The following is a 57671-nucleotide window of genomic DNA, read 5'->3' on the forward strand; positions in this document are numbered from 1 at the left end:
ATAAAAAAGTAATTGTGGAATGAGGCACGACTTGCTAAAGTGATTATGACAAAGTCGCTCGGTAATTAGACCGACAGTTTCCCTTGGTAATCACACTTACGAAAACAAAACAGTAAATAAATTGTACGATAAATTATTGATCATCGTTGGATGACAGAGGTAAATGGTGCAATTTACAGGGATACACGCATAATGATATCTTAATGGTCCAGAGGGTTTTCTGACCGGATCATTCAAACATTCTGTAACGACATGAATATTAGTAACTTCAGTATCTGCCTGCAATCTGGCTGGTATGTTTTTTTATTATGAGCGATATAGATTCACTAAACGAATACTTTTCTCGAAGAATTGAAGCGCGTGCGATTTATCAGAAACACGAAATCGGACATTGCCTTGCCGGATCTGAAAGTCATGGATTTTCCGCGGAGTCGCTATATCTGAATGAGTATTTTTATAAGCGGCTTGAGCAGGTCAGGGCTGACGTTCATAGTAAATCTACTATTTTATGTGTCCCGATTCCGGAAAATGGCAGCATCCCTAAAATCCTGAATGATGTTTTCAATATTGAGGCAGTATCCCAGATGGTGGGAAGGGCGTTAGGAACCGGCGAAAGTCGGACGCCTGATGTCGATGTGCCGATTGACGATGAAGACCACGCTTTTTTTGAAACAGAGATTCTTGAAGGCGATGAAGTGGATGAGGAAAACCGACAGGAAATCAGGGCGACGGGCGTTCTGAAATTCTTTGATTTGGTTCCGGACTGGCTTTCCAATAATCTGGATGCTTCGATCGTTCCTTTTGAAGACAGGTGGCTTGCCACACTGGATGTAAACTTAAAAAGTACCGGACATATTATCGTAAGCCCTGTGCCGCTCGGTATGCAGCTGGATCCTTACACCAACCGACGAATTGTTGTGACTTTATTTATGACGGGCGCTGTCAATACGAATGATAATGTGCCTTATCCACTGGAAGTCGAGCTTGATTATGATCCCATTCTCGGTTTCCTGGACGATGACATCGATATACCGGGTACGGGCCAAAAGTCGATAATGGCAATTCATGAAATTTATGATTCGGGTGACACGGTTGACGAACAAATCGCAGCCTTGAGAGGTGCTGAGCAGCAACAGGGAAATTTCATGAATGACGTTATTTCGGAGGTTGTCCCCAATCATCAAAACAACAATAAAGCCGCCGATGCCGACGAAATGGTGGAAGATGATGAATTGATGGAGGTTGAATTATCTTTTGCCGGTCACCGCAAAGATGAAATTGAATTAACGCTGGAGCAGCAGGTAGTTGTATATGTTGATCCTAAACATGTGGAATATGTCAAGGCACAACTTTCAGACGATTTGGTTTTTCTGACCGCCAATATGTCACTCTCATTTGGTTTGTATAATCCTGGTGCGCCACCGGATGGGTATGAAAATACCGAGCAGAATGATTATCTGCAATTATATCTCAGTATCAAGGAAGGTAACGGCGCAACGCTGAAAGATGCGATTGTTTTACATGGCGGGCCACTTCTGAAACTGGCCAGGCTAAAGCTGCCTAAGCATTTGCCCCGGAAAAAACCGGAGCAATTCAATCAGGATAAGTTTGCGCACGATACGACACTGACTGATAATTGAATCTGGTACTTCATCAACTTAGGAATGAAGAATCGTCACTTATTGCTGAGCAAGTTGCGGCGCCGTGTAACCAAGCGGCATCAATACCCACATTTTTCCCTGCTGTTTCATCTTTCCGGCCTGATTAGCCGCCTCGGGGCCATAACCCCAGAAGAAATCGGCACGTATACCGCCTTTGATCGCGCCACCTGTATCTTGCGCCACCATTAGACGGTTGAGCGGTTTGCTCGAATTGGGCCATGTTGTTGCCAGAAAAACAGGCGCGCCCTGAGGAATCGAACGTGGATCAATTGCAATGCTCCTGCCTGCTGTCAGCGGCACGCCCAGTGCTCCAATCGGGCCGGTCAGGTCACTGGGTAATTCACGAAAAAATACATAGCGCGCATTTTGCTGCAACAGGGCTGGCAGTTTATCCGGATTTTGCTGGCCCCATTGTTTGATGCCCTGCATGGAAGCCTTGTCCAAAGATAATTCACCCTGTTGTACCAGAACGCGGCCGATTGAATTATAGGGATAACCATTCTGGTCGGCAAAGCCGATTTTGACGATTTCACCCGTATCCAGCTGAATTCTTCCAGAACCCTGAATTTGCAGAAAGAATAATTCAACTTCATCGTCTACCCATAACAATTCATAGCCATTCAGCATGGCCGGGTTGTCCATAATTTCGGCGCGGCTATAGTAAGGAACAACTTTGCGGCCATCCAGACGGCCGCGCAGGCGTAAATCCTTCAGTTCAGGGTAGAGCGCTCCAAAATCGATAACCAGCAATTCATCTGGCGCGGCATACAGAGGGAAGCGGTAGCGTTCCGATGGCTGGCGGCTACCGTGCAACAAAGGTTCGTAATATCCGGTAACCAATCCTTCTTTGCCGCCATCGCTGCTGATAATCTGGTAAGGTGTGAAATTGTTTTCAAAGAAATTTCTCAGGTTGCCATTATCAGCAGGCTCTACTAATGCAGCAGCACATATTCCCTGCCATAAAGGCTGTTTCTTCAGTGCATGGCAGCTTTGCTGAAAAGCCTGCCAGGCTGGCCGCAAATCGTCTTCCAGCCAACCCGTCAAATCAGACCACTGCGCTGGAACATGTATAGATATTCGCTGCGGTTCTTCCTGAACTGAAACCTCGGGTTTGGCAGATTGTTCGATTGCTTCTGGTGGTGCAGTGGTTTCGCGCGAACATGCGGCGAGCAGTGTCAGTAACAGAATGATCGAAAAACAAGATTGGTATTTCATTGAATATTGGTTAGAGTTATATTCTTAAAACGTAAACTATACAACAAGCTGGGGATTTTATATATGTGGTGGTTATTGGTACTAGAAGCAATAGTGGCGCTGGGTTTGTTTGTTTTTGTCATCTGGTGGACAATGTTTTCGGGTAAAAAGAAAAATGACAGTAATAAAGAAGATTAACAGAAGACCTGCATGGATGCATCAACTATACTTCTTTCATGAAGAAGTTGAATGCAGATAATTAGACGGGGTTGTCTATGTCGATAAACTGATGCTGAATTCCGAATTCTCGTGCCAGATGCTCACCTAACGCCTGTACGCCGTAGCGCTCAGTAGCGTGATGACCTGCCGCAATAAAAGCCACGCCAGATTCGCGCGCCGCATGGACTGTCTGCTCTGAAATTTCACCCGTAATAAAAACATCGACCCCCTGTGCTATAGCTGCATCAAAATAGCTTTGCGCAGCACCGGTGCACCAGGCAATTTTTTTGATCGTTCGATCAGAATTGCCAACGACGAGTGGTTCGCGTGCCAGTGACAGTGAAATTTTTGCGCCCAATGCATGCAGTGGCATTGCCTTGATCAATTCCCCACGAATAGCAATATCCTGCTCACCAAACCGGCCTGTTTCAAAAAATTCCAGCCGTTTTGCCAATTGTGCGTTGTTGCCCAGTTGCGGATGAATATCCAGTGGCAGATGATAAGCAAACAGATTGAGTTCATTTTTTATAAGCATCGCAATGCGACGACCTTTCATGCCGGTGATGCAGGCATCTTCTCCACGCCAGAAATAACCATGATGCACGAGCACTGTGTCTGCTTTGCATGCAATGGCTGTTTCCAGCAGTTCAAGCGAAGCTGTAACGCCGGTCACAATTTTGTGAATGCGGTCCCGACCTTCCACTTGTAGTCCATTTGGGCAATAATCCCGGAAACGGGAGATATCCAGCAATTGATTTAGATAATTTTCAAGTTCATTTCGAAACATGGATTCTTTTCCTGTATGGTTGCACTATACAATACATATCGCAATACTAGCACTCCATCAGCTGAGTAATGACGGAACATTTTGTGAATGTCAGGCGGGTTGACTTTTCAGCGAGACTGGCCGCGTTTGGCCGCTTGCCACGGGTTACTCTTTCTTGTTGGCGAAACCTGCCTTGCCAGTAACGCTGAAAAGCTACCTGAATGGATTATTTTCAGGTTGATGGAGTGCTGATGTTGAATTGCATTAATTCGATGCTGGATTTTTAAATAATATATACATATAAAACAGTCGGTTAATCTTTAAAATAAGATGTGGTGTTTTTGCAATTAGACACTGATCAGTTTTTTCATCTTTGGGAGTTATAAGAATACATGTACAGGCTTTGGTTGATTTTTGCACAAACGGTAGCTATTTTACTGGCGATATTTTTTATTGTTTCCACATTACGCCCCGAGTTGTTGCCATGGAAACCACGCGGAGAACTCGTGACCATCAAGGAAACAACACCCAGTTTGATCGAAACCAGGCCCGACAGCTATTATGAAGCAGCCAGCCGTGCCATGCCCTCAGTAGTCAATATTTTTACCACAAAGGCTGTAAAGGAATCAACGCACCCGTTACTTAACGATCCTGTTTTTCAGCGTTTCTTTGGCGAACAATTTGAATCCAGACCGCGGCGCAGGTCAAATTTGGGTTCCGGTGTTATTGTCAGCCCAAATGGATATATTTTAACCAATCACCATGTAATTGAAGCGGCTGATGAGGTGGAAATCGCGCTGCCCGATGGACGTAAGGTTGACGCGAATGTCATTGGTTCCGATCCTGAAACCGATTTGGCCGTTTTGAAGATCGACTTAGAAGACCTTCCAGCTATTACTTTCGGTCAATCCGGACTGGCCAAGGTAGGTGACGTCGTTTTGGCAGTTGGTAATCCGTTTGGGGTCGGTCAGAGTGTTACGATGGGTATTATTGGTGCTTTGGGCCGTACCAAAGTGGGTATTAATACATTTGAGGATTTCATTCAAACGGATGCGGCAATCAACCCGGGAAATTCGGGAGGAGCGCTGACTGATACCGCTGGTAATTTGATTGGCATCAATACGGCCATTTATTCGCGCTCGGGTGGTTCCCTGGGTATCGGTTTTGCAATTCCCATACATATCGCCAAAGAAATCATGGAGCAGATTATTCAGTCTGGTAGCGTGACACGTGGCTGGTTGGGTGTCAGTATGCAGGATATGACCCGGGAGCTTGCTGATTCATTTGGTCTGGACAGAGCAACCGGCGCCTTGATTGCCGGTGTTCTCAAGGACGGGCCGGCGGAACGGGCGGGCATCAAACCCGGTGATATTATGGTCGCCATTGAAGGCCAGCCGATTACGAATTCCACAGCACTACTTAACCAGGTTGCTGCACTCTCGCCGGGTGATTTTGTGACAGTTACGATTATACGTAACAAAAAAGAAAAAGAAGTGCAGATTAAGGTTGGCGTACGTCCCCAGCAGATGTAGGGATTAACAAAAACAATTAACTGACATCAACTTATCAATAAATACCTATGAAAATCTCATTTGCTACTGGTTTTGTTTCTGTTGTAAATCAATGGTTCAGCGCTAATATTATATCGCTGGGACGTGAAATGCGGCTGTCTTATATGCCGCCGCTTATGGTTTATGTGGCTGCAGGAATTTCCGGATTGACCGGTATCGTCGGGACTTTTTATGTCAAAGAGAAGCTGGGGCTTTCTGCCGAATTCCTGGCGATGCTCGGGTTCTGGATGATGCTTCCCTGGGCGCTCAAAATGCCTCTCGGACACCTGGTCGATTTGATGTGGCGCTGGAAAGGTCTGTTAGTTTATTTGGGCGCCAGTTTAATCATGTTGAGTCTGCTCATCATGATTGGCTTACTCGGGCATACTGAGGCCATGGCCGCCATGGCTTCTATTGAAACCTGGTTCGTTATTTCGGCCTTGCTGGCACCCATTGGATATGTGTTGCAGGATGTCGTCGCGGACGCCATGACAGTGGAAGCTGTGCCGCGTGTTGATGAAAACGGACAGAAACTGGACCCTGCGAAACGTAAGCTGATGCATGTCACCATGCAGACGCTGGGGCGTGTAGCCATTATCGGCGGGGGTATTCTGGTGTCAGTGGCAAATGTTTTTCTGCTGCGTGATGCCGCTGCATTGCCAGAAGCCGAGAAAGAAGCCGTTTATTTATTTGTTTATCAGCTGGCACTCATTATTCCAGCGGTTTCCATTTTTGGCGTGATTCTGGCTTCATGGCTGCAACGGCGCGAAATACAGCAATTTATCTCCCAGGGACATAGCAGACAGGAAGCCATGAATCTGCTGGCCATACATGTAGAACCGCCGCCGGTTAACTGGTGGATTCTGGGTGGCGGACTGGTTTTTACAGTCGCCTCTTTGACCGTAGGTCTGAGTCGCATGCCAGGCGGAGAGGAGATTATTTTCATGATATCCATGGCCATTGTGTTATTCCTGATGTGGCGGTTAACGGGCGAGCTGGAACCCGAAGCACGCAATGTCCTGGTTGGCACCGCATTTCTGGTATTTATATTTCGTGCCATTCCGGGGCCGGGCGCCGGGTCAACCTGGTGGATGATTGATGAACTGGGCTTTGATCAGCAGTTTCTTGCTGTATTATCGCTGGTCGGTGCAACCCTGACGCTTTTCGGTATGTTTATTTTCCGGCGTTTTATGGCAGAGCGTTCCATCGCTTATATTATTGGATTTCTGACTATCGCTGGCACATTTCTGTCGCTTCCGATCATCGGTATGTATTTTGGTTTCCACGAATGGACGGCTTCGGTAACCGGTGGGGTAGTGGATGCGCGCTTTATTGCTCTGATTGATACAGCGCTGGAGTCTCCGCTCGGGCAGATCGCCATGATTCCCATGCTGGCATGGATTGCCAATTCGGCGCCTGATAAGCTCAAAGCAACCTTTTTCGCAGTGATGGCGTCGTTTACTAATCTGGCACTATCCGCTTCACAGCTGGGTACCAAATACCTGAACCAGTTTTATGAGGTTACCCGCGAAGTGAAAGATACTGTGACAGGTGAAATTACAATACCCGCTGATTACGGTGAACTGGGTCAGTTGCTGATCACAGTGACTATTATTGGTCTGGTCTTGCCGATAGTGGCTATCATTATAGTAAAGCATTCACGTTTTCGTAATGCGTGATTGCGATATGCAGTATACAAGTCAGGAGGGTTGCTCGTTTATTGAGCTAAGTGATATCAGTATTTGACGGTAATTCAATAATGCTAAATAGCGGGTAATTCACCATTTACTCGGTGAAATAAATGGCGGTTTTATCTGTAGAATTGCAGACATCAAGTAGATTTTTAATACTTCCTTATGAAAAATCTAAACTTGTAATCCTCCCTTGTGATAGTACTTGAAAGCATCTCTTCCCAGAGATGCTTTTTTTTATTTTCTGTTACTGTTTTTACAGAACGTACCGTGCTAAATCTTCACTCTGGGACAGATCTTTGAGCCGTTCATCTACATACGCCGCATCAATCTGGATGGTTTGTCCACTATGTTTGGGTGCATCGAACGAGATATCTTCCAGCAATCTTTCCATTACGGTGTGCAAACGTCTGGCGCCTATATTCTCAGTTTTGTTGTTGACAGAGAAAGCGATCTCGGCAAGGCGTTTGATGGCATCTGATGAAAATTGCAAATCTATGCCTTCTGTTTTCAACAACGCTTCATATTGGCGCGTGAGGCAGGCATCGGTATTGGTGAGAATTTGCTCGAAATCACTGACACTGAGACTGGCAAGCTCTACACGAATAGGAAAACGTCCCTGCAGTTCTGGAATCAGATCAGAAGGCTTTGTCAGATGAAATGCGCCGCTGGCGACAAAAAGAATATGATCTGTTTTAATCATGCCATATTTAGTGGATACCGTAGTGCCTTCAACCAGCGGTAATAAATCACGTTGCACGCCTTGACGGGATACGTCTCCACCCGATGAACTGCCTGAACGGCTGGTGATTTTATCGATTTCGTCCAGAAAAACGATGCCATTTTGTTCTACATTCTGAATCGCTTCCAATTTGAGCTCTTCGTCATTTACCATTTTAGCGGCTTCTTCCTCAATCAGCAGCTTCCTGGCTTCACGGATAGCCATTTTGCGTGTTCTCTTTTTCTCACCCGTCATGTTCTGGAACATCCCTTGAATCTGTGAGGTCAGGTCTTCCATACCGGGTGGTGCAAAAATTTCCATATTTGCGCGTGGTGCGGCAATTTCAATGTCAATTTCTTTGTCATCCAAATCACCTTCCCTTAATTTTTTACGAAATTTTTGCCGTGTTGAATTATCTTGTTCGGTCGTGCTGGTTTGAGAATCGAAATTACGGGCAGGTGGCAACAATGCATCCAGTATACGATCCTCTGCCCGGTCTTCGGCATGCGGTTGTTTTTTTCGGGTTTCTCTTTCACGTGATTGTTTTATAGCCATTTCTGCCAGATCGCGAATAATCGAATCTACGTCACGCCCGACATAACCCACTTCTGTAAATTTAGTGGCTTCAATTTTAATAAAAGGTGCGTCTGCAAGCCTGGCAAGTCGCCGCGCAATTTCTGTTTTACCGACACCGGTGGGTCCTATCATGAGAATATTTTTAGGAGTGATTTCCTGGCGCAACGGGTCATCGACTTGCTGTCTGCGCCAACGATTTCTAAGCGCGATGGCCACAGCACGTTTGGCTGAGTTTTGTCCGATGATATGTTTATCCAGCTCATGGACAATTTCCTGAGGAGTCATTTGAGACATAATCTTATAGTTTGAGATTGATGGGTTGTATGAACCAGCGCTGTGATACCTGATACGCTAAAACTTAGTCAATGGTTTCTATGACATGATCCTGGTTGGTATAGATGCACAGATCGCCCGCGATGGTTAGTGCTTTGCTGACAATTTCTTTGGGAGGCAAGTCGGTATTTTCCAGAAGCGCGCGCGCCGCGGCATGGGCATAGGAGCCACCGCTGCCTATCGCAGCCAAACCGAATTCGGGTTCAATTACATCGCCCGCGCCGGTAATAATCAATGTAGCATCTTCGTTGGCGACTACAAGCATCGCTTCCAGTCTGCGCAGTATACGATCAGTTCGCCAGTCCTTGGCAAGCTCAACCGCCGAGCGCATCAAATGTCCATGATGGGCTTCGAGTTTGCCCTCAAAACGTTCAAATAATGTAAATGCGTCTGCCGTGCCGCCGGCAAAGCCGGCCAGTATTTTGTCATGATAGAGTCTGCGGACTTTGCGTGCACTGGATTTGGCGACGACTGCGCCTAAAGTAACCTGGCCGTCTCCACCCAGCGCGACTTGATTTCCACGTCTTGCTGATACGATTGTTGTCATTGAATTCTGTTTTTTTAATTGTGTTGCAAAAAAATAATTATACCGTATAAAAGGTTATCTATTTTGTTAGAAAATTCTGGTCGATGCAGGTAACTTAAACGCTCTTTGTGAAAAGGGTGTGCAATGTCAGTTTTTATTCTTTATTTCTTTTTTGCGCGCGGGTGCGCAACGTCATAAACTTTCGCCAAATGCTGGAAATCGAGGTGTGTATAAACCTGCGTGGAGGTAATATGCGCATGCCCCAGCATTTCCTGAACAGCACGCAAATCTCCGCTGGACTGCAAAATATGCGAAGCGAAAGAATGGCGTAGCACATGCGGATGCACATTTTGGAGAATATTTTGCTGCCTGCTGTGTGCTTTTAAACGATGACTGACTGTCCTGGCGCTGATCGCTTTGCCATGCCTGGATAGAAATAATGCGGTTACACCCGGCCTGGCAATTTTTTTCTGGTGTTTCAGCCATATTTGCAGCGCGTCAATCGCCACTTTTCCTACGGGTACGATACGCATTTTACCCCCTTTACCATTGACGCGCACGGTACCATCCAAAAAATCAACGTCCCCGGGTTTAAGATGGGTGAGTTCTGCTAGTCTGAGTCCTGACGAATAAAATAATTCAAACATGGCGCGATCCCGAATTGTCAAAAGATCCAGGTCGGAAAACCGTAATAACTGTGCCGTTTCATCGGGAGACAATGCGTGTGGCAGTTTTTTTTGTGATTTGGGAACGCGCATGCCGGTGCAGGGATTATGTTGAAAGTGGTGATCACGTATCAGATAGTGAAAAAACCTGCGCCATGCGGAGAGCATGCGGGCCAGACTTCTGCCGGACAACCCCTTGCCGTGCAGCTGTGCAATAACCTGACGAATATGTTGTGGCTGCACCTGTTCCAGGGTGGCGCAAGCCAATTGTGTTAACAGGATATGAATATCATGCGCATAACTTTTACAAGTATGTGAAGACAAGCGGCGCTCATTGGAGAGGTATCCGCTGAAGGCCTCTGCCAACAATTCAGAGTTGTTGTTCATCAGGAGTATTATGACCGGATGTGTGGTTTGTATCCGCAATGAGTTCATGGCGCGCAATTGAGGCGCCGATTAAATCGCCTAGCCGCTTTAAATGCAGCGTACCCATGTCGGCATAAAATCTATTTGCCTCCGGACTGGCAAAAACCAACAAACCGATAGAGCGTGTAGTGCTGAGCGGAACCATGGCAAAAGACTGTAAATGCTCAGCTTCTTGGGTAAACAAACCACTTATTTCATCGGCGACATGACTGCCGCAATACGGATGAGCCAGGCTTGCGGCAATTGCATGAATATCTTCACTGGTTGGTGAAAATTCAACGTAATCCATATTTTTACAGTTCAAATCCCATAGTCGCATCACAAAATATGGGATGGAAAAATCCTCGCGCAAGCTAAAATCGAGTCCGCTTAAAAATTCGTCAAAATTGGATGCTGTCAGCAGCGTGATGGTTAAGCGATGCATTTTTTCACTGATGGCATCATTTTCTTCACCGAAACTGATCAATTCAAATAGCTTGTCCTGCAGAATTTTATTTTTGTCTCTTAATGCAATGGCCTGTCGTTCATGCAATGAGATCACTCTGTTGTCATGCGGGTGTGGAATATGCAGATCTGATAACAAATCAATATGTTCATTAAAAAAATCGGGGTGACTTACGAGATATTGCGCAACATTTTCCGGTTTCATTATTTTCCCTTGGTCTATTTGACTGGTTTGAGGATAGCTTTCTATGAATTATGTTATAAATTGATCTCACCTTCAAATACCGTTACAGCGGGTCCTGTCATCCAGACAGACTGGTTTTCTCCATCCCAGCTAATCGATAATTTCCCGCCGCGGGTGTTGACAGATACCGGGGTATCAAGCAGGTTTTGTTGGACACCAGCTACCACCGCTGCGCAGGCGCCTGTGCCACAAGCCAGCGTTTCTCCGGCACCGCGCTCAAAAACCCGCAATTGTATATTATGGCGGTCGATGATCTGCATATACCCGACATTAACTCGTTTTGGAAAGCGAGGATGTGTTTCGATTAATGCGCCTTCGCTGCCAACAGGGGCCTTGTCAATATCGCCAACAATACGCACCGCATGTGGGTTACCCATTGATAGTGCACTTATTTGGACAGTTTTTCCCTGCACCTCGAGTGAATAGGTCAGTGCACGATGGTCTGCGACGAATGGTATTTCTGCGGGTTCAAACTTAGGGATACCCATATCCACCGTTACTTCACCGTTTTTCTGTAGCGTAGGTGTTATCAGTCCGCTGAGTGTTTCAACACTGACTGGATTCTTTAGCGTTAAACCCTGATCATGCACATAACGCACGAAACAACGTGCGCCATTTCCGCACTGCTCAACTTCGCCGCCGTCGGCATTAAAAATACGGTAGAAAAAATCAGCATTACCGGATGCTTTTTCTACCATCAGAATCTGATCGCATCCAATTCCAAAGTGCCGGTCTGCAATAAAGCGCAATTGTTTTCGGCTCAATGATAGTGTCTGATTGATACAGTCGATGACGACAAAATCGTTGCCAAGCCCGTGCATTTTGGTGAATTTAATTTTCATTATTTAAAGTAGACTGAATAGTCGAATGGAATCAGGGTATCATTGTCATTAAATAATCATTCATGAAGAAGCCGCCGCCAATATCGACCACGCTATCTCCAACAACCCCAAACCCATAGCGCTGATAAGCATGGATGGCTGTATAATTCTGTTTGTTAACGGTTAGAATCAGTTTATTGCAGGCAGCGTTATACAGGGTACTGACTGCATCTTCAATAAGCATTTTGCCGTAGCCCTGACGGTGATGATCATGACAAATATATAATTTGTCTATTTTCAATTCACCTGGAACCGCAGTTAGCACGCAACATGAAAATCCAATAATGGTATTATCTAATACCAGTTTTTTCCACCAGATTCTTTCATCGACGAGTTGTGACTGTATCAACATTGGACAATACCGCTGCGCGAGCATGTAATTAATCTGTTCAATTGAAAGTATATTCTGATACTGCCGCAGCCAGATTTTTCGGGCTAATGATGAAATGGTTGGGGTATCGTGTTTTGTGAGCGGCAGAATTTCAGGCATTTAACACTTTGTTGCTTGAGTTCTTGAAAGCGATCTCAGTATACATAAGTCAAGTAAAAAACTGCAGGCTGGCTGTTGAAAAACATCTATGTTGCCATCGCAGCGTTAAAAGCAAGTTCAAAATACTCATTTATTATACATAAACTTCACACGCTCACTTGTTCTTGCCTTGCGCGTCGCCTGCCTCAAAACATTTTTCAACGGTATGCTAGTTTTAATTTCATTATTGCACGGCTTTAACTACACCGTCTTCCAGTTCCACAACTCGATCGGCAATATCCAGAATACGATAGTCATGTGTTACCAGCAGAATGGTTGTATTTGATTCTTTTGCAAGTTGCTTTAAGATTTCGACGGCGTCATGACCGCTCTGCCTGTCCAGTGATGCAGTCGGTTCATCGGCTAAAATTATTTTAGGTTGCCCTACCAATGCCCTGGCAATTGAAACGCGTTGCCGCTGTCCCCCGGAAAGTGCTTCCGGCAAATGATGCAGGCGATCACCAAGTCCCACGGCCGTCAGTATTCTTTCTGCCCGGTTTTGTCGTTCTTTTTCTGTCAGATCATATTGCATTTCCAGTGTCATGCAGACATTTTGCAAAGCTGACAGGGATTTGAGCAGATTATGCTGTTGAAAAATATACCCGGTTTGCTGGCGTATTTTGACTTTATCCCGATCAGTGCTATTGACTAGCTGTTGGCCAAGTATCAGTACACTTCCGTTTGAAGCCTGGCGCAGACCGCCAATAATGGTCAGTAATGTTGTTTTGCCGGAACCGGACGGCCCGGTCATCAATACAATCTCTCCTTTCTGAATGGTGATATTGACACCTTTTAAAACAGGCTGTGTCAAGGCACCACTGCCGAAACTATAATTCAGATTGTGAACTTCAATAACCATAACGCTTAAAACATATCAGCCGGGTTAGCGGATTTAAGCCGGTGTATCGCCAGAAAGCCGGCTACGGCGCACATAAACAGAATAAAAACAAAAACGGTGATGATTTTGTCGGGTGTCATCAGCATGGGTATAAAAATCTGTGATTCAGCCAGATAGTACAAACTGTTTGAAAGCAGATATCCTGGGACGAAACCTAAAACAGCCAGAATAAGTGCGGAAGCAAATACCATGCGGACAAAATAGCCATGTTGATAACCCATGGCTTTCAGTGTGGCAAATTCAAAACGGTAATTGGTAATTTCGGTGAAAAGAATCTGGTATACAATCACCATACCAACGATAAGCCCCATTACGGTGCCAAAATTGAAAATAAAACCAATGGGTGCCGTATTTTCCCAGTAGAGCCGTTCATGTTCAAGAATCTCTTCATAGGTATAAATTCTTACAAAATCATTTAATTGTTCGCGCAATTCTTTTTTTACCTGCGCAATGGGTGCGTCTGGATGAAGCCGTATTACACCGATATCAATGTCGTTGGCACTTCTGTTGGGAAAAATTCGTAAGAAATTCAAATCGCTGGTCACTATATTGCCATCAGCGGCAAATGAAATGCCCAGCTGAAATATGCCTACAATTGTGACCTTGTAATCGTTGACTTCTGTCCTGTTCTGTCCGGCTTCCAGCATTTGGCGCACAGGACCGAATTCAGGACGCGAGTATTCATCAAACATAACGTTATCTTTAATCCTTAACGCATGTTTCATTTTTCTTATGGCTTCAATATCAAGCAGATCAGTATCCGGATCATAGCCATAAACGATCAGCGTGCGTTTAACCTGGGTGTCCATCGCTTTGAAGGTTGTCAGCGACAAATACAATGGCGCTACTTCTACCACAGCCGGGTGTCCGAGTGCGCGCATGAGTTCACTGCGTTTAAACTGCGTCGGGCGCCACATAGCTTCGCTTTGCTGGTGTATCAGGAATAAGTCACCATTCAGCTTCAACGGCATGGAAGCCGCGCTGGCGTACAGCGAGTCCTTAAAGCCCAATTGCATAAACACCAGTACGCAGGCAAATAAAACACCACTGATGGCGGCGGTCAATTTTGGTTTGTCGTGAATTAATTGCCGCCAGGCCAGACGTGCCGGAAAATACCATGCATTAATGAATTTCACGGTTCGATTTGCACGCGTACTTGACGGAAAATCTGGTGTCTCAGATCATTGACCGCATCCGATTCCAGTGTCAAGCGCACTTCAACAATACGATTGTCTCTATCAGCCAGTGGATCGGTATCGTTTAAGTCATTTTTTTTAACCTGATACCCTAGCTCCCTGACTCTGGCGTTATAAATCTGTTCAAAACCAATGGCGTTGATACGAGCATTCTGTCCAACTTTGATTTTAGGCAAATCTGATTCGTAAATCTCGGCAACAATATCCAGTTGCGTTAAATCCGCCATTTCTAGAAGCCCGTGATCATTGATTCTTTCGCCGGGCCGTGTCAATATCTTTAAGACAGTTCCAGAGATCGGCGCAAAAATAATTGTATTCCTGAGCTCCGCTTCGGCGATAAGCAGTTGGGATTTGGCATTTTCAATTTCCGCCGAAAAGCGCTGGATGTTCAATTGTGATTGCTTGAAGGCCAGATGCTTATTTTCCGCCAGCGAAGCGGTGGTCATTGATTTTTGCGATAACGATTCATAGCGCTGGTGCTCCTTTTGATTAAACGTTAGCGCCACTTTTTCAGATGCCAGTTGTGCTTCCAGTGCTTTGATACGGGTTTTCGCGGCGGCAACTTCCGCTTCTCGCTTTTTGTAATCGGACAACAATGCCAATCTCGCGCCCGATTCAACTTGATCGGACTCCTGAAAAAATAACTGTTCCACTCTGGCACCTTCAGGACCTGCATTATGCGAAACCTGAATCACCCGGGATCGCGGCTCAATATAGCCTAACGCACCTATGCCAAAGTTTTTATCAGTAAAATTGACCGCGTCTGCGTATCCGTATCCGGTAAAGGCTAAGAAAACAGGCAGCGCAATTAAAATTAAGCTTCTGATGATACTGCTTAAATATTTCATTATTTTGTTCTTTGCACACAGATTATGCTGCTCAAATCACTTAAGTGTGTCAATAAGCTGTTAATCTGAGTCAGCAACCAGGCCATCATCGATCCGTCCTTGCCAGTCTTCCATCCACTTCATAAAATCATCAGCCTGAAGCGGTTTGGAGATAAAATTTCCCTGTGCAAAGTCACAGCCAGTTTGACGAAGAAATGTCCAGTCATCTAAATCTGCGACCCCTTCAGCAACAACTTCCATGCCCAGCTGTTTGGCCATAGACAGACTGGCGTCATACATTGCTCGCAAAGTTTCATCCGCCCAAGCGTGATGCACAAAGCCCTGATCAATTTTGAGTTCGTCGAAAGGAATATCCCGCAATTGCGCCATTGAGGAATGTCCGGTGCCAAAATCGTCAATTGATAAATGAAACCGCTTGAGGCGTAATCGCGTCAGAATTTCAAGCGGAACACGCGTATCAGCACCCATTAACTGGCTCTCCGTCACCTCAAGTACGATACTTTGTGGCGAAACGCCATTTTCAATGGCGAGATTCACTACAAGATCCTGGAAATCCAGGGATGCCAGATTATCCATTGAAACATTAATCGCTACACGTAGCACTTGGCCACTTTCATGCCAGATCTTGGCCTGCGCCAGCGCTTGTTTAAGTACAAGACAGGTCAAATCATTGATCAAGCCACCTTTTTCTGCAATGTGAATGAACCGATCCGGCATCACAAGCCCATCTGTAGGGTGGTGCCAGCGTACCAGTGTTTCCACACCGATCACATCACCCGTCGCCACCCTTACTTTCGGTTGGTAATAGTTTACCAATTCATGGTTGGAAATGGCCGATTGCAACATTTGCGCGCTATATACTTTTGCTTCAGGCTGAAGCAGGTGCGGTTCTTCAGGTGGCTTCCATTTTTGGGTAATTGCAGCGAGCTTATCGGGACTGACCGGTTTGTGCAGATACCCCAGCATGGGTATTTTATGTGCATGAACCAGCTTTTCTGCAGTTTTTAACATCCGTTCATCCTCTCCGCTGACCAGAATAAGACTGCCTTGGTACTTTCGCTCCACCAGATAGCGTACAAATTCTATACCATCCATATTCGGCATATTGAGGTCCAGCAAAATTAAATCCGGGCAAGTGTCGGTATCATCGATTTTGGCAAGTGCGTCCGAGCCGTTGTCACAAGATTCTACCGACTCTAATCCTTGATTATTAAGCATTTTTGTAAGAATTTTGAGCATGAATGTGTCGTCGTCGACTATCAGAATCTTAATATCGGTGGCATTAGGCATGACATTCTTTTTTTTCTAAAAGCTGCATTTTGAAGATAATAAATAAAAATTAATGCTGTATAAGCAAATGATCATAGATGAATTTTATTGATGAGAACAGAGATTAAATAAAATTTAAGTGAAAAATTTTCAACTTGTTATTGCAGCCCTGAATCTAGCAGGGGAATTAGAAATGTGCAATGCGGTTGTCCGATACTGTAGCGAACAAACTTTTCGCTTGTTTCAAAATGGAGTTTTCAGCGACCTGTTAGCCCTTGTTTTGCATGCGCAGTCATCGCGCAATATACTGATCATTCATTATCCGAAAAAATAGAGGCATATATAATAATGACGCGTAAAGATGTGGAGATTCTCGAAAGAACAGTTTGTTACAAAGGGTTCTTTGGTATAGACCGTTACCGCTTGCGCCATCGCTTATTTAAGGGGGGGTGGAGTCAACCGATCATACGCGAATTATTCGAACGCGGGCATGCGGCGGCTGTCTTACCTTATGATCCGCTCAGAGACGAAGTAATCTTGATTGAACAATTTCGCGTAGGTGCCATGGATACGCCAAATGGTCCGTGGTTGTTGGAAATCGTTGCCGGCATCATTGAAACCGATGAAAAAGCGGAGGATGTGGTTAAACGTGAAAGTCTGGAAGAAGCTGATTGTGAGGTTACTGATTTGATTCCACTGTATGATTATCTGGTTAGCCCCGGTGGCATGACAGAACGGATCGCGTTATTTTGTGGTCGTGTGAATACCCAGTTTGCGGGGGGCATACATGGTGCAAAAGATGAGGGAGAGGATATCAAGGTACATGTCGCCTCCTTAGAAACGGCGCTGCAGTTTTTAGAGGCAGGAAAAATTAACTCGGCCAGTGCAATTATTGCACTACAATGGCTGATATTGAATCGCGATCGTGTGCGGGCGCAATGGCTGGCATGAAAAGTTTTTAACAATCGGTTAATGACGTGGGTACAGGCATGCACAATTCGAAATTAAATTACAGCATCATTTTTCTCTTTGTTTTCTGGTGGCCACTGTTATTATTCGCACAGAGTTCGCAACAGGCTATATGGTTAAATATTGACGGCGCTATCGGTCCCGCCACACAAGATTACCTTCAGCGCGGCTTTGACAAAGCCATAGAACAAAACAGCCAGATCATTATCCTGCAAATGGACACGCCTGGCGGACTGGATGTTTCCATGCGTGCGATTATTCGGGATATTATTGCTTCACCAGTACCTGTTGTCGGTTTTGTCTCTCCGAGCGGTGCGCGTGCAGCCAGCGCCGGAACATATATCCTGTATGCCAGTCATATCGCCGCTATGGCGCCTGCCACCAACCTTGGCGCGGCTACGCCGGTACAAATTGGTGGCCTGCCAGGTTCGCCAGGCAAGGATACCTTTGACAAATTTCAGGAAGATGAAGGCGCAGCAGATGGCGCATCACAGGATCCCATGTCAAACAAGATTGTCAACGATGCTGTCGCATATATCCGTGGTCTTGCGCAGATGCGAGGCCGCAATGCCGAATGGGCAGAAAAGGCGGTACGCGAGGCTGCCAGCCTGACAGCGGAAGAGGCGCTGGAAAATGACGTCATTGACCTGATTGCGACTAGCATTCCGGATTTATTATCTAAAATTGATGGACGCATCGTCAATATTTCGGGTCAAGCGTTGACATTATCAACGAAACAAATGGTCGTCGAACACTTTGAACCTGATTGGCGTACACGCTTGCTGGCTATTATTACAGATCCGAATATCGCTTATATTTTGATGCTGTTTGGTATTTATGCATTGATTTTTGAATTTTCTAATCCGGGCATGATTTTTCCAGGTGTCGTCGGCGCTGTTTGCCTGGTATTGGCATTATTCGCATTTCAAGTATTACCCATTAACTATGCAGGGCTCGCATTACTAATGGTTGGCATCGCTTTTATGCTGGCAGAAGTATTCGTACCCAGTTTTGGGGCGCTGGGCATTGGTGGCATGATTGCGTTTGTCATCGGGTCTGTGATGCTGTTGGATACCGGTGTTCCCGGATATGGAATATCCATCCCACTTATTGTGACGGTTGCTTTACTATCGGCCGCATTTTTCATGGCAGTTGTAGGCATGGCGATCAAAGCACGACAGCGTCCGGTGGTCAGCGGTATGGAACAGGTTGAACAGAGTACCGGAGAGGTGCTGTACGATTTTGATCGACAGGGCTGGGTCAGAATTCACGGTGAAAGATGGGAGGCAACAACCAGGGTACCGCTAAAAAGAGGTGAAAAAATACGGGTGACCGCAGTTAATGGACTGGTTTTGCAAGTTGAACCTTATTCGAACACTGCAGATTCGCAAGATACCGCAAGTCAAATCAAGGAGGGTTAATCGGATGGAAATTTTATTGATTATTCTGAGCATTGCTGTACTTTTTTTTGCCAGTGCTTTCAAAGTGCTGCGGGAATACGAGCGCGGCGTGGTATTTCAACTTGGCCGCTTCTGGAAAGTGAAAGGCCCGGGGCTCATTATCATTGTGCCTGTCATTCAGACCATGGTGCGCGTTGATCTTAGAACAATTGTCATGGATGTACCCAGCCAGGATGTCATTTCGCGTGACAATGTTTCCGTCAAAGTGAATGCGGTCATCTATTTTCGTGTGATTAACCCTGAACGTGCCATTATTCAGGTCGAAGATTATGATGCCGCCACCAGTCAGTTGGCGCAAACCACGCTGCGCTCCGTATTGGGGCAACATGAACTTGATGAAATGCTCGCCAGCCGGGAAAAACTTAACAACGACATTCAAAAAATTCTGGATGAACAAACGGAAGCCTGGGGTATCAAGGTTGCCAATGTCGAAATCAAGCATGTCGATATCAATGAATCCATGATCCGGGCCATTGCCAAGCAGGCAGAGGCTGAACGCGAACGGCGTGCGAAAATTATTCATGCCGAAGGCGAATTGCAGGCATCACATCATCTTCTGGAAGCCTCGCAGGTGCTGGTCAAAGAACCGCAGGCATTACAGCTACGCTATCTGCAAACACTCACTGAAATCGCCGGAGAAAAAAGCTCAACCATCGTTTTTCCACTACCCATGGAACTTATCGTGCCTTTGCAAAGAATTATTGAGAAGCATGCAAATCAGCAGGATAGTAATTCCAAAAAAGATGCAAATGTATAGTGTCAATCAGTTCGCTATCCCGAAGACCGCGTACTGTGCTGTATATGTTGCCCGCGAAAAATGCGATGTGGAATTCGATGTGGTGGCCAGCATTGCGATTGACAATACGGACTCAGCTTGAGCCCAGCCTAAATGAATCGCTGGTCTGGTAAACCCGTTCCAGCACGCCGTACGTAATGTGATGTTCCAGCTCGGATGCTTTTTCAGTGGGGCAAAATACGATGACGGTGATCACGCGTTTGGCATATTCATTTGTGCTGATCAGGATACGCGGTTCCGGGCCGGGAACATCGACACCGGTTCTTTTCTCAATAAATGCATTGTAACGTCTCGCAATTTCTATAAAATCCGTTGACAGCTGATTAACTTCACTGACAATCCATTGCTGGATTCTCATTACGTTTAGATGTGGCTCAATGGTGATACTGAAGCGGTGAAACACATAACGTTTGAAAAAATTCAGGTTTTTGATTGATACAGACAGAAAAAGGCTGTTTGGTATTACGATTGTTTTGCCGGTAAAGCTGTAATCGTTGGGTGATCTGTCCAATTCCTGCAGTGTGGTGGAGAACATGTTGTAGTCGATGACTTCACCCTGATGCGATCCCACCTCTATCCAGTCACCAATAGTGAATGCGCCCGTGCCCGCGCGCAGCATGGCGCCGCTGAAACATAGAATCAATTCCTTCGTCGCAATAACTAGTGCCAGCGTTACAGCGGCAATGGAAAAAGCAAAATTCTTTAGCTCCGGCCACCAGATTGCCAGCAATCCAAGAATAATAATCAGCCAGCTGAAATTTTTGACACTGGTAATCCAATGCCGATGGCCATCGGTCAGGATTTCCCTGTTGCGTTTGATCAGGTGCACGAACAACATTCGCAGTGATAGCACAGCCACTATCAATGTACAGCTTTGGACAAGCTGGTCGTCCAGATAAATTAAAAGAAGCTCAGACATGTATAGATCAGGTTTAAATGAGAGTTTTATATTGTTTCTTTAAGAATTGTAACAAAAACAGGGTTGTGTGCATGTGGTCTGTTCAGTATTCAATACCTTTGAGAAAGAATCAATTGCTGCAACAACATCCTGTCGATAGTTTTTGCTATATTTTCAAAAAAATCTTTCAATTGATTTTCTGGTATAGCTGTTATGTCCGTTGTTATGATGTGTGTAAGAATTACGCCTTTAAAATCACATTGCTGTCGTGAGCGTAGCAAAGATAAAACATGCGCGTCAATTGTTCGCAACTATCATGCTGGGCAGACGCTGCAAATTTTCATATATTTGTTCTGAATGTATGTCCAGGATTCCCGCATGGATTAATTCTTCAATGTTGCTGGCTGCGTTGGGTTTCTTGGTAAGGGAATAACCCTTGTCAGCGAAACCTGTCTTGCCGGTAATGCTGGGAAACTGACTGGCCCCATCATTCTTGAGTTGATGTAGTGCTGGCAGGCTGTTGAATAACTGTCTGTGTTGCTATTGTGGGATTTAGAAAGTTAAGCCTGGTTGAAATAAGCTGTTTTATTGGCGGGTGCACCCGAACCGGCAGTTCGGTAAATTGGTGGACTTAATGACAACAATTATGTCCATATTTACAGTCCAGCTCAGGTGCGCTTTCTCAAAGGTCTCGTTGATTGGAAAACAGGAGTACTGGTAATCCGAATTAAATACGGACACTGGTGCCATCAAATAACGGTACTGTCAGCGAAAAGTTTTCACCATACGTAAGCTTTTGTTCCTCGAGCATGCCCAGTGCAATCTGTTCACCCAACCGTAACGATTCGATGTAATCGGTGTAGTAGTGAACACCGGCCCAGTCTCTACCGATTGAAATATTACCGGCGAGCTTGTTCAATTCACCTTCGACGGTCAGTGTGTCGGGATAGATGGTGCTGACATCAAACAGTGACGTGCCATCGGCATTTGCTTCATAAGCAAAACGTGATCCACCGGACTTCAATTCCCATCCATGATCAAACCATGCCTTGAGAATCGTAACGCAAGCACCGGCTACGGTTGCATGTCCTGCGCCATAGGATGGGTGGGTTGGTGATCCTTCCGAAAAAGCCATCGGCAACAGCCAGTTATCATGTGTCCCATTTCGGGTTTCAATGACATTCGCAAGCTGGGAGGTGCCCGAAAATGCCGCTTCCATATTTGTCAATGCTGCAAGACGATTTCTGATTGTACTGTTGCCGTTACGGCGCTGATACAACCAACCGCCGACTGCTTCGGGTCGCAACCGCCGATGAATGTTGAATTTCTGGTAACGTACAGCCTTTAATGCCCGGGTCGCCACTTCGGTTACCAGTGTCAAAATATGCGGTCCACCGAATTGAGCAAAGCCCTGTTGCTTGTCTTTGTAGTCGGCCAGCTGGAATGGCAGGCCACGGTCAAAAGGTGCTTTCAAGCCCAGCAGAATGAGACAGGCGTTCAAGTAGGCTTCGTATAATGCATCATGATGCACATAAGTTGCAATGTCACGTGGCCTGGCAATAAAACGATAGCCAGCTTCGTAGCTTTCACGGTTGCGTACATCTGCGCCGTTTTGTACATCCAGCCATTCATTCCAGTTTTGCAGATAATCCACTTCTTCACAAGCGATACGAACACGTTGATCAGCACGAATGGCGCCATAAGCTATTTGTCCGTCGGTAATGGATTGTGCATTGGCTATACCGGTGTTGCCGATCAATAGAAATTGTGAGATATAGGGGCCCAGTTGTTCGCCGGGGGTGACGCCGCGAAATAGTTTTTCCAGAGGAACTGGCGTGGTTCCGTTTTCACTGAAAATACGCCTGCGCTGCAATGAATCGGGCAGCCGGTCAGTTGCACCGTTTAGATCATCTGTACGGTCAGAACGGAACCACCAGAATCGTTTCAGGGAATTCCGTGCGCTTTCGGTTGTCGCATTTGTGGCCCAATTGCGAAAAGGAATATCACGGCAGATTGCCATCCAATAAACTTCTGCCATCTCTGCAATCAATTCCTGGCTATCCAGTGAAGGGCAAGGCGGCATCGTCACCGATTGTGCATCAGGCCCTTCCAGATCATGGGTCAACCCGGCGCCCTGACTTTCCCAGGCACGTATACCGGGTGCGGGTGGATCGCTATAAGCATGTGACCAGTTGAGTAAGGGAGGCGAGTTCGGGTCCGCAGGATTGGCGTATTCAAAATCACCGTTTGGTTGAAACGGGCCGGGGCCAATGCGTAAACCGGCAATCTCGCTTTGCTCACCCGAGTCAATGGCGCGAACCCAGGCGTCATAATCGGATGGGTTTAATAAAAAACCATCTTTATCATGCGGCAGGCATTTTGTAAAATTACCAATGTAAGTTGGCGCGTTGTTTGCACGCGGGTCATTGTCACCGGAAATATTCTCGAAACGGAAGCGGTTCTCATCCCCATTACTATAATGGGTCGGATGGACGCGTGCTGCTGCGAGTTCAGCTGCAGCTTGTCGAACTGCAAGAGATTTTTGTCTTCGGTATTGCATACGGCCTCCTAGTATAAAGATTTATACAGATAATGATAAATTAACAATTTAACTTAAATTTATCATGGCAAAGGTGATGTAAAATACAGCTTACAGCTTTGCTTAAAGATTAACACTGGTCTTTATTAAATGCTGAAACATCACCTTTGTTGCAACCTGATGACTTCAGCACGCTTGTTGCTGGTTGTGTTTTTTACTACCGGATCCCAACTGATGACTTGAATCAAGTTCATCCATGTCTTGGGAAGCACAGGATGCTTGAGCTTCCGATGTGGCATTCAATCTTTTTAACTCGCTTCTTGAAGTGCTCATTTTATTATGGCTTGTGGCCATTCCAATTCGTTGCACGTCGCTGCTGATATAATCATTTGCAATGACGGCCGTATTTCCAGCGATTAATAGTGACAGCATACAGAAAACAATAAGCGTTTGGGTATATTTCATCAAATTTCCTTTAGATTAATGAGAACATTTTCAAAAAATGGCCATGTTGTATTGAATCGATAACGAGATTCAATCAAACACAGCGTTAGTACGCAATCAACTGAATGATGATGAATTTAGTTCGCTTTCCAGCGTCACTTGCAGAGGCAGGTTTTGCCTCTGCAAGTGACGTTGAAAACTGACCTGTCGAGTGATTACAGGATGCGTCGTCACCGCGTTGCAGCATTTGTCAGGGGCTACGACGACTGACAGCGAATCCTGTGAATGCTGCACACGTCATTCTCAATTGATGGAGTACAAGTCTAATAAAAGGCAGGAAATGTTTCTGTGAGATTTCACACAGGTAACAGTATATTTAACTGCGCCCGGGGAAAACACTGTGATCTGATTTTGATCCGGATTTATCAAATGTGTTGATTAATAGAAAGTCGGCAGTGACATGCCCATCCACAGCAGCACCAGAATAATCATGGTGATGCCTACACCTATGGTACCGACGATCATGCCGATGAGGATAGTGATGCCATCCTTGCTCAGCAGGCCTAATGACATAATGAGAATGCCCCATCCTGGAGGAAAATTGGTCAGGGGTATGGGAAGTGAGATAGACAAAGCGAAAACAAACGAAAAAATACCGATAATTCTCTCCCAGGTATGTACGCTGATATAGGTCAATCTGGGTTGCAGTTTTTTCTCAATTTTTTTTAACCAAGGACTCGCTTTGGCGATCAACTTTTCCAGACTGGTGCGTTTGATTTTCTTCTTTTCGATCCATGCTGGAAGCCAGGGCGCCTGCATGCCAATGATCATTTGCACCGAAAAAATGAACAATGGGATGGCAAAAAAAGTTGTGTAGCCTGGGGGCACAGGTACCGGAAGGCAAAGTGGCAGGGCGGCGATTGCCAATAGCACACCGAAACCACGTTCATGCAGTGAATTCTTGATTTCTCCCACAGTCAGGGTATCGCTTCGATAGACAATGACAACTGTTTCCAGTAATTCAGAGGTAGATCGTTCTTTATTATTATCGTTGTGATTAGTGCTCATCGGTTATTTCCATTTATTTCACGGTATCATTTCAGATAAACGGCGTTTGGTAAAGTAACAATGAGTGACCAGCTCTTATGTTTTAGTAAAGTTCATTTAAAAAGATTGTGCCGGCTTCTGATATGGTGTGTGTTTATTCATGTCGGAGTGCGTCAACGGGTTTGAGCGAAGCTGCTTTCCTGGCAGGATAAAAGCCGAAAAAAATACCGACAGCGGACGCAAACATAAAAGCGAGTAGTATCATGCTAAGTGTGATGACAACCAGCATGTCAACAACCTGACTGACAATCCATGCACCGCTGATCCCGAGCGTCACACCGATCATCCCACCCATAAAACATATCATCATGGCTTCCAGCAGAAATTGAATCAGAATGGCACGCCGATTGGCGCCGACTGCCATGCGAATACCTATTTCACGCGTACGCTCCGTGACGGATACCAGCATGATATTCATAATGCCTATGCCACCCACCACCAATGAGATGGATGCTATTGCCCCCAGTACAATGGAAAGAATTTTTGCTGTCCCGGTTGCGACGTCAGCGATCGCAGTTAAGTTGCGCACTGTAAAATCATTTTCCATACCGTCGGAGATGCGATGACGTTGTCGCAAAAGTTGCGTGATTTCAATTTCAGCTTCTTCCATGAGTGCGGCCGATTTCCCCTGAACCAACATATAGCGAATGGACCCTGGGAATTGGTTGCCGGTGATTTGACGCTCGCTGGTCGTAATGGGAATAAAAACATTGTCATCCTGATCGCGCCCGCTCAGGCTTTGTCCTTTAGCGGCCAGAACGCCCACAACGAGAAAGGGGCGGTTGGTGATGCGGATGGTTCTGCCAACAGGATTGACTGTGCCAAACAGGTTGCTGGCTGTTACGGAACCGAGGACGGCAACCCGTGTAGCTGACCTGACATCAGATTCAGAAAATATTGTGCCATCTTCGATTACCCAGTTGCCAACGGAGAAATAGTCCGGCGTGGTGCCGGTAATCGTTGTGCTCCAGTTCTTTGCACCGAAATTCAGTTGAGCCGTACCGCTGATTACGGGGCCGGTGGCGTTGATTGACGGTAATTCATCAATTGCTCTGGAGTCATTGACAGTCAGGGTTTTGACGCTGCCGCTGCCGAAACTCAAACCACCCGATGAAGTTGCGCCCGGCAGCACAATAAATAGATTGCTGCCCATCGTTTCAATAGATTGATTAATTTTGGTTTGTGCGCCTTGCCCTATTGAGAGCATGAGGACGACGGCCGCTACACCGATAATCATGCCAAGCATGGTCAGTCCGGTGCGTAATCGGTTCATGCGCAAAGCACGCAAAGCTTCTCCAATGATGGTGACAAGATTCATCTGATTAAGTTGTTAAATATATCAGTTAGATTATGTTGTTGCCTTTGTTTTTTCAGGTAAAAGGTTGTTGAAAAGCTATCTGTGTTGCCACTGTTCCGTAAAAACAGACTCAAAATGGCCACTTATTATACGAATCATAGATGCATAACTCCGCTTTTTATTCTGCATATTATGTGCCTCACCCTTCAGGCCAGTTTTCAGTTGTTCAAAATCTGCTTGCAGTAGTTTTATCATGGGTTGTTGTCCTGCATTGACTGCTTTGAGAACGTTTCTCGACAATCTGTTAAATATTTGGACAACCTGTCAATCAATCATATGTCCGTACCTGAGTTGTGTGTAAGCGCTTGTTTTCCGTCATATACAATGCTTCCGTCCCTGATCCGAATCAGTCGTCTCGAATAAGCAGCGATTTCATTTTCATGTGTCACCAGTACAATAGTCATGCCTCTCTCACGGTTGAGCTGTTCGAATAATGCCATAATTTCTTCGCTTGTTTGCGTGTCAAGATTGCCTGTGGGTTCATCAGCGAGTATCAATGGGGGGTGGTTGATGAGCGCGCGACTGATGGCCACGCGCTGCTGCTGGCCGCCTGACAACTGATTGGGGTGGTGCATGGCAAATTTCTCCAGTCCGGTGCGGCGTAGCTGTTCAAGCGCTTTTTTACGGCTTGTGACGCGGTTCTCGCCTGCGTAGAGCAGCGGTACGGCGACATTGTCCAGTGCGGTCATCCGGCTTAGCAGATTAAAGCCCTGAAAAACGAATCCAATATAACGATTCCGAATGCGTGCCAGTGCATCATTGGATAGCGTCGCAACATTCTGGCCTTCCAGCCAATAATCACCGCTGGTGGGTGTGTCAAGACAACCCAGAATATTCATTAGTGTTGACTTTCCTGAGCCGGAATGACCCATAATGGCGACAAACTCACCTTTTTCGATGTTTAAGTTGATGTTTTGCAACACAGGGTTCTGAATCGTTTTTCCACTAGCATCAATAAGATTATAGCTTTTGTACAGATGATCGATACGGATTAAGGCTGATGACGCGGCGCTGGATTGAGGTGTTAACATCAGAACATTCTGAATCTGAATTTAGTTTCCGAATCTTTTTTCTCACTTTTCTCCCGAATAATAACCGAATCCCCTGCCTTGACGGTGCCGGTAACGATTTCAGTAAAATTGCCATCGGTGATGCCGGTGATAACAGGGGTTGCGACAGGTTTGCCATCAATCAGGCGATAGAGTGTGGACTCATTATTTTGTCTGCCTGGCTGCTGACTGTCACTTGCTGCCGGATCTTTAGGTTGATAGCGTAATGCGGCGTTGGATGCGCGCAGTACATTTTGCCGTTGATCAACGACAAAGTGGATGTTGGCGGTCATGCCCGGTAAGAGTATGCCTTCATCGTTATTGACCATGGCGACAACATTGTAGGTAACTACGTTTTCCTGTATGGTTGGATTGAGGCGGACTTGTTTGACTGTGCCGTTAAATGTACTGTTCTGGTAGGCATCTACGGTAAAATTGATCGGTTGGTCTATACGTAATAGTCCGATATCCGCTTCGGCGACACTGATGTTGATCTGCATTTCACGTAAGTCTTTGGCAATCTGGAACAGAATGGGCGTCTGAAAATTCGCCGCAACAGTTTGACCGATATCAACATCGCGTGCAATAACAACGCCTGAAATCGGTGACTTGATAATGCTGTAATTCAGATTGGCGCGATCCCGTTCAACCTGCGCCCGGCTGACCGCCAGCAGTGCGCGGGCCGCATCCAATTCCTGTCTGACAATGTCCAGCGCTTCAGAAGAGATAAAACCCGTTTCATGTAAGGTGCGATGGCGCCTTAGTTTGCTGTCAGCAATATTGTATTGTGTTTGTGCACTGAGCAGATTGGCTCTGGATTGCTGTAGTTGTGCCTGTAGTAAGGCAGGGTCCAGTTCAGCCAGAATCTGGCCGGTTTCGACCTGGTCGTTGAAATCGGCGTGCAGTTTGGCCACGGTGCCGGAAACCTGTGTGCCTACATTGACAAGTACGACCGGGGTCAGCGTGCCGTTAGCGGAAATGGTTTGGATGATATCGCCACGATCAATTGTGCGCGTCAGGTAAGGGTTGATTTTGGCTACATTGTCATCTCGCATATACCAGTAGGTGGTAATCGGAATAAGTAATAGCGCAATGATAACAATAGGTTTTGTGTTGCGAATAAACATGCGTATAAATTGAGTCGGGTTTAAGGAGTATCGTGCAAACAAAGTGCCAGAGTGGCAGGATAGAAATGGCCAGCAGGCTGGTGACATTCTATGGCGCCTGAAGTTTCGGTGTAAACAACTGATTCATAATGCGCATCAACACCCTGTGAATTCGGTCCTTTCTCCAGACTGCGTCTTGAAAATACGCGCATGACGAATTTCAATGGCCTGTTTAGCGCTGATGTCTGCATATTTGTATTTGAATCCGGGTGAATTGTTTTATTATTAATTTTTTTATAAACCATGGCTGGGCTGTTGTCAGCAAATAAAATAAAACAGCTATTCGCTTTAATGCATCAAAAAATTGTTTCAAAATAGTGCGTTTTGCTACGATGGTTGGTTTTGAACTGCTTCCAAGCTTTGTACACTGAGACAAGCTGTGATAGGGCCGGTTCAATGGGTTGAGTCGAAGTGCCGTGATCTTTTTCATGTTATTTCAGTAAATAAAATTGACTGAATGCTATCGTGTTTATAGTAAACTTTCCAATCACTTGTTAAAATTGCGACCTTAACGTTTATAAAAACATTTTACTTAACAATAATACTAGGATTGTCCATGACTATCGAAGATTTTCGTCCTTCTAAAAAAATAACAACATTTTATCCACCCCAGCGCATGTTAATGGGTCCAGGTCCATCTGATACGCATCATCGTGTTTTATCCGCCATGGCACGCCCGACGCTCGGCCATCTTGATCCGGTTTTTGTAATTATGATGGAAGAGATCAAAGAACTGCTACGCTATGCATTTTTGACCAAAAACAAAATGACGTTCTCAGTTTCAGCTCCCGGCTCAGTCGGTATGGAAATGTGTTTTGTCAACATGATTGAACCGGGTGACAAAGTGGTTGTATGCCGTAATGGTGTGTTCGGTCCGCGTATGGTTGAGAATGTTGAACGTCATGGTGGTGTGGCCGTAGTCGTGGATGACAAATGGGGTGAGCCTGTCGATCCGCAAAAAGTGGAAGACACTCTTAAACAACATCCTGATGCCAAAATTCTGGCTTTTGTTCATGCTGAAACTTCGACGGGCGTATTGTCGGATGCCAAAACACTTTGTGAAATTGCGCGTCGTCACGATTGTATGACAATTGTAGATACGGTGACATCACTCGCCGGGTCGCCAATCAAGGTGGACGAATGGGGAATTGACGCGATTTATTCCGGCAGCCAGAAATGTCTTTCATGTCCGCCTGGATTGTCACCGGTCAGCTTTTCCGAGCGCGTGACTGATTTTGTAAAAAAACGTAAAGTGAAGGTGCACAGCTGGTTTATGGATATAAACCTGTTGCTGGGCTATTGGGGATCATCTACACGTACATATCACCATACCGCACCAACCAATGCGCTTTATGCGTTGCATGAATCTCTGGTGATGCTGTCTGAAGAAGGACTGGAACATTCATGGGCACGGCATAAACGTAATCATGAGGCATTGAAGGCAGGTTTTGAGACGATGGGTATACAATATGTGGTTGATGAAAAATATCGGTTGCCACAACTGAACTCGGTTTTTATTCCGGACGGTATTGATGATAAAGTTGTTCGTGCCAGATTGCTCGATGAATACAGTCTGGAAATTGGCGCCGGACTCGGTGACTTTGCTGGAAAAGTCTGGCGTTTTGGTTTGATGGGTACATCCAGCAGGGTCGAGAATGTACTGACATGTCTGAATGCATTAGAGGTTGTATTGTCGGATATGGGTATGAATCTGAAGCGTGGAGCTGCGGAAGCAGCTGCGCATCAGAGCTATGCAGCGAATCCGATGTCTTAAGGCTTCATTTTCTGGAAAGGCGTACTTGTGTTTTTTGAAGTTTGTCTTTGCGTAACATAAAGTCTAGGCCGCTTTTCTGCTTTTGATTCTACTAAGCGGAAGAGCGGCGCTTAAATAACTAACCTGGGATGATCCGTTCATCATGCTTCTGGATTTTCCTCTTTCCATTGTTGCTGCATCACTGTTAGCATTTTTTGTATCCTATTTTTCAATTGTATGGCTGATCAAAAGGAAGAACGCATCGGTTCTGGATTATCCTAATTCGAGATCGCTGCATACTGTTCCGGTATCACGTGTTGGCGGTGTTGGATTGTTATTTGGCGCGCTGTCAGTATGGATTGCTTTTTCGGCAGTGCTTCCTGTCCCAGTGTGGCTGGGCATTATTGCGCTGTCGGTTATATCTTTTGCCGACGATATCTGGTCAATGCCTGTTGGGTACCGGTTATTTGTGCATACTCTGACTGCACTTGGGTTTTGCATCACTCTACTGCTTGATGCATATGGATGGTTACCGGTGATGATCTGTGCACTGGCGGTGATATGGACATCAAACCTGTTTAATTTTATGGATGGATCGGATGGGCTGGCGGGTGGAATGGTGTTAGTCGGATTTGGTTATTACGGATTGGCGGCCTATCTGTCCGGAAATGTCAATTTTGCCTTGGTCAATTTTTCGCTTGCTGCAGCGTCACTTGGATTTTTGTTTCATAATTTTTATCCGGCGCGAATTTTTCTAGGTGATGTCGGCGCTGTTCCGCTAGGTTATTTCGCGGCCGTGATGGGGTTGCTGGGATGGATAAACGATTTGTGGTCGCTATGGCTGCCGTTATTAATTTTTTCACCCTTCATTGCCGATGCGACAGCTACACTTATTAAACGGAGTTTCCGCGGTGAGAAAATCTGGATGGCGCATCGCGAACATTATTATCAACGGATGGTGCAAAGTGGTTTCGGGCATCGTAACACGGCGTTGCTGGGCTATGGTCTCATGCTCATTGTAGGGGCATGTGCTCTATGGGTGAATAATCAGGATATGAATATTCAGTTTATGGCTGCAGCCATTTGGGGATTTATTTATCTGGGGTTAATGTTGATGGCAGATTTGGGTAAGAAGCCTTACTCGGGTGATATATAAGATGTTTGGAAACAAGTACGGAATACGTTCAGTTATTGCATTTTCCCATGATCTGGTTGCTGTGGTTTTATCCTGGTTACTTGCCTTCCTGTTTTATGCAGATTTCAATATCTCCGTTACGCCCTTTGTTCTACTGTTGGATTCAATGCCTTGGATTCTGCCGACACAGGCAGTTATTTTTTTATGGCTAGGGTTGTACAGGGGATTGTGGCGTTATGCCAGCCTCCCTGATCTGAAACGTATCACGGTAGCAGTATTGCTTAGCGGGGTCTTAAGTACAATCGTTTTTTGGAATCTGGGGTTGCTGGGCGTCATACCGTATTCGATTAACGTGCTTGCGCCGATTTTATTGTTGCTGATCATGGGGGGGAGTCGCCTGGTTTATCGTGCATGGAAAGAGCGGCGACTTTATAGTCTCGAAAATTATGAAGGTAAACTGGTGCTGATACTGGGTGCAGGAAGCACAGCGGTTAATCTTGTTAAAGACCTGGCAAGCAGCCGAGATTGGCATGTGGTTGGCATGTTGGATGATGATCCAAGAAAGCTGGGTACACGTTTGCGTGGTGTGCGCGTGTTGGGCGTAATTGATGACTTACCGCACTGGGTGCATAAATTGAATGTGGGTCATGTCATTATTGCCATGCCATCGCTTTCGCATCGCGTGCACAGACATGTATTGGAAATGTGCTCAGAAATGGGAATCAAAGCCATGATTGTGCCTTCCTACCAGGATCTCATTAGTGGTAAAACGACCGTGTCACAAATTCGAGAAATCCAGCTGGATGACCTTTTGGGTAGAGCGCCAGTTGTCCTGGATGACGAAGGACTGCATGGTTTTCTAACTGGAAAAACGATACTTGTAACAGGCGCGGGAGGTTCAATCGGTGCTGAATTATGCCGTCAGATTATCGCATTTGAACCGGTGCATCTTGTTTTGTTCGAACTCAATGAATATGCGCTCTATTGTGTGCAGGAGGAGTTTCAGGAGGAATTTCCCGATACGTCCATGTCCTTTGTAATTGGAGACATCAAAGATAGCGCACGACTTGAACAGCTGTTTATACAGTTTTCCCCGTCCGTTGTCTTTCATGCCGCAGCTTATAAACATGTGCCGCTGATGGAAAATGAAAATGCCTGGCAGGCGGTTCTCAATAATGTCATGGGTACTTACGTTCTTGCCAGTACAGCTATTCGTCACAAAGTAGAGAAGTTTGTGCTGGTTTCAACCGATAAGGCAGTTAATCCCGTTAACATTATGGGTGCGAGCAAACGTCTGGCGGAAATGGTATGTCAGGCAATGCAGCAATCGATAAAAAATCATGAACAGATTACCTGTTTCGTAATGGTGCGCTTTGGCAATGTATTAGGCAGTGCGGGCAGTGTTATTCCAAAATTCCGCAAACAAATTGCCAGTGGGGGGCCAATCACAGTTACGCATCCTGAAATGACCCGATATTTTATGTCGATTCCAGAGGCCGCACAATTGGTTTTGCAGGCGGGCCTGATGGGTGGTTCGAAAGGTGGTGGAGAGATATTCGTGATGGATATGGGCGATCCCGTCAAAATTACGGAGCTCGCCAGTGATTTGATTCGTTTATCCGGATTGGGAGAAGATGATATGCGTATCATTTACACCGGATTGCGTCCCGGGGAAAAATTGCACGAAGAATTGTTATCTGCAAATGAAAACACAGTACCAACGCCGCATACGAAATTAAGTATTGCGCAGGCGCCCGAAGTCAATGCACAGTGGCTGGTTGCATTCGTAACGCGTTTTGAAAATATTAAAACACTCGGCGATGAAGAGGCGCGCAAAGAACTGGCGCGGTGGGTGCCTGAGTATTCACCGAACGGTGAGAGTGTGCATTGATTTATTTTTCTAGATTTTTTCAGCTATGACGCCATTTTCCAGCAGGAAAATACGATCGATATGATCTATAGTTCTGGGCATTGCATGCATCAAAATGATTGTAGTACGATTTTGCGTAAGTTTGGCGAGTATCTCATTCAATGACGTTTGGTCAGATTGCAGCCATAAGTCGTCAATAATCAAAATGGATGGCTTTTTAAGCATTGCACGCGCGATTGCAATGTGTTGCCATTGTTGAAGGGTCAGGTTCGTGCCTTTTTCATCAACCCGGGTTTGGAACCCGTCCGGCATTTCACGTATAAAAGTCGAAGCCCGGGCGCTGTAGGCGGCGGCTGTGATGCTTGCTTCATCGGCACATTCGGTTGAGCCATAAGCAATGTTGCCCGCGATTCTGTCATTCAGAATAAGCGATTCACTTGAAATCAGGGCAAATTGAGCGAGTAAATCAGCATGCTTGATTTCAGTAAATGGGTTGTCGTCCAGTAGCATTTTGCCTGTTGTTGGTTGATAAAAACCAAGCATCAAGTCGACGATTTGTGATCGTAGATGTTTTGTTTTGCAAATTATGGCAACAGTTTCACCGGACCTGATTTCCAGATTAACCCTCTGCAACATCGGCTTCTCCAGTTTCTGGTCGAAAAAACTGATATGATCAAAAGTCAGTTTGCCTTGTGATTTGGGTAATGTCTTGTCGCTATCATCAGAAACAGTGTGCTGATCAAGTAGCGAGAATACCTGTTCCAGATATTTTTGCGCAACCTGTAATGCACGGGGAATACTTGCCAGCCGCCTGATGGGCGTAATCAATAACAGCAATGCCGTAATAAAAGCGCCTGTTTGTTCCAGTGTAAATGCGCCTTTCAAAATCTGCTGAGTGATTAAATAGGTGATCGCCACGACAATGAGCATCATGACAAGCTGGCACAACGTGGCAACGAAGGCTATGTAGTTGATTTGTTGCATGTCATTATTCTGTATTGACTGCGCGTCGTTTTTCAGACGCTGACATTCTTGTTGCTGACCTCCATATAATCTGATCAGCCGATAGTTTTCAATGGATCTCTGCAAGTGGCTGGTAAGTTTGTTGACAGCCGGTGCGTGAGTATGTGATTTTACATCTTTTTGATTCTGAACGATTTGCAGCATGATGACGGCAAACGGAATCAAAAGCAGTACTAGTAATGCAAAATTCTGGTCTAGCCATGCCAGGCATAATACCAGGCTGATGACAATAAGCGTATTTCGGACAAGTATGGTAATGATCTGCACCGTCGAGCGGGAAGTTTGTTTGATGCTGATCAACACAGTATCAATTGCGTGATGTTTATTCAGATTTTGATAATATTGGTGTGGTAAGTTAAGCAGTTTGTCAAACAGAGCGCAGTTAAGTTGCATGCAGAGACGATTGCCTGCTTTTCGCATTAGATAATGACCGCCATAATCGGCGAGGCTGCAAGTAATCAATAACATCATCATTGTTAACATGCCTGTTTGTATGGCTGCGGCATTTTTTTCTACAAAAGAAGCAAGGAGTATCTGTTGGATCAGAATGGGAAGTATTGACAGGGTGACCGCTATGATCAAAAAAAATAGAAATGCCCAGAGGATGACTGTCCAGCAGGAAGTCATTTCTTCTATAAGACGTTTATAGTAGTGTCTGTGAATCATGAATATAAAAGCTGTATTAGCGATAGATATTTAGAATGTGAAGAGTGAATTTATTCGGTCGGCGCGTCTTTTAGCCATTATTCTAAGCCAGAAGTGCCTTTTGGGGTTTATGTAATTATGCAGGCATATAGTACAATGGTGTTTTTTTGTTTTAACAGTTTTTTATAGAGAATTTCTACTACAGATTCGGAATTGAATGCAAATGCTGCAATTGTTTTGCTTCGAAGCTAGAGCCAGAGAATATCGACAGTGATTACATCGACAATACAGTCCAAGCAAGATAATACGCTTCCTCAAGTGCGTCATAAAAAGGGTATTGTCCTGGCTGGCGGTTCTGGAACTCGTCTTTATCCTGTAACACAGGCAATATCTAAACAGCTGCTGCCGGTTTTTGATAAACCGATGGTGTATTATCCGCTCACTACATTGATGCTGGCAGGTATTCGTGACCTGCTGATTATATCGACACCTCAGGATATATCACATTATGAACTGTTGCTGGGCGATGGACATCAATGGGGTATTAATATTACTTATGCTGTCCAGCCGTCACCGGAAGGGCTGGCGCAGGCTTTCCTCATCGGTGAATCCTTTATCGGCAGTGACCATTCCGCGCTTGTGCTCGGTGATAATATTTTCTACGGCCATGATTTACATCATTTGTTATTAAGCGCTGTGGAACGCCCCTCAGGTGCGAGTATTTTCGCCTATCATGTGCACGATCCGCAGCGTTACGGTGTTGTTGAATTTGATACGAATGGACGGGCCATCAATCTGGAAGAAAAGCCGCAACAGCCCAAATCTAACTATGCGGTAACCGGTTTATATTTTTATGATCAGCATGTTGTTGATTATGCGAAAAGCATTCGACCTTCACACCGCAATGAACTTGAAATTACCGACCTTAATCGAATTTACATGCGGCAGTCGGCACTGCATGTTGAAATAATGGGTCGCGGTTATGCCTGGCTCGATACCGGTACGCATGAATCACTATTGGAAGCGAGTCATTTTGTGGCGACCATTGAACATCGGCAGGGACTCAAAATTGCCTGTCCGGAAGAAATTGCTTTTAAGCAGGGCTGGATTGATGCGGCGAAGCTTGAAGCACTAGCAATGCCCCTTGCCAAGAATGGGTATGGTCAATATTTGTTACAGGTACTGAAACGCGAGTATTGAGAAAAATTCCTATTGATTGATTTTTTTTAACTATGAAAGCAACACAACTGGCAATCCCTGAAGTTATTTTATTAGAGCCGAAAGTTTTTGGTGATGAACGCGGATTTTTTTTTGAAAGTTTTAATCAGCGTCAGTTCGATCAGGCAATTGGCAAGCATGTCACGTTTGTGCAAGGAAATCATTCCCGTTCTGTCAAGCATGTTTTACGTGGGTTGCATTACCAGATCAAGCAACCGCAAGGTAAGCTGGTACGCGTTGTTGCCGGCGAAGTTTATGATGTGGCTGTAGATATTCGCCGATCATCTCCGACTTTTGGTCAATGGGTGGGTGAAATTCTGAATGCCGAAAACAATAAACAGCTCTGGGTGCCTGCCGGATTTGCGCATGGTTTTGTTGTACTTTCGGAATATGCCGAATTCCTGTACCAGACAACCGAGTACTGGGCACCTGAACATGAACGATGCATTATCTGGAATGATCCAGCGCTGGCCATTGACTGGCCCATTGATTGCCAGCCCGTTCTTTCGAACAAGGATGCGCAGGGAAAACCCTTCGAATTGGCAGATGTTTATATGAATTAATATCTTGTTAAGGCTCTGAGATGATAGTCTGATGATGAAACAGAAATCGGTTTATGTGTGCACAGAATGTGGTGGGCAGACGTTGAAATGGCAAGGTCAGTGTCCGCATTGCCAGTCCTGGAATACACTGATTGAAACGGTGACAGAAAAGCAGATGTCACGTTTCAGCCCGGTATCGGAAACAGGCAAGGTGCAGAATCTGAGTGACATCGAGGCATTTGAAGAACCGCGCTATGCTACTGGTATTTCCGAAATGGACCGAGTGCTGGGAGGCGGTTTGGTTCGTGGGGGCGTTGTGCTTTTGGGCGGAGATCCTGGGATTGGCAAGTCTACTTTGTTGTTGCAGGCTTTGTCCCATATGTCGGGATATCAACAGGTTCTGTATATCAGTGGAGAGGAATCAGCACAACAGGTGGCATTACGTGCTAAACGTCTGACGTTGAATGTTCAGGCGGTGCCGCTTTTTGCAGAAATCCAGCTGGAAAAAATTCAAGCGGCGCTGAACGAACATAAACCACGTGTTGCGGTCATTGATTCCATTCAGACTATTTATTCGGAAGCGTTGCAGTCTGCGCCGGGTTCCGTGGCTCAGGTACGTGAATGTGCTGCACAATTGACGAGACTGGCCAAAGCCAGCGGCACTGCTATTATTCTGGTTGGTCATGTTACCAAAGAAGGTGCATTAGCGGGGCCACGCGTGCTGGAACACATGGTTGATACCGTTTTGTATTTTGAAGGCGATATGCATTCCAGTTTTCGATTGGTCCGCGCTTTCAAAAACCGGTTTGGTGCAGTCAATGAACTGGGCGTTTTTGCCATGGGTGAGAAAGGCTTGCGCGAAGTCAGAAATCCATCGGCATTGTTTTTGTCGCATCATGACGGGCAAGTGGCGGGTTCCTGTGTCATGGTGACTCAGGAAGGCACGCGCCCACTACTGGTAGAAATTCAGGCGCTGGTCGACGAAGCACGCTCTCCGCATCCCAGGCGATTGTGTGTCGGCCTGGAACAGAACCGGTTGGCCATGTTGCTGGCCGTTTTGCATCGCCATGCCGGTGTCCCCTGTTTTGACCAGGATGTTTTTGTCAATGCGGTAGGGGGTGTGAAAATCACAGAACCCGGCGCGGATCTCGCAATTCTGCTGGCGATCGTTTCATCTTTAAAGAATAGACCGCTGATAGAAAAAATGGTGGTGATCGGTGAAATTGGCCTGGCCGGTGAAGTGCGTCCTGTGCAGCGCGGACAGGAGCGTTTGAAGGAAGCAGCCAAGCTGGGTTTTACACGCGCGATTATTCCGCTGGCCAATAAACCCAAGCAGGCTATTTCCGGTATTGAAATTACCGCTGTCGGCAGAATCAGCGAGGCAGTTGCGCATATGTATGGGTGATCATAAATGTGTAGCAGCAATGTCCACAAAAGCCGTGCATGAAAAAACGCGATTGTGGTTATTGGCGATTTTTTCCATAGCGATTGTTCTGGCTGCGGTAGCGATGCCGCCGATTTCACAACCGCATACTTATCATCTGTTTGCCGATCAGCGAATGATGCTGGGAATTCCTAATTTTATGAATGTGGTTTCCAATCTTGCGATTTTGTTGAGTGGATTGATGGGATTGTCGTTACTCTGGCGGTCATACAGCATGTCGAATAAGTATGGTAATCGTCCGATTTTTATTACTGCAGCAGAATACTGCCCATACCTGGTTTTGTTTACGAGTGTTGCCATGACGGCGCTTGGTTCCGCCTACTATCATTGGCATCCCGATAATACCGGTTTGTTCTGGGACAGACTGCCGATTGCGATAGGAGTCACCGCTTTGTTAGCAGCAGTCCTTTCTGAGCGTGTCCATCCGAGACTTGGATTTTGGTCATTACCAGTGCTTGTATTGATGGGTGCGAGTAGCGTCATGTATTGGTATTGGGGCGAGGAACAGGGTGCCGGCAATCTAAATTTTTATATTGTTATTCAATTTTATTCATTACTACTGGTTGTGCTTTTAAGCTTGCTTTTGCCTTCCCGTTACACGCACGGAAACGATATTTATAAAATAATCGGACTTTATGCCGTGGCTAAACTGGCAGAAATCCTGGATCAGCAAATTTTCGACTTCGGTCAAGTCATTAGCGGACATACTGTGAAACATTTGATTGCGGCATTGGCGATTTGGTGGATAGTGAAGATGTTGCAGAGAAGAGCATTTGTTGTTGACAAGAAAGCAATCGCATAAATCTGTTCCAACTGTCTCAGTTGACGCCCGTCTATAGCAAAGATGCTTTTAGAGTTGAATTCGTTTTTTGCTGTCTGATAATGCAGCTGAATTTGTTGTAGAGAAAATATAAAAACCCTTAGGAATCCTAACGGTATACGCTACAATTGTTTGTGCAATGATTTAATGTCACATGTTGAAATTTCAACAGCAGGAAATGACTAAAATAAATACACTTATATTTTGATTAGGATTGTTAAATTTATGAAATGGAAATATTTCATGTTGGCACTTATGCTGGCATGTATCGACGCGAATGCGGGTAACGATACATTGGATGCGGCAATTGGTGGTGGCATTGGCGGTGCTGTCGGAGCAGCGATCGGTAATGAACTGGGTGGTCGTAACGGCGCGATCATCGGCGGAGCATTGGGCGCAACTGCTGGGGCGCATATTGCAACTGATCGGGACGCGCACCATGGGGCGCCGCAAAGAGATCTCTATCACAGAGATGCTTACAGAGATCCACGTTACGAATATCATCATCAGCGAAGTGGTAGTCCTGACTACCATTGTCCTCCAGGGCAGGCCAGGAAAGGCCGCTGCTGATTCTGAAAAGTCTAAAGTGGATAAGGTAAAGAGCAGCAGAAATGCTGCTCTTTTTTTTAGAATTGACCTTCGTGTATGTAAGGTTGCGACCATAAAATCACTTGCATGAGCACTGACTTACGCCATGCATCTTGCATTTTATCGACATCTTCACTGGAATGGCCGTCTTTTTCCAAAAATGGCCGTAGTGTTGTGGTGATTGGCACTTGCAACGCCAGAATGTAACGCAGATTGATGATTGGCACTGCATCTACGTTATCGGTTTTATTCTTCTTGATACTGTGATGTCGCAGACCGATTTCATACTGGTAATTCAACCAGTCCTGGTCATAATTGGCATTTGCAGTATCCAGAATCCATTGGCCAAAACGCTTGCGGACAGCGCCGAGATAATCCGTGTTGGGTTGGTTATCAGACTTGTTGGTAAAATAGTGCAGCAGAAATGGCGTGGATCCGACAAAGCCGTACCAGACATCCAGAATTTGTTCAACCTGGTCTTTCAGGATATCGCGTGACATTTTCAAATAACGCACGTCTTCATCGCCAAACAAAGCGGCTTGTTTAATGTTGGCGAAATCATCCATAGATAAGGGGGATTTTGCAACTTCGGCACTGCCATAGGTATATCCAGGTATATTGGTTGTCATAAGATTTCCTTTGTATTGATTTACTTTTGAAGAATGTTGAACATGTTGACATATGCAACAGTCATACTGGTTGCAGTATGCATCGTTAAGTTAAGCAAGGAATTCTGGCACGGATATTGTAAACCGTGGTCAGAATCAATGCTGGGCGCGATTTTACTCCAATGGGTTGCGAAAGAGTATAGTGTCGATTGGTGTCTGTGTTGAATCGTTTTAAGTGTTCAGTTAGCTGATTTTTAAATTATTTGTATATCATTGTGCAGCAGATTATTGCATTCGAAGTGATGGTTTTTTGGCGATACGATTGTTATCTTTAATTATTCAAAAAAGGAAGGAATGATGAGCAAACGATTTTTAGTGTTGTTAACCAGTTTTTTTCTGACTGTAATTTCACCGTATTCAATCGCGGAAAGATATCTTGGCGAGTTTTGCTGGCAAGTGTTCAATGAATCCAATGAACCTTGGTGGAAATACAAATTTGGCGTTTACGAAAAAGAAGGCGGACATTTTGTTCTGTTTGGCTCAGTGGATTACGAAAATACTCTCTCGGCTTCGCATGGTAATGCTATCCTTGCCGGTGATAGTGTAAAACTGACTATTATAAGCACAGACCACGAAGAAGGCATTGAAGTCTGGGCTGAAACGTTTGCAGCAAAATTGAACCCGTCAACGCTCAGTGGCACATGGAATGCGCTTGAACTGGTGCAGCGCGATAATGAAGAGGAAGTATTTGGCGTTCGCCAGCGTGGTTCAATCAATTTAATCACCTGCCAGTAGTTTCATTGAGGCCTGCAAATTTTGCAGAGTTAATGGATTAAGCATTCCGGATTGTGCAGTCACCGTTCTGTTATGATAGGACATTCATAAAACAAAAAATAAACATATATGCGTAAACGAAACGAATGCATAACCGGCACTTTGATACTTTAATCATCGGTAGCGGATTGGCAGGTTTTACCCTCGCCCTGAATCTGGCGCAAAGTCAGCGAGTAGGTATTGTTACCAAACAAACGCTGAATGACAGCGCCAGCGGATGGGCGCAAGGTGGTATTGCCGCTTCATTGTCAGAGGAAGATACGCCTGAAAAACATGTGCAAGATACTGTGGTGGCCGGTGCAGGGCTGTGCGATGAAAGGGCGGTTCGTTTTGTTGCCGGACATGCGCGAGAGGCCATACGCTGGCTCATTGATCAGGGTGTTGAATTTACCCGGGACGATAATAATGGTATCGGTTATCATCTGACGAAAGAAGGTGGACATAGTACTCGGCGCATTATTCATAGCGGCGATGCAACAGGTAAAGCAGTTCAACAAACCCTGATCGATAAAATACGCAGCTGTTCCAATATTCAGATCCTGGAACAGCATATCGCGATCGACTTGATTACCAGCGATAAAGTTCGTGACGTTCCCGGGAAGACGGACAAACGCTGTCTCGGCGTATATGTTCTGGATAGAACTAAAGGCCGCGTGCGTACATTTACTGCACAAAATACGGTATTGGCGACGGGCGGCGCAAGCAAAGTATATCTGTACACGACCAATCCAGATACCGCAACGGGTGACGGTATTGCTATGGGGTGGCGTGCGGGTTGCCGGGTTGCCAATATGGAATTCATTCAGTTTCATCCCACCTGTCTTTATCATCCACATGCCAAATCGTTTTTGATCAGTGAGGCCGTCCGTGGTGAAGGTGGGTTGCTAAAACTACCTGATGGTAGCTGTTTTATGGCCAGACATGATGAGCGTGCCGAACTGGCGCCACGTGATATCGTTGCGCGCGCAATCGACTTTGAAATGAAGAAACGTGGCCTGGATTGTGTTTACCTGGATATTTCACATAAACCCGCTAATTTTCTGCAGCAACATTTTCCCACAATTTATGCGCGTTGCCTGAAACTCGGTATTGATTTGACGCAGGAGCCCATACCCGTTGTACCTGCTGCGCACTACACCTGTGGCGGTATTCTGACTGATCAGCGCGGTCGAACGGATTTAAATAATTTGTACGCTATTGGTGAAACAGCATATACCGGATTACATGGCGCGAATCGGCTGGCGAGTAATTCTTTGCTCGAATGCCTGGTGGTTGCCCGTGCTGCTGCGCAGGATATCCACAACCAACCCGTTGTATCAGCGCTGAAAATTCCGGACTGGGATGAGAGCCGGGTAACCGATGCTGATGAAGAAATTGTCATTTCGCATAACTGGGATGAACTGCGTCGTTTTATGTGGAGTTATGTCGGTATCGTCAGAACCACCAAACGCTTGCAGCGTGCGCAACACAGAATTGATCTTTTGCGCGAAGAAATCAATGAATACTATACGCATTTTCGTGTTACCAGCGATCTGCTGGAATTGCGTAATTTGGTTGATACTGCCGACCTGATTGTGCGCAGTGCCATGTTAAGACATGAAAGCCGCGGACTGCACTTCAGCAAAGACTATCCAGATGCGTTGGCGTCCGCACAAAATACTGTGTTACAGAAGCCGTTGTAAGCGCGATCTTTAGTCGTCAATCAAAATATGGCCAAAAAATGCAAAAATACCGATAGCAATACCGGTGACAAACTGTGCATGCACGAGATGAGAGAATTTCTTCAATTCCGCAGGTGAATACCGCCAGGTCAAAAACAGGCCGAATAATCCTTGCCAGATTACCAGTATAAGCAATGCCGGGAAAAAAAGGATATGGCTGTACCGGGAAAATCCCATTAGTGAGATATGAAGTAGAATAACGGCTATGGCTACAATGCCGAAGTAGACATGGGTGCGGTTCATCCAGACCAGCAGGCAGTATAATGCAGAAGAATTAACGGGCGGCACATAATCCGGCAGCAAACGCTGAGCCAGCTTCCCCTGTCCCAGCGCCAGTTTCATAAAGGTGCGAAAATAGATAAACGCCAATAAACCCAGGCCAACTTTTCCAAAACTCTCACCGATTTCGCTGAGGAAGTTTTCACGCACTTCCGGAATAGAATGAACCGAGTAGGCATAAATGAAATAAATCAGCGAAATTAATGATACGGTTGCGGTATAAATCAGAATGTGGCGGATATTTTTTATCGATTGCTGCATAAGAGCGGAAACGAGTTGTAGATTGAACGGGTTATTGCAACTATCGGGCTTTGTGACCAAATACTTTGAGCACTTCCCATTTGAAGTCATGCACATGCACTACATCATTGTCAAGCGCAAGGGATAACGCACCCTTGGTCAATGGACGCAGATTCACATTAATCTGTTTAATTCTTTTTTCGTGCGACATGGCATGATCATCACCCATCATTTCCATTGGATGGTGATCATGAATCGGCTCCATACTGACAACCAGCTGCGTGATGGTATATTCGCTGTTGCCATTGTATATGCTGCCATTAAAAATACCCCAGCCAAAACCGGCATCAATTTTGAGTGTTTGGATCGTTTCTTCAGGCAATTCAAACGAGCAGGGTTCTGTCGATGCCGATTGTTGATGGCATGGTGCTGTGGCACGAGATTCTGCAGCCAAGGCAGAATACGAAACGGGCAGTAATGCCAGTATTGAGAACGTGCATATGTACTTGATAAAGTCAGGTAATTTAATCATTGAGTGTCCTTGAATCAGTAGTGGTCTTAAAAGCGATTAAAAGAATTATAATTCTAAATTGCAGCAGCTTATTTTCTATTTTATGTGCTGCTCCGTTTTCCAAAACAAGAAAGCGTCGCTATATGGTCTGAAAACTCTTGTAAGTTTTCTTCAGATCGACACTAAGGCAATTTTTCTAAGGGCGAGCGGCACATGTCGTCAACACCGGGCACAGACTAAGTTTTTGGATGTGCTTATTGAGTTTATTGAGGATTTTTTAAAAATTCTATGGTTCAGCCTGAGAAAAGAAGTCAATCAAAACTGTGTTTGAAGAATAGGCCAATATTTCGCCGTTTATTACGGCTCTATCATGTGCATGTTTCTGTTTTAGACTTGGATTTTTTGATAATTCCAGTGCTCAAAAAGCTGCGTTAATAAAATGATTTCTTTGATCCATAGCAGGAATCGTTTGTTGCAAAACAAACTGAACGAACTGATCAAACAGGCGAAAGATAACGAAAAGAAACAGGAATTATATGAAGCTTTTGGTTTTGAGGTTATTGGCGCAAATTCACCTGAAGAATTACGAAATCTGCTTTTGTCAGATTTCATAACGCGTTTTCAACTGAAGGATGTTGTTTTATCCCTCATTGATCGACATCAGGATGCCGAGCGTCTCTTTTTTGGACATGATGAGGAGGCGCGCATAAATTATGAAAAAAAACTGCTGATTCTGGATATTGTCAAGGATGCCGGGGTTATTGCTTCTTTCATCAAGGAGCCGTTGCTGGGAAGGGCAGTATTTGAAAAATACTGCTGGATGATGACCGGTTTGATAACTCGTGATCAGATTAAAAGCGCTGCGTACTTGCCGCTATTGAGAAGCGGGAGGATTATCGGGGCGATGCTGCTTTTAAGTCATGATGGTAATCGATTTCCGCAAGGGGTTGGCACGCTTTTTCTGCAGAAATTGTCTGCCATGACTGCAATTGCTGTAGAAAATTGTCTCAATCAACAAAGACTCAAGGAAATCAGCTATCAGGATGTGCTTACACAGGTTTATAATCGCAGGTACTTTGATTTGCGTTTGAACGACGAAATTGCTCGCAGCATACGCCGGGATGATGATTTGACATGCATGTTTCTCGACGTGGATCATTTTAAAAAGATCAATGACACCTATGGCCACCAAGCGGGTGATCAGGTATTGATAAGTTTAGTGAGTCAGATAAAAAATCAGGTGCGGGCCTGTGATATCGTCGCGCGTTATGGTGGAGAAGAGTTTGTCGTCGCGCTGCCAGCAACAACATTGCCGATTGCTCACGAAATAGCCGAGCGTCTGCGCCAGACAGCCAGTTCTACCATGCATCGTGTGCAGGGCAGACAATTTCAAATATCCATTTCGATCGGTATAGCTAACCTGAGAAGTGCGGACATGTTTCAACAACGCGATGAACAGGATTGCAATATTATCAGTACGATGCTGTTAGCCCGGGCTGATAAGGCCTTGTACCGTGCAAAAGCAAGCGGCAGGAATCAGATTGCAGTTTTTACTTACGACACCGAATCGCTGTAAGTGAACTAAGAATGTCGGAATTTTTGATTTTACTGGCACCCATAATTGTGAGATCAACCGCGCACTTGCAGTTGATGCCGTTTATCTACTCTTTGTCTTTGGTGGGTATAATTGCTCATGAATTCTATGTAATTCAGATATTTCCAGCATCGCCTCTATGGGGAATCCCGTTCTTTTTCGATCTCTGGTATCAACCAGCAATTTTTCGATAAAAGGATAAAACTCATCATATCCCCAATGCAGTTCTATTTTTTGAGCAACATGTTGATAATCTGTATCAAGCAGCGATTCTTTTTCGCCCAGATAGGTGTTAAATTCTTTTATTAATTTCTTCAGCGCCATATTTTTCAGTAGATAAGTAATCAATGTTTAACATGTTTCGTTAATTCTAATGTCAATTACCCAGATGCATTGTGGGTATTAACGGGGTGAATGCCATTCTGATCTTGAAAAAGGTACAATCCTGGATTTGAGCTGAACTGCACGGGGAGCGTAATTGCGGCAAGGAGGCGTTATTCGAGACGGATTTTGATGGTTCCGTGCACGGAATGCCTAGTCAAGAAATTCAAAATTAAAGAACAATATTCACCAGTTTATTCTTCACGACAATGATTTTCTTAATCATTGCGCCTTCGACAAATTTTTGAACCTGTTCGTTGTCTAGTGCAGCTTTCTCAATAGCAGCTTTATCCGCGTCTTTGGCAATCTGAATTTGTCCACGCAGTTTTCCATTCACCTGCACGATTAATTTGATTTCATCCTCTACCAGTGCAGATTGATCAGCTTGCGGCCAGGACTGGTTGAGCAATTCGGTGCCTGGTTTGAGCGCGTGCCATAGCGAATGACAGATATGCGGTACGATGGGAGAGAGCAGCAGCACAATGTTTTCCATAGCTTCCTGCATTAGATTGCGGGTTGCCGTGCCGGTGTTTTGTGTTTTTGCAAGATTGTTCATCAATTCCATGATAGCGGCGATTGCGGTGTTGAAGGTGTGGCGCCGCTCCAGATCGTCGGTGACTTTCGCAATAGTGTGATGCAATTGAAAGCGAAGGGTTTTACATTCCGCAGACAGATTTTGAAACAAGGTGGGGTCAACAGCGATAACTCCCTGTTTGACGTGAGTGTGCACCTGTTTCCACAGACGTTTGAGGAAACGGTAGGCACCGTCAACACCTGCGTCTGACCATTCGAGCGTCTGTGTCGGCGGACTGGCGAACATCATGAATAATCGTGCTGTGTCCGCACCGTATTCTTCTACCAGTTTTTGGGGGTCGACGCCGTTATTTTTTGATTTTGACATGGTGCCGATGCCGCCGGATTCTACGGGTTGCTGATCCGCATGTAAAATTGCACCGCAACGTTTTCCGTCTTCATTAAACTGGATATCCACTTCGAGAGGATTGTAATAGATGATGCGCCCGTTGCCGCTTTTGCGGTAAAAAATTTCGTTGAGCACCATGCCTTGCGTAAGCAGATTGACAAACGGTTCGTCGGTTTTCAGTAGGCCGATGTCTCGCATAACCTTGCTCCAGAAGCGTGAATACAATAGATGCAAAATAGCATGCTCAATGCCGCCGATGTATTGATCGACCGGCAGCCAGTAATTTGCACGTTCATCGGTCATGACCTTGTCCTCATCGGGACACGCATAGCGCGCGTAATACCAGGAAGAATCAACAAAGGTATCCATGGTGTCCGTTTCCCGGCGTGCCGGTTGACCGCATTTGGGACAGGTGCATTCGTAAAAAGCTGGTGTTTTGCCTAATGGGTTACCGGAGCCATCTGGCACCAGATCTTGTGGCAGAACGACGGGCAACTGATCATCCGGCACAGGAACCACCCCGCAGGATTCGCAATGAATCAGTGGAATCGGACAACCCCAATAGCGTTGACGTGAAATGCCCCAGTCCCGCAGGCGGTATTGTATGCGTTTGTTGCCGAGCCCTTTTGCCTTCAATGCTGCAGCAATGGCGTCCACAGCTGCTTGAAATTCAAGACCGGAGAATTCTTCCGAATCAAAAGTGACACCATATTCAACATAGGCCTCACTAGGCGGTAGCTGCGGTTCTTTGTCAACGGGTTTGATTACAGCTTTTATCGGTAGCGCATATTGATGCGCGAATTCAAAATCGCGTTCGTCATGTGCAGGAACCGCCATGACCGCACCTTCGCCATAGCCCACTAAAACATAGTTGGCGATCCATACCGGCAAGCGTTTTCCGTTGAGTGGGTGGATGACGAACAGACCGGTATCCATACCTTTTTTTTCCTGAGTGGCCAGGTCGGCTTCCTTGGTAGCGCCCAGTTTGCACTCCTGGATGAAATTATGCAGTGTGTGATTATCTTTGGCAGCGTGGAGCGCGATCGGATGCTCTGCAGCTACTGCAACATAGGTGGCGCCCATCAGGGTGTCCGCGCGAGTAGTGAATACTTTCAGGTCTTGCGGTGTGCCAGATGCTTTGTCAGCAGGGAAAGTTATGTCTACACCATAGCTCTTGCCGATCCAATTGGCTTGCATGGTTTTGACCCGCTCAGGCCACCCCGGCAAGGTATCAAGTGCTTCTAACAACTCGTCGGCATAATCGGTGATTTTCATGTAATACATGGGGATTTCACGCTTCTCAACTGGCGCGCCGGTGCGCCAGCCACAACCGTCAATGACCTGTTCATTGGCCAAAACCGTCTGGTCAACCGGATCCCAATTGACAGTCCCGGTGGTTTGATATGCAAGCCCTTTTTTCAACATGCGCAGAAAAAGCCACTGGTTCCAGTGATAATAATCCGGATTACAGGTGGCCAGTTCACGATCCCAGTCGATGCTCAGTCCCAGGCTTTTCAGCTGCATGCGCATGTAGGCGATATTGTCGTAAGTCCATGTCGCCGGTGAAACATTGTTCTGCATCGCTGCATTTTCAGCCGGTAGACCGAAGGCATCCCAACCCATGGGCTGCATGACGTTATAGCCCTGCATGCGGCGATAGCGCGATAAAACATCTCCAATTGTGTAATTGCGAACGTGGCCCATATGCAATTTTCCAGATGGGTAAGGAAACATGGACAGACAATAATATTTGGGTTTTTCAGATGTTTCCACCGCTTTGAATGCGGCTGTTTCTTCCCAATGCTGCTGGGCGTTTCTTTCGATTTCCTGAGGGTGGTATTTTTCTTGCATGGGTGTTGTTTTTTTGCTTTTCAAAGAATCGTACATTATACCGTGAAGTATCCTGACAAAAACATGCGGGACGATATAATAACCGCTGTATCAATATTTTTCATGTTTACCAATTAATCAGATGGAGTAGTCAATGAATCGTTTATTTCGATGCGAGAGCTGTTTGATAGTTGTTGTAATAAGTGTTCTTGCCGGTTGTTCGGCCATTTCTGCCAAACCTGATGCGCAGTCTGTTGCAATTTTATCCGATGCGCCGGATATCAACCGGTGCCGATTACTGGGCGAAGTAGCAGGTTCTCAAGGAAACTGGTTTACCGGCGCCTATACTTCAGACAAGAACTTGCTGGTCGGTGCCAGGAATGATCTGAGAAATGCTACATATGAACTGGGTGGAAACGCTGTGCATGTTCAGCATGTCAGCAATTCTGGAAGATATGAAGCGTCGGGTAATGCTAATACCACGATTATTGGCAATGCATATGATTGTCAATAAAACCACTTCGCTCGTATGATTTCTGTTTTTTCTGAGCAAGCAGTCTTCGTTGTTGCTTTTGCCGGATAGAATTTGCTTGATATTTCAAAAAGTTGAGTGATGTAGCGGCAATTAGATTTCCGATTTCATTTTCAGTAAATGTTGAATTTGTCTGACAGACTCCAAGTGGTGAAGATAATTTCGAAACAGAAAGTCAAACTTCTAACCGACCGATAAAGCTAGTGGTTGCCTGGTTTAGGGTATTAGAACGTATTATGAGTAATATTAATTAAATTAGTTTGTTGTGCTAATATAATTTCGGGAATGGCATTTATTTTGTTAAAAATATTTTATTTAAAGCTTTGAGTGCGTGCTGCATACCAGCGAAAATGGATATGACTATAATCAGTGGCTTGATTATGTGCATGTTCATTTTCGCTGGCGCTTTTAGATGATTTCTCATGAATTCATGTAAAGAATCGATGAGGTGGCGTTTGCAGATAGTTTTGATTGCGACCTGTTACTGCATATTAAAATTTTTTCTGCGCAAAGTACTTGCTATACCTATTAGTCCGATGCCCAGTAACGCCAGTGTTGCGGGTGCGGGAACAGGGATTGGATCAGGATCAGGATTTGTTACGGAACCACCTGCAGATCCAATAATAACGGCTGTGCCATTGTTATCAACAGCAAGTACCGGAATGCTACCTGTGTTTCCAAAACGGTTATGCCGCGGACCAGCTGACAGATCACTATCTACTAATCCAGGGAATGCTGCATTCCCTGCAGCGGTTAAACTGATACCTGAACCACCACCAGAAATGATATTCAACGTTGGCAGCAATGACGTTACCCAGTCGTATCCATTGGATTGACTAAACAAACCGCCGCCAGCTCCCAGGAAATTATCAATTTTTACAGCGTTTGTAGTAAAAATACCCCTTTCGGATGTTGATGAACCGCCGGTAACATTGCTGCCAGAGTCCATCATGATGATGCCGGTATTATTGATGTTGGTTGCGCCAGAGCCGTTAAAAAAATCGGTGATCGCCGCATCTCCATCTATGTTAGCAAAATTCCATCCACTGCCGGGCAATGATGATGAATTAAAAGCCGACGAGGCGGCGTTTGATGCTTTACCGCTACTGCCCAAGTTGACAACTGTCTTGAATCCATTTGATAGAGATGATGATGTAGATAGATTCTCGAGCGCACGTTGCATGAAGAACCACCCGTCTATATTCGCGCCCCCACTCGTGGAGCCATGGTCATCTGCATCTGTTCCTGCAAGAATAAATGGTCCAGCATGTACACTGCTGATTAGAAATGATGAGGCAAGCACTATACCAATGATTTTCTTTTTAAACATTTTAATTTCTCCAAAAAATTTATAAGTGTGATAGGTAAATTTACTATCAATCTATTTGGATATAAGCAATATTCGTGCCAACTAAATAAATTTCAATATTACATATAGTTGTAAAATTTATTATGGCTCTTGTTGCGAGATATGTAAGTATTTGCGACGTTTATAAATAATAGGGTTGTTGACAATAGAAGGAATTTGACGCGCACCGTGACTGCCAAACCAAGGAAATTCAAAAACTAAAAAACGGCGGCGAATGTTAGATCACTTTTAATATGTATTTTGCAATGAAAATATTCAGATTCATAGTGCCATCAATATTTCAAACCATTGATTCGTAGATAATACTTTCAATAATTTGAAACAGATTCCGATTAATCAGGGTGATGAGTGGGTGGTGCTATTGCGAGCTTACATTGACTTTAGCGATCAGGTGCTCCTGGATGCGTTGAGTCGGCATGATTTACAGTACCTGATTGCATTGAGGCTGGATTAGCCGCTACAAAAAGTGCTGATTGTCAGCGCCGCATCAAACACTGAAATATCTTGTTGTCAAAGTAGGCGGCATCATACAAGGCGAACGTAAAAAAATTATCAATCTGACAGTTGCCATTCGGTGTCGCGGAAGCCTTGAAGGGCTATGGGACAGATTCAGAAATTTCACGCTGTTCGCGAATCTCGAGGTGATGGTAATTTCAGAATAGAAGGTCAGGCAGGTTTTCTGGGGGGGCGTCAGTTGACTTTGGTTTTCGTTTTTAACCACCAGCCAGGTTGAGTGTTTCTTTGAGAATGACTGCCATGTGGCCCAGGAATAAATCAGGCGGTTTTGCGTTGTCTAACGCTGAAATGCGGCCAATCCAAGACCCTAACAGAGCCAGTGAGCCGGCTCTGGAATAGGGGTAGTAGTACCCCGGGAGGCGTTACATCGGTGAAACCGCCTGGCTTTTGGATGTAATGCGCTTTATTACCAATTTGTCCGTTACAAGTTGAACAAGCAAAATCCGGTGCATAGATTGAATGTACCCAGACAGTGTTTGATACTTCGTCGAAACCAAATCCTTCGATATGCAATCCTGCATTAGTTGTTTCTTTGCCAATATATGTACCATTTAAGTGCGAATTTAAATATATCGGAATCTCTACCACCGACAGCCTACAAGAAACCATCGGCAATTTCAAGTAATTGAATAGTAGATGTTTTGTTTGTATTGACTTAATGAGCTTTTAAGAATACAGCTCAGGCAATGTACCTTTATTTTTGTTCTTATTTCGGTTGTGATTAAGCTGCGAAAATTCGGTGAGAAGACCTGCTAATTGGGGTCCATTCCAGTTTTCTTTATAATCCTGATACAAAACGCGATCCAGCGTTGTTAATGCTTTGCTGACGGTCGGATCGTTGAGTCGTGTTGCCAGTTCTTCAAGCCCCCTGGGTGGTGACTGCGGCCAATGGGCGGCTGCCCATTGGAGGAGATGATGGCGTGCCTTCTGTGCATCGTTAACTTGGCAGGCGTATAAAAAACGTTTCCTGGCAGCTCTGGCATTTTTAGATTCAAGCCTGGATGTGCTGTCGTCTTCAATCGATTTCGGCGGATGATGACGTCTGCGCCATTGATGCCCTAATGTGAGCAACCACAGTGCGGCAAAAAGCAGGGTCGTCCAGAACCAGCCACTATGGTTGAATGCGGATGGTGTATCTATTCCATTTTTTTTGTTGTCGTCCAGGTTGAAAATGTTCTCATGCCGTGCAGTTTGAGGAGGTGTGTTATCGGCTTTTGGGGTATCCAGCGCTGGTGCGGGTGTGTATTGCTGCTGATCAGTGGCGGGCTGTACTTCAATAGTGCGTGCGGGTAGTGTGGCGGTCTGTTCGCTGTCAGTCGTAGTATCCCACCAGTGCAGTGTAAACGCGGGCAAAGTATGTTTGCCCGGTTGCGCAGGCATGTAGGCCAGCCGCAGGATTTTCTCTCCCTGTATGGTTTGTGACAGATTTTTCGTACTGGATTGTGTGCGGTCGGGATAGAGTTTGAATCCTTCAGGATCAGAAAACTTCAATTCCGGAAGTTGTTCGCCGGTCACGCCTAAAGCTTTAATCGTTATGTTACGGGTAATCGGATCGCCGAAAGTGATTGTGGTGTCTTCCGGTTGCCATGTTTCCAGCAATTCAATTGATTCCGCCGGAAGCCAGTACGGTGATCTATTCTGCTTTGGACGTGGACGTACATCGAGTGTGATGGCTTCGCCCCGTAGACGGATAGGGCGGTTGCTGGTAAAAAAACGGTCAAAAAATGGATCCTGCCGGTGTGTGTTTTCTGGAATTTGTGCGTTCAGGACCGGTCCGGGGATAACCAGAGAACCGCTTGTTTGGGGAAAAATCACAAATTCCCGTTCAATTACATAGTATGTTTTACCATGACGTGTGGTCTGAAATTCGCGATCTTCACCCAGTTTTTGTACTAATACATTTTCATGTTCCGGCTCGCTCAAGCTTCCCTGGGTCAGATTGACTGCAAAAAATACCCGCTGCGTGTAGCGCACCATGCCTTGTACATAGGGATCGGTTTTGTCGACTTCAGTTTCCAGGAAAATCGGGGTGTCTGCATCGGGCTCGGTGCCTGCAGATGTCTCATTCACCTGTATGGTTAATACAGGGGTATAGTCATTGTTGACTTTGAGCGACGGAATGGTCAATTCACCGCTGCGTTTAGGTATCAACGAAATGGTCCAGGTTGTGCGAGAATCCATGTTGCCATTGATAATATTGACGCGGCTACCGCTCATGGTGCCAGTTACTTCAAAATCCTGGTCCAGTGGACGAGTGTCTGGCATGGCCGACACCTGGCCGCTGGCTTCGATGACCAGCCGCACGGTCTCACCTTCGGTAATGCGGTCACGATCCAGTTGTGCAGTTATTGTTGCATGGGTTTGCTGTGCGGCAAAACAGATCAGCCAGATGATAAATGTTAAGACAAACTTTTTTCTCATGTTCACCGTTGTTTTCGTTGCATGTGTTCCAGCATAAATTTACGGCGCAAAAGACCGGACGGATCCTCGGGGATTTGACGCAACCACTGTTCCAGGGCGATATCTTCTTCACTGGGCAGGTGGTCATCATTGTTAATCATGTCGTCTGGACTCGTCATTTCCTGCTGCTCGACTTGTTCCTGTTCATCTGCCTGTTTTTCTTGCATGGTGGTGTCTTGATGTAAATCAGACTGCGTATCTTCAGTATTCTGCTTGTCAGTGTCATGTGTGGCACCGTCGTTTTCTGATTGTGCTGCATCCTGTTGTTGATCTAAATTGCCTTCAGAATCGGTGCCATCTTCACTGTCTTTTTTATTTTCTTCACTTTCATTTTCCTGCTGCGATGAATCATCGCTTTGTTGCTGTTGTTCCTGCAACAACTTTTCCAGTAATTCAAGATTGGCTTTGGCATCATCATGCGCTGGATTGTGCTGTAACACCTCGCGATAGGCTTCGACGGCCTGCTGCAAATCACCTGCGCGCGCGAGCGCATTGCCTTGATTGTATAGGGCTTCAATGTCGTCCGATTCGGCGAAAGCCTCTGCGGCAGCAGCATAATCACCCGTTTCGTACAGCGCTGTACCGCGCCAGTCGGGATTGCGGAACTGCTGTGCGGCAGTTTGCGGATCACCTTGCTGTAAGCTTGCTTGTGCTTGTTGATCGGCACGCAGCCATAAATCCTGCCAGCCGAATGCATAGACGGGTGGTGGCGGGGTTATGCATAACACTGCAAATCCCAACAGCCAACCGCGGCGAAAAGAGATGGCGGCAAGTAGTACGATGACCGGTATTAACCAGACGCCATGTTCAACCCAGCGCTCAACACCGCCAGCGCTGCCTTCCATCTGATCGAAGTTGCTGGCTGCTGAAATATCTGGCAGAAGCCGATTCAAGTCCTGATTGTCAGTAGTATATTTGTTGAATGTTCCGCCCCCGGCACGCGCAAGTTCTTGTAATGGTGCAGCGTTAAAACGTATTACTTCGGTAATGCCGTCTTGCATGATTGCGCCACCGAGTTCCGTGCCGATACCTAGTACGGAAAGTGTGTATCCCTGTTTACGTAATTTACGTGCTTGTACCAGTGCGGCGGCCGGGTCGTCGATGCCATCGGAAATGAGCAGCAGTTCACCTTGTCGAATACCTTTTAAATCGAGCAGATTACCGGCCATCTGCAGTGCAGGTGTAACCTGATTGCCTTTAACAGGCATGATTTCCGTATTCAATGCGCCGATCAGATTTTCGATGGTTTTGTTATCTTCGGTTAACGGTGTGACAATATGCGCCTCGCCTGCGAATACGACAAGGCCGGTGCGGCCCTCTTTAGACCTGTCCAGAATATCCATGATCTTGAAACGTGCGCGCTCCAGGCGGGAAGGCGCCAGATCGCGTGCATTCATCGACGGCGATAAATCGAGAATTACAATACGTGACATTTGTGAATGCCAGACGATTTCGGGCTGACGCTCCCACACAGGACCGGCGAGTATAAAAATCGTTAGCAGCCAGCCGGCGGCAAGCATGATTATTGGCGAGCGTGTCGATTGACCTGGTAATTCCAGCCATAAGTGCGATAAGAGCTGTTGATCAAAGACTGCATTCCAGGCAGTGCCGGAGGATTGCTTACGCCAAAGTGTGATCAGCAACCATAATGCCGGTATCAATGCTAGAAACCATAATGGACGTAAAAAATGTAACTCACTCATATGTTCAATACTGATATTTAATCTGTTCTCCACCAACGCAGGGCAAGTAGGAAACTGATCATCAACCCAAGACCCAACGGCCAGATAAAAAGTTCAGTCGTCGGACGTACGACACGGCTGTTCTTCAAGGTAGGCTCGAGTTTATCCAGTTGATTATAAATCTCCTGGAGTGTGTCGCGGTCTGTGGCACGAAAATATCGCCCGCCAGTCAGATCAGCAATCATTCTCAGTGTTGCTTCATCCAAATCAGATGCCGGATTGATCATCCGCATACCAAAAAAGCTCTGTATTTCCCTGGGTGCACCGCCAACGCCAATGGTATAAATTCGCAAACCTTGTTGTGCGGCCAGTTCGGCGGCTTTGCGTGGTTGTACATGACCTGCGTTATTGGCGCCGTCTGTAAGCAGTACCAATACAGCGTCTTCGCTGGCATGCTGTAAATGCTTTAAATGTTTGATCGCCATGCCAATGGCGTCGCCAATGGCGGTTTCGCGGCCCGCAATACCAATCACGGTATCTTGCAGCAGATTGGCCACTGTCGTATGATCAAATGTCAGTGGCGTCTGCAGATAGGCTTCACTGCCGAATAGAATCAGGCCAATGCGGTCGCCTTCGCGCCGTTGAATAAAGTCACCGGCTACCTGTTTGACTACTTCCATCCGGTTGGGTTGTCCGTCACCCATGTCTGCAATTTCCATACTGCCGGAAACATCCACGGCCAGTATCAGATTGCGTCCGGTTTCGGGTAGTTCGGTTTCTTTGCCCAACCACTGTGGCCGGGCAGCAGCGATGACCAGCAAAATCCAACAGACAAATACGCCCCAGTTGCGTAATGAATGCAGTTGGAAGCGATTGAGCGCGGTAGCCGGTTTTTCCTGATAGGCACTGATAAAAGGCGCAAATAATATCCCCTGATTGATCGCTGTGGCAGGCGGGAGAAACCGACGGAAAAGCCAAGGTAAAATCAAACTTGTAAACATCCAGGGCCAGGCAAAATCAAACATCGGGTTTTTTTTGTGGTGTATTGGTTTTAATCCACCGCTGGGTCAGTGTAATGAGTTGCATTATCTCATCTGAATCCGTATGTTGCTTTTGATAAGGGTGAGATAACAACAGACGGCCCGCTCCTTTGGAGAATTTTCCATTGCCGCCACTGGCATCTAAAAAAAAGAGCCAGTCTTCGCCAGTCAGCGAAGCGACTGTTGCCGCAGGCCAACAGACTAATGCATAGCGTTTTAGCAACTGATTCAGCGTGGCGACAGGGTGGTCAGTTTTATCCATATTTTTTTTCAGCAGTTTAAGTTCATGCAACGCTGCGCGCCGTGGGGCCATGCGGCGTCCGTAACGAAAAATCATGATGGCTGCTGCGACAACGAGCAGCAGAGCAATCCACCAACCCGGTGCGGGTGGCCACCAACTGACCGGCGGCGGTTCATGTAACGGACGCAATGCAGCGAGCGGGTCTTCTATCATGCTGATTTGCCATGCCGGGTTAAACCGTTGCGCAGCGCCTGTACCATTCGGTCTGTAGTGGCGATTTCCATAAAATGAACAGCATGACGCAGACACAGGTTGCGTATTATTTCACGATGGTGATGAAACTGTGTGTGCCATTGTTCGATGACTGATGCGTGCCGTGTGTCAAGCGCTAAGCGCTGCTGATTGAAACCGAGGCGATACAATCCCGCTGGCGGTGGTGTTGTTTCCAGTGGATCATAGAGAAACGCGGTGATCACGTCATTATGTTGTGACATGGCACTCAAATGCTTTTCTGCTTCATTTCCCAGTTCCCTGAAATCGCTGAAGATGACGATCATGCTGCCTGGAAGCACCATGCGCGACATGCGGGCAAGGGCACGATCCATACGCCCCATAACGATATTGCCCGGAGCAGAGGGCTGTAATTGTATCATTGCCTGCAGCATTGGTAATAATCCGGAATCACGTGCGGCCGGATGAATTTCGCGATGTTGATCTGCGGCATGGACAATGCCGCCGACACGGTCGCCCGCCCGCACGGCAGCCCAGCCCATTAAGGCGCTCAAACGCCCTGCCAATACCGATTTATATTGTACACGGCTGCCAAAATACATGCCTGGATGCAAATCAACCAGAAACATTACCGGCCGCTCGCGTTCTTCACGAAAAAGCTTGGTATGCGGGCGTCCCCGACGTGCGGTTACGCGCCAATCGATGGTGCGCGCATCATCGCCTGCCTGATAAGTACGCACTTCATCGAATTCCATGCCGCGGCCATGGTAGACAGACAGGTAGCCGCCCGCCTGAGCGGACAGAGTACGCCTGCGCGCGCCCAGTTCCAGTCCGCGCGCTGATGCGCGCAGTCGAATCAATTGATTTAGAGTTAGCGCAGTTCCTTCGCTCATGGAGCCGGTACGTTGATTAATATCTGGTCGATACATTGCTGGGTAGTAATGCCATCTGCTTCGGCTTCATAATTTAACAAAATTCTGTGGCGCAGTGCATCTGATGTGACTTTTTGCACGTCTTCAGGAGTGACAAAATTCCGCTCTGCCAGCCATGCCGTGGCGCGCGCCGCACGTTCAATTGCAATAGCACCCCGCGGGCTGGAACCCCAACGTATCCAGCTGGATAATTCCTGACCATATTGCGTGGGATTGCGGGTTGTTTCAATGATTTCGACAATATATTCTTCTATGGCTTCAGCCAGATGTAGTTGCATTATTTCGCGT

At 45.9% G+C, this 57671-nt stretch carries 53 protein-coding genes (1 of these 53 running past the window's edge); 20 read left to right on the forward strand and 33 right to left on the reverse strand.

The window, feature by feature from the left end; translation table 11 throughout:
* Positions 1–308: 308 nt before the first annotated feature.
* Complete coding sequence (locus C8R11_RS08990; RefSeq protein WP_107795409.1) at positions 309–1640, forward strand: hypothetical protein; 1332 nt, start codon at positions 309–311, stop codon at positions 1638–1640.
* 39 nt (positions 1641–1679) lie between these two features.
* On the opposite strand, the gene mltA is transcribed toward C8R11_RS08990, so the two are convergent.
* Positions 1680–2876 carry a murein transglycosylase A gene (gene mltA / locus C8R11_RS08995; RefSeq protein ID WP_107795410.1) on the reverse strand — a complete coding sequence of 399 codons (1197 nt, stop codon included), beginning with the start codon at positions 2874–2876 and terminating at the stop codon, positions 1680–1682.
* A gap of 238 nt (positions 2877–3114) precedes the next feature.
* Entirely contained in the window at positions 3115–3861 is a 747-nt protein-coding gene (locus C8R11_RS09000) for a Nif3-like dinuclear metal center hexameric protein (RefSeq protein ID WP_107795411.1), read from the reverse strand.
* A 371-nt stretch (positions 3862–4232) separates the two neighbouring features.
* On the opposite strand from C8R11_RS09000, the gene C8R11_RS09005 reads away from it, so the two are divergent.
* Both C8R11_RS09005 and C8R11_RS09010 read left to right on the forward strand, forming a co-directional pair.
* Positions 4233–5372, forward strand: a complete 1140-nt coding sequence (locus tag C8R11_RS09005; protein WP_107795412.1) for a Do family serine endopeptidase — start codon at positions 4233–4235, stop codon at positions 5370–5372.
* 47 nt (positions 5373–5419) lie between these two features.
* Complete coding sequence (locus C8R11_RS09010; RefSeq protein ID WP_090699433.1) at positions 5420–7069, forward strand: MFS transporter; 1650 nt, start codon at positions 5420–5422, stop codon at positions 7067–7069.
* 268 nt (positions 7070–7337) lie between these two features.
* On the opposite strand, the gene hslU is transcribed toward C8R11_RS09010, so the two are convergent.
* The 10 genes from hslU to C8R11_RS09060 form a co-directional block, all read right to left on the reverse strand.
* A complete protein-coding gene (hslU, locus tag C8R11_RS09015) occupies positions 7338–8672 on the reverse strand; it encodes an ATP-dependent protease ATPase subunit HslU (RefSeq protein WP_090699430.1) in 1335 nt (444 codons plus the stop codon).
* A 64-nt stretch (positions 8673–8736) separates the two neighbouring features.
* Complete coding sequence (gene hslV / locus C8R11_RS09020; protein ID WP_107795413.1) at positions 8737–9258, reverse strand: ATP-dependent protease subunit HslV; 522 nt, start codon at positions 9256–9258, stop codon at positions 8737–8739.
* 140 nt (positions 9259–9398) lie between these two features.
* Entirely contained in the window at positions 9399–10289 is an 891-nt protein-coding gene (gene xerC, locus C8R11_RS09025) for a tyrosine recombinase XerC (protein ID WP_107795414.1), read from the reverse strand.
* Complete coding sequence (locus tag C8R11_RS09030; RefSeq protein ID WP_107795415.1) at positions 10273–10977, reverse strand: DUF484 family protein; 705 nt, start codon at positions 10975–10977, stop codon at positions 10273–10275. The genes xerC and C8R11_RS09030 overlap by 17 nt, the downstream gene beginning before the upstream one ends.
* Positions 10978–11030: 53 nt before the next feature.
* The gene (gene dapF, locus C8R11_RS09035) at positions 11031–11858 is read right to left on the reverse strand and encodes a diaminopimelate epimerase (protein WP_107795416.1); all 828 of its coding nucleotides are present in this window, start codon (positions 11856–11858) and stop codon (positions 11031–11033) included.
* A 31-nt stretch (positions 11859–11889) separates the two neighbouring features.
* A complete protein-coding gene (locus C8R11_RS09040) occupies positions 11890–12387 on the reverse strand; it encodes a GNAT family N-acetyltransferase (RefSeq protein WP_107795417.1) in 498 nt (165 codons plus the stop codon).
* 223 nt (positions 12388–12610) lie between these two features.
* A complete protein-coding gene (locus C8R11_RS09045) occupies positions 12611–13285 on the reverse strand; it encodes an ATP-binding cassette domain-containing protein (protein WP_107795418.1) in 675 nt (224 codons plus the stop codon).
* Positions 13286–13290: 5 nt separating this feature from the next.
* Complete coding sequence (devC, locus tag C8R11_RS09050; protein WP_244907617.1) at positions 13291–14460, reverse strand: ABC transporter permease DevC; 1170 nt, start codon at positions 14458–14460, stop codon at positions 13291–13293.
* Complete coding sequence (locus tag C8R11_RS09055) at positions 14457–15368, reverse strand: efflux RND transporter periplasmic adaptor subunit (RefSeq protein ID WP_107795419.1); 912 nt, start codon at positions 15366–15368, stop codon at positions 14457–14459. The genes devC and C8R11_RS09055 overlap by 4 nt, the downstream gene beginning before the upstream one ends.
* A 60-nt stretch (positions 15369–15428) precedes the next feature.
* On the reverse strand, positions 15429–16658 hold the full coding sequence (locus C8R11_RS09060) for an EAL domain-containing response regulator (protein WP_107795420.1): 1230 nt from the start codon (positions 16656–16658) through the stop codon (positions 15429–15431).
* A 309-nt stretch (positions 16659–16967) separates the two neighbouring features.
* Here C8R11_RS09060 and nudF point away from each other — a divergent pair, with 309 nt between their 5' ends.
* From nudF to C8R11_RS09080, 3 genes are read left to right on the forward strand one after another with little or no spacing between them, the layout of a single operon-like run.
* Positions 16968–17588 carry an ADP-ribose diphosphatase gene (gene nudF / locus C8R11_RS09070; RefSeq protein WP_425320581.1) on the forward strand — a complete coding sequence of 207 codons (621 nt, stop codon included), beginning with the start codon at positions 16968–16970 and terminating at the stop codon, positions 17586–17588.
* A gap of 38 nt (positions 17589–17626) precedes the next feature.
* Positions 17627–19027 carry an NfeD family protein gene (locus C8R11_RS09075; RefSeq protein WP_107795507.1) on the forward strand — a complete coding sequence of 467 codons (1401 nt, stop codon included), beginning with the start codon at positions 17627–17629 and terminating at the stop codon, positions 19025–19027.
* A gap of 4 nt (positions 19028–19031) precedes the next feature.
* Positions 19032–19823, forward strand: a complete 792-nt coding sequence (locus C8R11_RS09080; RefSeq protein ID WP_107795422.1) for a slipin family protein — start codon at positions 19032–19034, stop codon at positions 19821–19823.
* 112 nt (positions 19824–19935) lie between these two features.
* Here C8R11_RS09080 and C8R11_RS09085 read toward each other — a convergent pair whose 3' ends face one another.
* The 8 genes from C8R11_RS09085 to C8R11_RS09120 all read right to left on the reverse strand — a co-directional run bounded on the left by C8R11_RS09085 (position 19936) and on the right by C8R11_RS09120 (position 28613).
* Positions 19936–20781 carry a mechanosensitive ion channel domain-containing protein gene (locus C8R11_RS09085; RefSeq protein ID WP_107795423.1) on the reverse strand — a complete coding sequence of 282 codons (846 nt, stop codon included), beginning with the start codon at positions 20779–20781 and terminating at the stop codon, positions 19936–19938.
* A gap of 706 nt (positions 20782–21487) precedes the next feature.
* Complete coding sequence (locus tag C8R11_RS09090) at positions 21488–23320, reverse strand: vanadium-dependent haloperoxidase (RefSeq protein WP_107795424.1); 1833 nt, start codon at positions 23318–23320, stop codon at positions 21488–21490.
* A gap of 165 nt (positions 23321–23485) precedes the next feature.
* A complete protein-coding gene (locus tag C8R11_RS09095) occupies positions 23486–23764 on the reverse strand; it encodes a hypothetical protein (protein WP_107795425.1) in 279 nt (92 codons plus the stop codon).
* A 417-nt stretch (positions 23765–24181) separates the two neighbouring features.
* Positions 24182–24811: an exopolysaccharide biosynthesis protein gene (locus tag C8R11_RS09100; RefSeq protein WP_090699396.1), complete on the reverse strand. Its 630-nt coding sequence runs from the start codon at positions 24809–24811 to the stop codon at positions 24182–24184.
* Positions 24812–24944: 133 nt separating this feature from the next.
* Positions 24945–26168 carry an ABC transporter permease gene (locus C8R11_RS09105; RefSeq protein ID WP_090699394.1) on the reverse strand — a complete coding sequence of 408 codons (1224 nt, stop codon included), beginning with the start codon at positions 26166–26168 and terminating at the stop codon, positions 24945–24947.
* Positions 26169–26479: 311 nt separating this feature from the next.
* Positions 26480–27238 carry an ABC transporter ATP-binding protein gene (locus tag C8R11_RS09110; protein WP_107795426.1) on the reverse strand — a complete coding sequence of 253 codons (759 nt, stop codon included), beginning with the start codon at positions 27236–27238 and terminating at the stop codon, positions 26480–26482.
* A complete protein-coding gene (locus C8R11_RS09115) occupies positions 27238–28383 on the reverse strand; it encodes an efflux RND transporter periplasmic adaptor subunit (protein ID WP_107795427.1) in 1146 nt (381 codons plus the stop codon). Before C8R11_RS09115 ends, C8R11_RS09110 begins: the two co-directional genes overlap by 1 nt.
* 20 nt (positions 28384–28403) lie before the next feature.
* Complete coding sequence (locus C8R11_RS09120; RefSeq protein WP_146159102.1) at positions 28404–28613, reverse strand: hypothetical protein; 210 nt, start codon at positions 28611–28613, stop codon at positions 28404–28406.
* Positions 28614–28978: 365 nt separating this feature from the next.
* Here C8R11_RS09120 and C8R11_RS09125 point away from each other — a divergent pair, with 365 nt between their 5' ends.
* The 3 genes from C8R11_RS09125 (at position 28979) to C8R11_RS09135 (ending at position 33201) form a co-directional block, all read left to right on the forward strand.
* Positions 28979–30196: a pyridoxal-phosphate-dependent aminotransferase family protein gene (locus C8R11_RS09125; protein WP_107795429.1), complete on the forward strand. Its 1218-nt coding sequence runs from the start codon at positions 28979–28981 to the stop codon at positions 30194–30196.
* Positions 30197–30338: 142 nt separating this feature from the next.
* A complete protein-coding gene (locus C8R11_RS09130) occupies positions 30339–31331 on the forward strand; it encodes an MraY family glycosyltransferase (protein ID WP_107795430.1) in 993 nt (330 codons plus the stop codon).
* A 1-nt stretch (position 31332) separates the two neighbouring features.
* A complete protein-coding gene (locus tag C8R11_RS09135) occupies positions 31333–33201 on the forward strand; it encodes a polysaccharide biosynthesis protein (protein ID WP_107795431.1) in 1869 nt (622 codons plus the stop codon).
* Between the two features lie 9 nt (positions 33202–33210).
* Here the strand turns inward: C8R11_RS09135 and C8R11_RS09140 are convergent, their stop codons facing one another.
* Positions 33211–34830, reverse strand: coding sequence for an ABC transporter ATP-binding protein (locus C8R11_RS09140; RefSeq protein ID WP_181258214.1), 1620 nt, complete (start codon positions 34828–34830; stop codon positions 33211–33213).
* A 336-nt stretch (positions 34831–35166) separates the two neighbouring features.
* Here C8R11_RS09140 and rfbA point away from each other — a divergent pair, with 336 nt between their 5' ends.
* The 5 genes from rfbA to C8R11_RS09165 all read left to right on the forward strand — a co-directional run bounded on the left by rfbA (position 35167) and on the right by C8R11_RS09165 (position 39442).
* A complete protein-coding gene (rfbA, locus tag C8R11_RS09145) occupies positions 35167–36048 on the forward strand; it encodes a glucose-1-phosphate thymidylyltransferase RfbA (RefSeq protein ID WP_107795433.1) in 882 nt (293 codons plus the stop codon).
* A 32-nt stretch (positions 36049–36080) separates the two neighbouring features.
* Positions 36081–36629 (forward strand): dTDP-4-dehydrorhamnose 3,5-epimerase, encoded by a 549-nt coding sequence (gene rfbC, locus C8R11_RS09150; RefSeq protein WP_107795434.1) that lies wholly within the window; start codon positions 36081–36083, stop codon positions 36627–36629.
* Positions 36630–36660: 31 nt separating this feature from the next.
* Complete coding sequence (gene radA, locus C8R11_RS09155) at positions 36661–38013, forward strand: DNA repair protein RadA (protein WP_090699377.1); 1353 nt, start codon at positions 36661–36663, stop codon at positions 38011–38013.
* 19 nt (positions 38014–38032) lie between these two features.
* Positions 38033–38854, forward strand: a complete 822-nt coding sequence (locus C8R11_RS09160) for an alkaline phytoceramidase (protein ID WP_244531848.1) — start codon at positions 38033–38035, stop codon at positions 38852–38854.
* Positions 38855–39097: 243 nt separating this feature from the next.
* A complete protein-coding gene (locus tag C8R11_RS09165) occupies positions 39098–39442 on the forward strand; it encodes a hypothetical protein (RefSeq protein ID WP_107795435.1) in 345 nt (114 codons plus the stop codon).
* Between the two features lie 56 nt (positions 39443–39498).
* On the opposite strand, the gene C8R11_RS09170 is transcribed toward C8R11_RS09165, so the two are convergent.
* Positions 39499–40089, reverse strand: a complete 591-nt coding sequence (locus C8R11_RS09170; protein ID WP_107795436.1) for a protoglobin domain-containing protein — start codon at positions 40087–40089, stop codon at positions 39499–39501.
* Positions 40090–40425: 336 nt separating this feature from the next.
* On the opposite strand from C8R11_RS09170, the gene C8R11_RS09175 reads away from it, so the two are divergent.
* Positions 40426–40863, forward strand: a complete 438-nt coding sequence (locus C8R11_RS09175) for a hypothetical protein (RefSeq protein ID WP_107795437.1) — start codon at positions 40426–40428, stop codon at positions 40861–40863.
* A 125-nt stretch (positions 40864–40988) separates the two neighbouring features.
* On the forward strand, positions 40989–42584 hold the full coding sequence (gene nadB, locus C8R11_RS09180; protein ID WP_107795438.1) for an L-aspartate oxidase: 1596 nt from the start codon (positions 40989–40991) through the stop codon (positions 42582–42584).
* Positions 42585–42593: 9 nt separating this feature from the next.
* Here the strand turns inward: nadB and C8R11_RS09185 are convergent, their stop codons facing one another.
* Entirely contained in the window at positions 42594–43163 is a 570-nt protein-coding gene (locus tag C8R11_RS09185; RefSeq protein WP_107795439.1) for a hypothetical protein, read from the reverse strand.
* Between the two features lie 40 nt (positions 43164–43203).
* Positions 43204–43674 carry a hypothetical protein gene (locus tag C8R11_RS09190; RefSeq protein WP_107795440.1) on the reverse strand — a complete coding sequence of 157 codons (471 nt, stop codon included), beginning with the start codon at positions 43672–43674 and terminating at the stop codon, positions 43204–43206.
* A gap of 418 nt (positions 43675–44092) precedes the next feature.
* Here C8R11_RS09190 and C8R11_RS09200 point away from each other — a divergent pair, with 418 nt between their 5' ends.
* A complete protein-coding gene (locus tag C8R11_RS09200; protein ID WP_107795442.1) occupies positions 44093–45229 on the forward strand; it encodes a diguanylate cyclase in 1137 nt (378 codons plus the stop codon).
* Positions 45230–45310: 81 nt separating this feature from the next.
* On the opposite strand, the gene C8R11_RS09205 is transcribed toward C8R11_RS09200, so the two are convergent.
* The gene (locus C8R11_RS09205) at positions 45311–45571 is read right to left on the reverse strand and encodes a hypothetical protein (protein ID WP_090699355.1); all 261 of its coding nucleotides are present in this window, start codon (positions 45569–45571) and stop codon (positions 45311–45313) included.
* A gap of 229 nt (positions 45572–45800) precedes the next feature.
* On the reverse strand, positions 45801–48401 hold the full coding sequence (leuS, locus tag C8R11_RS09210; protein WP_107795508.1) for a leucine--tRNA ligase: 2601 nt from the start codon (positions 48399–48401) through the stop codon (positions 45801–45803).
* A 133-nt stretch (positions 48402–48534) separates the two neighbouring features.
* On the opposite strand from leuS, the gene C8R11_RS09215 reads away from it, so the two are divergent.
* Positions 48535–48894, forward strand: a complete 360-nt coding sequence (locus C8R11_RS09215; RefSeq protein WP_107795443.1) for a DUF4156 domain-containing protein — start codon at positions 48535–48537, stop codon at positions 48892–48894.
* A 499-nt stretch (positions 48895–49393) separates the two neighbouring features.
* On the opposite strand, the gene C8R11_RS09220 is transcribed toward C8R11_RS09215, so the two are convergent.
* Positions 49394–50242 (reverse strand): PEP-CTERM sorting domain-containing protein, encoded by an 849-nt coding sequence (locus C8R11_RS09220; protein ID WP_107795444.1) that lies wholly within the window; start codon positions 50240–50242, stop codon positions 49394–49396.
* 355 nt (positions 50243–50597) lie between these two features.
* On the opposite strand from C8R11_RS09220, the gene C8R11_RS16175 reads away from it, so the two are divergent.
* Complete coding sequence (locus tag C8R11_RS16175; protein WP_181258215.1) at positions 50598–50735, forward strand: hypothetical protein; 138 nt, start codon at positions 50598–50600, stop codon at positions 50733–50735.
* Positions 50736–50879: 144 nt separating this feature from the next.
* Positions 50880–51014, forward strand: a complete 135-nt coding sequence (locus C8R11_RS16975; protein ID WP_280523885.1) for a hypothetical protein — start codon at positions 50880–50882, stop codon at positions 51012–51014.
* Positions 51015–51463: 449 nt separating this feature from the next.
* Here C8R11_RS16975 and C8R11_RS09235 read toward each other — a convergent pair whose 3' ends face one another.
* The 6 genes in view from C8R11_RS09235 to C8R11_RS09260 are tightly spaced (at most 17 nt apart) and all read right to left on the reverse strand, a layout consistent with a single transcriptional unit that may run on beyond the window.
* Positions 51464–53218, reverse strand: coding sequence for a BatD family protein (locus C8R11_RS09235; protein ID WP_107795447.1), 1755 nt, complete (start codon positions 53216–53218; stop codon positions 51464–51466).
* 2 nt (positions 53219–53220) lie between these two features.
* Complete coding sequence (locus tag C8R11_RS09240) at positions 53221–54960, reverse strand: VWA domain-containing protein (protein ID WP_107795448.1); 1740 nt, start codon at positions 54958–54960, stop codon at positions 53221–53223.
* Positions 54961–54977: 17 nt separating this feature from the next.
* Positions 54978–55964 (reverse strand): vWA domain-containing protein, encoded by a 987-nt coding sequence (locus tag C8R11_RS09245; protein WP_107795449.1) that lies wholly within the window; start codon positions 55962–55964, stop codon positions 54978–54980.
* Positions 55957–56433, reverse strand: coding sequence for a DUF4381 domain-containing protein (locus C8R11_RS09250; RefSeq protein ID WP_107795450.1), 477 nt, complete (start codon positions 56431–56433; stop codon positions 55957–55959). Before C8R11_RS09250 ends, C8R11_RS09245 begins: the two co-directional genes overlap by 8 nt.
* The gene (locus C8R11_RS09255; RefSeq protein WP_181258216.1) at positions 56430–57344 is read right to left on the reverse strand and encodes a DUF58 domain-containing protein; all 915 of its coding nucleotides are present in this window, start codon (positions 57342–57344) and stop codon (positions 56430–56432) included. Before C8R11_RS09255 ends, C8R11_RS09250 begins: the two co-directional genes overlap by 4 nt.
* Positions 57341–57671: the 3' portion of an AAA family ATPase gene (locus tag C8R11_RS09260; protein ID WP_107795509.1), read on the reverse strand. 653 nt of this gene lie beyond the right edge of the window; the window shows 331 of its 984 coding nt (coding positions 654–984); its start codon lies off the right edge, out of view — the gene reads right to left on this strand; its stop codon occupies positions 57341–57343. The genes C8R11_RS09255 and C8R11_RS09260 overlap by 4 nt, the downstream gene beginning before the upstream one ends.

Origin of the sequence: Nitrosomonas aestuarii, from assembly GCF_003046585.1 — a bacterium.
Lineage (GTDB): Bacteria > Pseudomonadota > Gammaproteobacteria > Burkholderiales > Nitrosomonadaceae > Nitrosomonas > Nitrosomonas aestuarii.

What these genes read in the sequence shown, in the direction of transcription:
- C8R11_RS09090 (WP_107795424.1), bottom strand. Translation starts at nt 23,320, where the DNA reads ATGCAATACCGAAGACAAAAATCTCTTGCAGTTCGACAAGCTGCAGCT.
- C8R11_RS09045 (WP_107795418.1), bottom strand. Translation starts at nt 13,285, where the DNA reads ATGGTTATTGAAGTTCACAATCTGAATTATAGTTTCGGCAGTGGTGCC.
- C8R11_RS09215 (WP_107795443.1), top strand. Translation starts at nt 48,535, where the DNA reads ATGAATCGTTTATTTCGATGCGAGAGCTGTTTGATAGTTGTTGTAATA.
- C8R11_RS09240 (WP_107795448.1), bottom strand. Translation starts at nt 54,960, where the DNA reads ATGAGTGAGTTACATTTTTTACGTCCATTATGGTTTCTAGCATTGATA.
- nadB (WP_107795438.1), top strand. Translation starts at nt 40,989, where the DNA reads ATGCATAACCGGCACTTTGATACTTTAATCATCGGTAGCGGATTGGCA.
- rfbC (WP_107795434.1), top strand. Translation starts at nt 36,081, where the DNA reads ATGAAAGCAACACAACTGGCAATCCCTGAAGTTATTTTATTAGAGCCG.
- C8R11_RS09005 (WP_107795412.1), top strand. Translation starts at nt 4,233, where the DNA reads ATGTACAGGCTTTGGTTGATTTTTGCACAAACGGTAGCTATTTTACTG.
- hslU (WP_090699430.1), bottom strand. Translation starts at nt 8,672, where the DNA reads ATGTCTCAAATGACTCCTCAGGAAATTGTCCATGAGCTGGATAAACAT.
- C8R11_RS09220 (WP_107795444.1), bottom strand. Translation starts at nt 50,242, where the DNA reads ATGTTTAAAAAGAAAATCATTGGTATAGTGCTTGCCTCATCATTTCTA.
- C8R11_RS09095 (WP_107795425.1), bottom strand. Translation starts at nt 23,764, where the DNA reads ATGAAATATACCCAAACGCTTATTGTTTTCTGTATGCTGTCACTATTA.
- radA (WP_090699377.1), top strand. Translation starts at nt 36,661, where the DNA reads ATGATGAAACAGAAATCGGTTTATGTGTGCACAGAATGTGGTGGGCAG.
- C8R11_RS09185 (WP_107795439.1), bottom strand. Translation starts at nt 43,163, where the DNA reads ATGCAGCAATCGATAAAAAATATCCGCCACATTCTGATTTATACCGCA.
- C8R11_RS09110 (WP_107795426.1), bottom strand. Translation starts at nt 27,238, where the DNA reads ATGTTAACACCTCAATCCAGCGCCGCGTCATCAGCCTTAATCCGTATC.
- C8R11_RS09120 (WP_146159102.1), bottom strand. Translation starts at nt 28,613, where the DNA reads ATGCAGACATCAGCGCTAAACAGGCCATTGAAATTCGTCATGCGCGTA.
- mltA (WP_107795410.1), bottom strand. Translation starts at nt 2,876, where the DNA reads ATGAAATACCAATCTTGTTTTTCGATCATTCTGTTACTGACACTGCTC.
- C8R11_RS09235 (WP_107795447.1), bottom strand. Translation starts at nt 53,218, where the DNA reads ATGAGAAAAAAGTTTGTCTTAACATTTATCATCTGGCTGATCTGTTTT.
- C8R11_RS09205 (WP_090699355.1), bottom strand. Translation starts at nt 45,571, where the DNA reads ATGGCGCTGAAGAAATTAATAAAAGAATTTAACACCTATCTGGGCGAA.
- C8R11_RS09040 (WP_107795417.1), bottom strand. Translation starts at nt 12,387, where the DNA reads ATGCCTGAAATTCTGCCGCTCACAAAACACGATACCCCAACCATTTCA.
- C8R11_RS09250 (WP_107795450.1), bottom strand. Translation starts at nt 56,433, where the DNA reads ATGATAGAAGACCCGCTCGCTGCATTGCGTCCGTTACATGAACCGCCG.
- C8R11_RS09010 (WP_090699433.1), top strand. Translation starts at nt 5,420, where the DNA reads ATGAAAATCTCATTTGCTACTGGTTTTGTTTCTGTTGTAAATCAATGG.
- C8R11_RS09115 (WP_107795427.1), bottom strand. Translation starts at nt 28,383, where the DNA reads ATGTTTATTCGCAACACAAAACCTATTGTTATCATTGCGCTATTACTT.
- C8R11_RS09125 (WP_107795429.1), top strand. Translation starts at nt 28,979, where the DNA reads ATGACTATCGAAGATTTTCGTCCTTCTAAAAAAATAACAACATTTTAT.
- C8R11_RS09000 (WP_107795411.1), bottom strand. Translation starts at nt 3,861, where the DNA reads ATGTTTCGAAATGAACTTGAAAATTATCTAAATCAATTGCTGGATATC.
- C8R11_RS09060 (WP_107795420.1), bottom strand. Translation starts at nt 16,658, where the DNA reads ATGCCTAATGCCACCGATATTAAGATTCTGATAGTCGACGACGACACA.
- leuS (WP_107795508.1), bottom strand. Translation starts at nt 48,401, where the DNA reads ATGCAAGAAAAATACCACCCTCAGGAAATCGAAAGAAACGCCCAGCAG.
- C8R11_RS16975 (WP_280523885.1), top strand. Translation starts at nt 50,880, where the DNA reads ATGGGACAGATTCAGAAATTTCACGCTGTTCGCGAATCTCGAGGTGAT.
- C8R11_RS09085 (WP_107795423.1), bottom strand. Translation starts at nt 20,781, where the DNA reads ATGTCTGAGCTTCTTTTAATTTATCTGGACGACCAGCTTGTCCAAAGC.
- C8R11_RS09160 (WP_244531848.1), top strand. Translation starts at nt 38,033, where the DNA reads ATGTCCACAAAAGCCGTGCATGAAAAAACGCGATTGTGGTTATTGGCG.
- C8R11_RS08990 (WP_107795409.1), top strand. Translation starts at nt 309, where the DNA reads ATGAGCGATATAGATTCACTAAACGAATACTTTTCTCGAAGAATTGAA.
- C8R11_RS09100 (WP_090699396.1), bottom strand. Translation starts at nt 24,811, where the DNA reads ATGAGCACTAATCACAACGATAATAATAAAGAACGATCTACCTCTGAA.
- C8R11_RS09130 (WP_107795430.1), top strand. Translation starts at nt 30,339, where the DNA reads ATGCTTCTGGATTTTCCTCTTTCCATTGTTGCTGCATCACTGTTAGCA.
- C8R11_RS09190 (WP_107795440.1), bottom strand. Translation starts at nt 43,674, where the DNA reads ATGATTAAATTACCTGACTTTATCAAGTACATATGCACGTTCTCAATA.
- C8R11_RS09135 (WP_107795431.1), top strand. Translation starts at nt 31,333, where the DNA reads ATGTTTGGAAACAAGTACGGAATACGTTCAGTTATTGCATTTTCCCAT.
- dapF (WP_107795416.1), bottom strand. Translation starts at nt 11,858, where the DNA reads ATGAAAATTAAATTCACCAAAATGCACGGGCTTGGCAACGATTTTGTC.
- C8R11_RS09200 (WP_107795442.1), top strand. Translation starts at nt 44,093, where the DNA reads ATGATTTCTTTGATCCATAGCAGGAATCGTTTGTTGCAAAACAAACTG.
- C8R11_RS09245 (WP_107795449.1), bottom strand. Translation starts at nt 55,964, where the DNA reads ATGTTTGATTTTGCCTGGCCCTGGATGTTTACAAGTTTGATTTTACCT.
- C8R11_RS09105 (WP_090699394.1), bottom strand. Translation starts at nt 26,168, where the DNA reads ATGAATCTTGTCACCATCATTGGAGAAGCTTTGCGTGCTTTGCGCATG.
- C8R11_RS09255 (WP_181258216.1), bottom strand. Translation starts at nt 57,344, where the DNA reads ATGAGCGAAGGAACTGCGCTAACTCTAAATCAATTGATTCGACTGCGC.
- C8R11_RS09055 (WP_107795419.1), bottom strand. Translation starts at nt 15,368, where the DNA reads ATGAAATATTTAAGCAGTATCATCAGAAGCTTAATTTTAATTGCGCTG.
- xerC (WP_107795414.1), bottom strand. Translation starts at nt 10,289, where the DNA reads ATGAACAACAACTCTGAATTGTTGGCAGAGGCCTTCAGCGGATACCTC.
- C8R11_RS09140 (WP_181258214.1), bottom strand. Translation starts at nt 34,830, where the DNA reads ATGACTTCCTGCTGGACAGTCATCCTCTGGGCATTTCTATTTTTTTTG.
- C8R11_RS09175 (WP_107795437.1), top strand. Translation starts at nt 40,426, where the DNA reads ATGAGCAAACGATTTTTAGTGTTGTTAACCAGTTTTTTTCTGACTGTA.
- C8R11_RS09165 (WP_107795435.1), top strand. Translation starts at nt 39,098, where the DNA reads ATGAAATGGAAATATTTCATGTTGGCACTTATGCTGGCATGTATCGAC.
- C8R11_RS09080 (WP_107795422.1), top strand. Translation starts at nt 19,032, where the DNA reads ATGGAAATTTTATTGATTATTCTGAGCATTGCTGTACTTTTTTTTGCC.
- C8R11_RS09170 (WP_107795436.1), bottom strand. Translation starts at nt 40,089, where the DNA reads ATGACAACCAATATACCTGGATATACCTATGGCAGTGCCGAAGTTGCA.
- C8R11_RS09075 (WP_107795507.1), top strand. Translation starts at nt 17,627, where the DNA reads ATGCACAATTCGAAATTAAATTACAGCATCATTTTTCTCTTTGTTTTC.
- C8R11_RS09030 (WP_107795415.1), bottom strand. Translation starts at nt 10,977, where the DNA reads ATGAAACCGGAAAATGTTGCGCAATATCTCGTAAGTCACCCCGATTTT.
- hslV (WP_107795413.1), bottom strand. Translation starts at nt 9,258, where the DNA reads ATGACAACAATCGTATCAGCAAGACGTGGAAATCAAGTCGCGCTGGGT.